The organism is Azoarcus sp. L1K30 (assembly GCF_018122735.1).
Taxonomy (GTDB): Bacteria; Pseudomonadota; Gammaproteobacteria; order Burkholderiales; family Rhodocyclaceae; genus Parazoarcus.
Genome location: NZ_JAGRRD010000001.1, coordinates 2,479,551 through 2,536,869 on the forward strand (window position 1 = coordinate 2,479,551; position 57,319 = coordinate 2,536,869).

54 protein-coding genes and 2 tRNA genes (1 of these 56 running past the window's edge) are annotated in these 57,319 nt (G+C 63.6%); 40 read left to right on the forward strand and 16 right to left on the reverse strand.

All coding sequences use genetic code 11. The features are described from left to right. The 11 genes from J5J83_RS22965 to J5J83_RS11415 all read left to right on the forward strand — a co-directional run. On the forward strand, positions 1-434 hold a 434-nt coding region (locus tag J5J83_RS22965), incomplete at its 5' end, for an energy transducer TonB (protein ID WP_249115694.1). Positions 435-436: 2 nt separating this feature from the next. After that, positions 437-1,186 carry a MotA/TolQ/ExbB proton channel family protein gene (locus J5J83_RS11370; RefSeq protein ID WP_212349176.1) on the forward strand — a complete coding sequence of 250 codons (750 nt, stop codon included), beginning with the start codon at positions 437-439 and terminating at the stop codon, positions 1,184-1,186. Continuing rightward, positions 1,186-1,608 carry a biopolymer transporter ExbD gene (locus tag J5J83_RS11375; protein ID WP_212349178.1) on the forward strand — a complete coding sequence of 141 codons (423 nt, stop codon included), beginning with the start codon at positions 1,186-1,188 and terminating at the stop codon, positions 1,606-1,608. Before J5J83_RS11370 ends, J5J83_RS11375 begins: the two co-directional genes overlap by 1 nt. Before the next feature lie 171 nt (positions 1,609-1,779). After that, positions 1,780-3,012 (forward strand): efflux RND transporter periplasmic adaptor subunit, encoded by a 1,233-nt coding sequence (locus J5J83_RS11380; protein ID WP_212349180.1) that lies wholly within the window; start codon positions 1,780-1,782, stop codon positions 3,010-3,012. Further along, on the forward strand, positions 3,009-4,979 hold the full coding sequence (locus J5J83_RS11385) for a MacB family efflux pump subunit (RefSeq protein WP_212349182.1): 1,971 nt from the start codon (positions 3,009-3,011) through the stop codon (positions 4,977-4,979). Before J5J83_RS11380 ends, J5J83_RS11385 begins: the two co-directional genes overlap by 4 nt. A gap of 4 nt (positions 4,980-4,983) precedes the next feature. Continuing rightward, positions 4,984-6,402: an efflux transporter outer membrane subunit gene (locus tag J5J83_RS11390; protein ID WP_212349184.1), complete on the forward strand. Its 1,419-nt coding sequence runs from the start codon at positions 4,984-4,986 to the stop codon at positions 6,400-6,402. A 549-nt stretch (positions 6,403-6,951) separates the two neighbouring features. Next, complete coding sequence (locus J5J83_RS11395) at positions 6,952-9,201, forward strand: TonB-dependent siderophore receptor (RefSeq protein ID WP_249115695.1); 2,250 nt, start codon at positions 6,952-6,954, stop codon at positions 9,199-9,201. Positions 9,202-9,262: 61 nt separating this feature from the next. After that, positions 9,263-10,378 (forward strand): alpha-hydroxy acid oxidase, encoded by a 1,116-nt coding sequence (locus tag J5J83_RS11400; RefSeq protein ID WP_212349186.1) that lies wholly within the window; start codon positions 9,263-9,265, stop codon positions 10,376-10,378. Between the two features lie 14 nt (positions 10,379-10,392). After that, positions 10,393-11,073: a Fe2+-dependent dioxygenase gene (locus J5J83_RS11405; protein ID WP_212349188.1), complete on the forward strand. Its 681-nt coding sequence runs from the start codon at positions 10,393-10,395 to the stop codon at positions 11,071-11,073. A gap of 156 nt (positions 11,074-11,229) precedes the next feature. After that, positions 11,230-13,203 (forward strand): ferrous iron transport protein B, encoded by a 1,974-nt coding sequence (feoB, locus tag J5J83_RS11410; protein WP_212349189.1) that lies wholly within the window; start codon positions 11,230-11,232, stop codon positions 13,201-13,203. An 11-nt stretch (positions 13,204-13,214) separates the two neighbouring features. After that, a complete protein-coding gene (locus J5J83_RS11415; RefSeq protein ID WP_212349191.1) occupies positions 13,215-13,460 on the forward strand; it encodes a ferrous iron transport protein A in 246 nt (81 codons plus the stop codon). A gap of 15 nt (positions 13,461-13,475) precedes the next feature. Here J5J83_RS11415 and J5J83_RS11420 read toward each other — a convergent pair whose 3' ends face one another. Next, positions 13,476-13,802, reverse strand: coding sequence for an AzlD domain-containing protein (locus J5J83_RS11420; protein WP_212349192.1), 327 nt, complete (start codon positions 13,800-13,802; stop codon positions 13,476-13,478). Then, positions 13,799-14,503: an AzlC family ABC transporter permease gene (locus J5J83_RS11425; protein ID WP_212349194.1), complete on the reverse strand. Its 705-nt coding sequence runs from the start codon at positions 14,501-14,503 to the stop codon at positions 13,799-13,801. Before J5J83_RS11425 ends, J5J83_RS11420 begins: the two co-directional genes overlap by 4 nt. Before the next feature lie 198 nt (positions 14,504-14,701). Here J5J83_RS11425 and J5J83_RS11430 point away from each other — a divergent pair, with 198 nt between their 5' ends. Both J5J83_RS11430 and J5J83_RS11435 read left to right on the forward strand, forming a co-directional pair. After that, positions 14,702-15,103 (forward strand): RNA-binding S4 domain-containing protein, encoded by a 402-nt coding sequence (locus J5J83_RS11430; RefSeq protein WP_212349196.1) that lies wholly within the window; start codon positions 14,702-14,704, stop codon positions 15,101-15,103. A 38-nt stretch (positions 15,104-15,141) separates the two neighbouring features. Next, entirely contained in the window at positions 15,142-17,055 is a 1,914-nt protein-coding gene (locus tag J5J83_RS11435; protein ID WP_212349198.1) for a diguanylate cyclase, read from the forward strand. Positions 17,056-17,073: 18 nt separating this feature from the next. Here J5J83_RS11435 and J5J83_RS11440 read toward each other — a convergent pair whose 3' ends face one another. From J5J83_RS11440 to J5J83_RS11455, 4 genes are all read right to left on the reverse strand, one after another. Then, positions 17,074-17,949 (reverse strand): AEC family transporter, encoded by an 876-nt coding sequence (locus J5J83_RS11440; RefSeq protein ID WP_212349200.1) that lies wholly within the window; start codon positions 17,947-17,949, stop codon positions 17,074-17,076. A 61-nt stretch (positions 17,950-18,010) separates the two neighbouring features. Continuing rightward, on the reverse strand, positions 18,011-19,342 hold the full coding sequence (hslU, locus tag J5J83_RS11445; RefSeq protein ID WP_212349202.1) for an ATP-dependent protease ATPase subunit HslU: 1,332 nt from the start codon (positions 19,340-19,342) through the stop codon (positions 18,011-18,013). 19 nt (positions 19,343-19,361) lie between these two features. Further along, a complete protein-coding gene (gene hslV, locus J5J83_RS11450; protein ID WP_212353036.1) occupies positions 19,362-19,898 on the reverse strand; it encodes an ATP-dependent protease subunit HslV in 537 nt (178 codons plus the stop codon). Positions 19,899-19,962: 64 nt separating this feature from the next. Then, a complete protein-coding gene (locus tag J5J83_RS11455; protein WP_212349204.1) occupies positions 19,963-21,129 on the reverse strand; it encodes an STAS domain-containing protein in 1,167 nt (388 codons plus the stop codon). A gap of 204 nt (positions 21,130-21,333) precedes the next feature. On the opposite strand from J5J83_RS11455, the gene ybgC reads away from it, so the two are divergent. Genes ybgC through J5J83_RS11505 form a run of 10 tightly spaced genes read left to right on the forward strand, consistent with a single transcriptional unit; the run spans position 21,334 to position 28,926 of the window. After that, a complete protein-coding gene (gene ybgC / locus J5J83_RS11460) occupies positions 21,334-21,780 on the forward strand; it encodes a tol-pal system-associated acyl-CoA thioesterase (RefSeq protein ID WP_212349206.1) in 447 nt (148 codons plus the stop codon). Continuing rightward, positions 21,777-22,451 (forward strand): protein TolQ, encoded by a 675-nt coding sequence (gene tolQ, locus J5J83_RS11465; protein ID WP_212349208.1) that lies wholly within the window; start codon positions 21,777-21,779, stop codon positions 22,449-22,451. The genes ybgC and tolQ overlap by 4 nt, the downstream gene beginning before the upstream one ends. An 18-nt stretch (positions 22,452-22,469) precedes the next feature. Beyond that, complete coding sequence (locus J5J83_RS11470) at positions 22,470-22,883, forward strand: ExbD/TolR family protein (RefSeq protein ID WP_212349210.1); 414 nt, start codon at positions 22,470-22,472, stop codon at positions 22,881-22,883. Continuing rightward, positions 22,880-23,764, forward strand: a complete 885-nt coding sequence (locus tag J5J83_RS11475; RefSeq protein ID WP_212349212.1) for an energy transducer TonB — start codon at positions 22,880-22,882, stop codon at positions 23,762-23,764. The genes J5J83_RS11470 and J5J83_RS11475 overlap by 4 nt, the downstream gene beginning before the upstream one ends. Before the next feature lie 45 nt (positions 23,765-23,809). After that, positions 23,810-25,090 (forward strand): Tol-Pal system beta propeller repeat protein TolB, encoded by a 1,281-nt coding sequence (gene tolB / locus J5J83_RS11480; RefSeq protein ID WP_212349214.1) that lies wholly within the window; start codon positions 23,810-23,812, stop codon positions 25,088-25,090. A gap of 42 nt (positions 25,091-25,132) precedes the next feature. Then, on the forward strand, positions 25,133-25,654 hold the full coding sequence (pal, locus tag J5J83_RS11485; RefSeq protein ID WP_212349216.1) for a peptidoglycan-associated lipoprotein Pal: 522 nt from the start codon (positions 25,133-25,135) through the stop codon (positions 25,652-25,654). Beyond that, a complete protein-coding gene (ybgF, locus tag J5J83_RS11490; RefSeq protein ID WP_212349217.1) occupies positions 25,654-26,367 on the forward strand; it encodes a tol-pal system protein YbgF in 714 nt (237 codons plus the stop codon). The genes pal and ybgF overlap by 1 nt, the downstream gene beginning before the upstream one ends. A 3-nt stretch (positions 26,368-26,370) precedes the next feature. Next, a complete protein-coding gene (queE, locus tag J5J83_RS11495; protein ID WP_212349219.1) occupies positions 26,371-27,039 on the forward strand; it encodes a 7-carboxy-7-deazaguanine synthase QueE in 669 nt (222 codons plus the stop codon). A gap of 45 nt (positions 27,040-27,084) precedes the next feature. Next, positions 27,085-27,777, forward strand: coding sequence for a 7-cyano-7-deazaguanine synthase QueC (gene queC / locus J5J83_RS11500; RefSeq protein ID WP_212349221.1), 693 nt, complete (start codon positions 27,085-27,087; stop codon positions 27,775-27,777). Positions 27,778-27,819: 42 nt separating this feature from the next. Further along, positions 27,820-28,926, forward strand: coding sequence for a YeeE/YedE family protein (locus tag J5J83_RS11505; protein WP_212349223.1), 1,107 nt, complete (start codon positions 27,820-27,822; stop codon positions 28,924-28,926). Between the two features lie 33 nt (positions 28,927-28,959). Here the strand turns inward: J5J83_RS11505 and J5J83_RS11510 are convergent, their stop codons facing one another. Together J5J83_RS11510 and J5J83_RS11515 are read right to left on the reverse strand one after the other, a co-directional pair. After that, positions 28,960-30,087 carry an enoyl-CoA hydratase/isomerase family protein gene (locus J5J83_RS11510; protein ID WP_212349225.1) on the reverse strand — a complete coding sequence of 376 codons (1,128 nt, stop codon included), beginning with the start codon at positions 30,085-30,087 and terminating at the stop codon, positions 28,960-28,962. 99 nt (positions 30,088-30,186) lie between these two features. Beyond that, positions 30,187-30,798 carry a 3'-5' exonuclease gene (locus J5J83_RS11515; protein WP_212349227.1) on the reverse strand — a complete coding sequence of 204 codons (612 nt, stop codon included), beginning with the start codon at positions 30,796-30,798 and terminating at the stop codon, positions 30,187-30,189. A gap of 169 nt (positions 30,799-30,967) precedes the next feature. Between J5J83_RS11515 and J5J83_RS11520 the strand changes: the two genes are divergently transcribed. The 7 genes from J5J83_RS11520 to J5J83_RS11550 all read left to right on the forward strand — a co-directional run bounded on the left by J5J83_RS11520 (position 30,968) and on the right by J5J83_RS11550 (position 39,050). Further along, entirely contained in the window at positions 30,968-31,906 is a 939-nt protein-coding gene (locus J5J83_RS11520) for an MBL fold metallo-hydrolase (RefSeq protein WP_212349229.1), read from the forward strand. Between the two features lie 127 nt (positions 31,907-32,033). Next, positions 32,034-32,109, forward strand: a tRNA-Lys gene (locus J5J83_RS11525). Between the two features lie 452 nt (positions 32,110-32,561). After that, entirely contained in the window at positions 32,562-32,813 is a 252-nt protein-coding gene (gene infA / locus J5J83_RS11530) for a translation initiation factor IF-1 (protein ID WP_212349231.1), read from the forward strand. A gap of 38 nt (positions 32,814-32,851) precedes the next feature. Further along, positions 32,852-33,346, forward strand: a complete 495-nt coding sequence (locus tag J5J83_RS11535; RefSeq protein ID WP_212349233.1) for a YaiI/YqxD family protein — start codon at positions 32,852-32,854, stop codon at positions 33,344-33,346. A gap of 164 nt (positions 33,347-33,510) precedes the next feature. Then, entirely contained in the window at positions 33,511-34,473 is a 963-nt protein-coding gene (locus tag J5J83_RS11540) for an extracellular solute-binding protein (RefSeq protein WP_349251885.1), read from the forward strand. Next, on the forward strand, positions 34,470-36,197 hold the full coding sequence (locus J5J83_RS11545) for a GGDEF domain-containing protein (protein WP_212349236.1): 1,728 nt from the start codon (positions 34,470-34,472) through the stop codon (positions 36,195-36,197). Before J5J83_RS11540 ends, J5J83_RS11545 begins: the two co-directional genes overlap by 4 nt. 165 nt (positions 36,198-36,362) lie before the next feature. After that, on the forward strand, positions 36,363-39,050 hold the full coding sequence (locus J5J83_RS11550) for an EAL domain-containing protein (protein WP_212349238.1): 2,688 nt from the start codon (positions 36,363-36,365) through the stop codon (positions 39,048-39,050). Between the two features lie 108 nt (positions 39,051-39,158). Here J5J83_RS11550 and J5J83_RS11555 read toward each other — a convergent pair whose 3' ends face one another. Continuing rightward, positions 39,159-39,659 carry an OmpA family protein gene (locus J5J83_RS11555; protein WP_212349240.1) on the reverse strand — a complete coding sequence of 167 codons (501 nt, stop codon included), beginning with the start codon at positions 39,657-39,659 and terminating at the stop codon, positions 39,159-39,161. Between the two features lie 201 nt (positions 39,660-39,860). Here J5J83_RS11555 and lysM point away from each other — a divergent pair, with 201 nt between their 5' ends. From lysM to J5J83_RS11570, 3 genes are all read left to right on the forward strand, one after another. Next, positions 39,861-40,364 (forward strand): peptidoglycan-binding protein LysM, encoded by a 504-nt coding sequence (lysM, locus tag J5J83_RS11560; RefSeq protein WP_212353039.1) that lies wholly within the window; start codon positions 39,861-39,863, stop codon positions 40,362-40,364. A 152-nt stretch (positions 40,365-40,516) separates the two neighbouring features. After that, positions 40,517-40,951, forward strand: a complete 435-nt coding sequence (locus J5J83_RS11565; protein ID WP_212349242.1) for a thioesterase family protein — start codon at positions 40,517-40,519, stop codon at positions 40,949-40,951. Position 40,952: 1 nt separating this feature from the next. Beyond that, positions 40,953-42,239, forward strand: coding sequence for a TIGR03862 family flavoprotein (locus J5J83_RS11570; RefSeq protein ID WP_212349244.1), 1,287 nt, complete (start codon positions 40,953-40,955; stop codon positions 42,237-42,239). 140 nt (positions 42,240-42,379) lie between these two features. Here J5J83_RS11570 and J5J83_RS11575 read toward each other — a convergent pair whose 3' ends face one another. Then, complete coding sequence (locus J5J83_RS11575; RefSeq protein ID WP_212349246.1) at positions 42,380-43,582, reverse strand: ammonium transporter; 1,203 nt, start codon at positions 43,580-43,582, stop codon at positions 42,380-42,382. A gap of 245 nt (positions 43,583-43,827) precedes the next feature. On the opposite strand from J5J83_RS11575, the gene yegQ reads away from it, so the two are divergent. Next, a complete protein-coding gene (gene yegQ / locus J5J83_RS11580) occupies positions 43,828-45,201 on the forward strand; it encodes a tRNA 5-hydroxyuridine modification protein YegQ (protein WP_212349248.1) in 1,374 nt (457 codons plus the stop codon). A gap of 30 nt (positions 45,202-45,231) precedes the next feature. Here the strand turns inward: yegQ and J5J83_RS11585 are convergent, their stop codons facing one another. Beyond that, positions 45,232-45,786, reverse strand: coding sequence for a DUF3592 domain-containing protein (locus J5J83_RS11585; RefSeq protein WP_212349250.1), 555 nt, complete (start codon positions 45,784-45,786; stop codon positions 45,232-45,234). 205 nt (positions 45,787-45,991) lie between these two features. On the opposite strand from J5J83_RS11585, the gene J5J83_RS11590 reads away from it, so the two are divergent. Next, positions 45,992-46,513 (forward strand): GNAT family N-acetyltransferase, encoded by a 522-nt coding sequence (locus tag J5J83_RS11590; RefSeq protein ID WP_212349252.1) that lies wholly within the window; start codon positions 45,992-45,994, stop codon positions 46,511-46,513. 93 nt (positions 46,514-46,606) lie between these two features. Next, entirely contained in the window at positions 46,607-48,232 is a 1,626-nt protein-coding gene (locus J5J83_RS11595) for an ABC-F family ATPase (RefSeq protein ID WP_212349254.1), read from the forward strand. 10 nt (positions 48,233-48,242) lie between these two features. On the opposite strand, the gene J5J83_RS23140 is transcribed toward J5J83_RS11595, so the two are convergent. The 4 genes from J5J83_RS23140 to J5J83_RS11615 form a co-directional block, all read right to left on the reverse strand. Then, entirely contained in the window at positions 48,243-50,810 is a 2,568-nt protein-coding gene (locus tag J5J83_RS23140; protein ID WP_212349255.1) for an EAL domain-containing protein, read from the reverse strand. Further along, positions 50,807-51,565 (reverse strand): GAF domain-containing protein, encoded by a 759-nt coding sequence (locus J5J83_RS11605; RefSeq protein WP_212349258.1) that lies wholly within the window; start codon positions 51,563-51,565, stop codon positions 50,807-50,809. Before J5J83_RS11605 ends, J5J83_RS23140 begins: the two co-directional genes overlap by 4 nt. Positions 51,566-51,716: 151 nt before the next feature. Further along, on the reverse strand, positions 51,717-52,358 hold the full coding sequence (locus J5J83_RS11610) for a DUF47 family protein (RefSeq protein ID WP_212349260.1): 642 nt from the start codon (positions 52,356-52,358) through the stop codon (positions 51,717-51,719). A gap of 9 nt (positions 52,359-52,367) precedes the next feature. Further along, entirely contained in the window at positions 52,368-53,402 is a 1,035-nt protein-coding gene (locus J5J83_RS11615; RefSeq protein ID WP_349251886.1) for an inorganic phosphate transporter, read from the reverse strand. A 199-nt stretch (positions 53,403-53,601) separates the two neighbouring features. Between J5J83_RS11615 and J5J83_RS11620 the strand changes: the two genes are divergently transcribed. From J5J83_RS11620 to J5J83_RS11635, 4 genes are all read left to right on the forward strand, one after another. Further along, a complete protein-coding gene (locus J5J83_RS11620) occupies positions 53,602-53,985 on the forward strand; it encodes a PTS fructose transporter subunit IIA (protein WP_212349264.1) in 384 nt (127 codons plus the stop codon). Between the two features lie 49 nt (positions 53,986-54,034). Beyond that, on the forward strand, positions 54,035-54,304 hold the full coding sequence (locus tag J5J83_RS11625) for an HPr family phosphocarrier protein (protein WP_212349266.1): 270 nt from the start codon (positions 54,035-54,037) through the stop codon (positions 54,302-54,304). 4 nt (positions 54,305-54,308) lie between these two features. Next, on the forward strand, positions 54,309-56,039 hold the full coding sequence (ptsP, locus tag J5J83_RS11630) for a phosphoenolpyruvate--protein phosphotransferase (protein WP_212349268.1): 1,731 nt from the start codon (positions 54,309-54,311) through the stop codon (positions 56,037-56,039). A 139-nt stretch (positions 56,040-56,178) separates the two neighbouring features. Beyond that, positions 56,179-56,252: transfer RNA gene (locus J5J83_RS11635), tRNA-Gly, on the forward strand. A gap of 79 nt (positions 56,253-56,331) precedes the next feature. Here the strand turns inward: J5J83_RS11635 and J5J83_RS11640 are convergent. Further along, a protein-coding gene (locus tag J5J83_RS11640) for a cobyrinate a,c-diamide synthase (protein WP_212353042.1) crosses the window boundary here: on the reverse strand, positions 56,332-57,319 show its 3' portion. It continues 323 nt past the right edge of the window; only the last 988 of its 1,311 coding nucleotides appear in the window; its start codon lies beyond the right edge, outside the window; the stop codon is at positions 56,332-56,334.

Below are 57,319 nucleotides of genomic sequence, written 5' to 3' on the forward strand. Positions count from 1 at the left end.
CCCCCCCAGTCGTCAGTACGCCCGCTCCCGAGCTCGTCTCCACACCGGTGCAGGCACCCGCGCCGATGTCTGCGCCCGCGCCGGTTGCAGCCCCGGAAAGCGCCCCGGCGCAGCCCAGCAAGGCGCCCGCCGTCGCGCCCGAACCCGCCACGATGGCGCGTTTCGACGCGGACTACCTGAACAACCCGCCCCCTGCCTACCCGCAGTTGTCGCGCCGAATGCGCGAAGAGGGCAAGGTGGTGCTGCGCGTGACCGTGTCTGCAGATGGGACACCGAAGCAGATCGAACTCGCGCAAAGCTCCGGGTCCGACCGTCTTGACAAAGCTGCACGCGGCGCCGTGCAACGCTGGCGCTTCGTCCCGGCACGCCAGGGCGACCGCGCCGTCGAAGCGGCAGTACTGGTGCCGATCATTTTCAAACTTGAAGGAAGTTGAGCATGGAAACCCAAGCCTTTGGCCTGGCCCACCTGTGGGGACAGTCTGATCTCGCCATTCGTGCCGTCGCAGCCATCCTGCTGCTGATGTCGATGACCAGTTGGTACCTGATTCTCGTGCGCAGCCTGCGCCAGCTTCGCGCACGGCACAGCGACGATGCGGTAGACGCGTTCTGGGCCGCTCCGAGTCTGAAATCGGGTCTGCAGCGCCTGAACGAACAGGCGCCCGACTCCCCGTTCGAGGCCCTCGCGCATCAGGGCGCCGCCGCAGCGGAGCATTTGCGCCAGCACAACCACCGCGAAACCCTCGGCGGCACATTGGACACAGACGAATTCGTCACCCGCGCCTTGCGCAAGTCGATCTCGATGTCGACCTCGCAACTTGAGTCAGGCCTCACCATGCTCGCGTCGATCGGCTCGACCGCACCGTTCATCGGCCTGTTCGGCACCGTCTGGGGGATCTATCATGCCTTGGTCAATATCTCGGTTTCCGGCGTGGCCACCCTCGACAAAGTCGCGGGCCCGGTCGGCGAGGCGCTGATCATGACCGCTTTCGGCCTTTTTGTCGCCATCCCGGCGGTGCTTGCCTACAACGCATTCACTCGCGCCAATCGGGTCGAGTTGTCCGAACTGGATGCCTTTGCGCACGACCTGCACGCATGGTTTTCCACCGGCGCACGCATCACCCCGCTCGATAGCCGCAGCCCAACCCGGCACAACAGCGCCGCGGCGCTGGCACCGGAGACTGCGTGATGGCCTTCGGAGGTTTCAATCAGGGTAGCGAGCGCATGCCGACCAGCGAGATCAACATGGTTCCGCTGATCGACGTGATGCTGGTGTTGCTGATCGTCTTCATGATCACTGCGCCGCTGCTGACGCATTCGGTCAAGATCGATCTCCCCCAGGCATCCAGCACCCCCAACCTCGAAAAGCCCGAGACCGTGACGCTCGCGCTCGACGCCAACGGTGGGCTATTCTGGAACGACCAGCCGCTGGCAGAAACCGATCTGTCCTCGCGCCTGCAGGCGGCAGCAGCGCTCAGTCCGCAGCCGGAACTGCATCTGCGAGCCGACCACGACACCCGTTATCAGAAACTGGCCGAAGTGATGTCTGCTGCGCGTGAGGCAGGCATCGAGAAAATGGGGTTCATTACCGTCCCGCCGAAGCAGCCCTGACCAGCAGGGCGCAGCCCGGCGCCATCTGGCATCCGAGCGCGGCATCCAGCCGCGCTCGCGCAGCGTGCAGCGAGACCCCGTTTTCCCGGATATCATCTCGACTGACCTGTGCGACGATCCTTTTGCGCACAGTACGGTCTGTACGATGCATAGACCGTTTCCGGGAGCTCCATGTCCGTCACATCCGCATTGCGCCATTCCTCCGGATGGCGCCGAATCCTGATCCTTGTCGGCGTTCTTGCACTCGCCACCATCACCTGGCTGAGCTGGACGCGCCTGTCGGGTCATGACGACCCAGCGACCGAGCGCCAGTTCGCTACCGTGCAACGGGGCGACATCGAAGACGTAGTCACCGCGACCGGCACCTTGCAGCCTCGCCAATACGTCGATGTCGGCGCCCAAGTCTCGGGACAGCTGAAGAAGATCCATGTCGTCGTCGGCTCGCAGGTCAAGGCCGGCGATTTGCTGGCCGAGATCGACCCCACGGTTTATCTGTCGCGTGTCGACGCGGCCCGCGCCCAGTTGCGCAGCCTGCGCGCCCAGCTCAAGGACCGCGAAGCGCAGCTGACCCTGGCACAGATGCAGTTCCGACGCCAGACGGCATTGATGGAGGAAGACGCCACGACCACCGAGAACCTGCAGATCGCGCAGGCGTCATTGGCATCGAGCGCGGCCCAGCTCGACGCCCTGCGTGCCCAGATCGAACAGAACGAATCGACGCTGCGTGGCGACGAGGCGAACCTGCGGTATGCCCGTATCCTGTCGCCGATGACAGGTACCGTGGTATCGATCACGGCCCGTCAGGGACAGACCCTCAATACCAACCAGTCAGCCCCGGTCATCCTGCGCGTGGCCGATCTGTCGACGATGACGGTGCAGACCCAGGTCTCCGAGGCCGACATCGGCCGCCTGAGAATTGGCATGGAGGCCTATTTCACCACCCTCGGCAGCCAGGGAAAGCGCTGGTATGGCACCCTGGCCGGCATCGAGCCCACACCGACCGTCACCAATAACGTTGTCCTCTACAACGCACTGTTCGACGTACCCAATGCCGACGGTGTATTGATGACACAGATGACGGCGCAGGTCTTCTTCGTTGTGGCGAAGGCCGCGGACGTCCTGCAGTTGCCCATGGGGGCACTGACGATGCAGCCGCCTGCGCGCCGCCAGCGTCGCCTGGATGCGTCCAACGGCACGCCGTCACGCGCGGAGGACACGCGCCAGGCGATCGTGCAGGTCCTGCGGCCCGACAACACCATAGAAGCGCGCACGATCGAAATCGGCCTCAGCAGCCGTGTCCAGGCCCAGGTGCTGTCCGGACTGGCGGAAGGCGACAAGGTGGTATCCGGCGCCGGAATATCACCCGACGCACCACGCCGTCCCGCCCGCACGCCGCGCTTATGAAGCGCGACAGCCCAATCGGCATCGATGCCAGCATGCGCGGGGCGCAGCCCCTGATCGAACTGAGCGGCATCACCCGCAGTTTCATCAATGGCGAGGTCGAGACCCGGGTGTTGCACGGCATCGACCTGCAGATCCATGCCGGGGAGTTCGTCGCCATCATGGGCGCATCGGGCTCAGGAAAGTCGACGCTGATGAACCTGCTCGGCTGCCTCGACCGCCCCTCCAGTGGCCGTTATCGATTCATGGGCAAGGACGTCGCCGGACTCGACCGCGATGAACTCGCGCGATTGCGACGCGAAGCCTTCGGCTTCGTGTTCCAGAGCTACAACCTGATCGGCAGTGCCACTGCGCGCGAGAACATCGAAGTCCCGGCGGTCTATTCGGGCATGCCGCCGCACGAGCGCCACGCACGTGCTGATGCCCTGCTCGCGACGCTTGGCCTGGAAGGCCGCGGCCACCATCGGCCGAACCAGCTCTCGGGCGGTCAGCAACAACGCGTTTCGATCGCCCGTGCGCTGATGAACGGCGGCCGCATCATTCTGGCCGATGAACCCACGGGCGCGCTCGACAGCAAGAGCGGCGAAGATGTCATGAAACTCCTGCGCTCGCTTTCAGCTCAGGGCCACACCATCATCCTGATCACCCATGCGCCCGAGGTCGCGGCGCTGGCGCATCGCGTGATCGAAGTCCGCGACGGACGCATCGTCTCCGATCCCGGCCCCGTCCTGCCATCCGGGCCCGAGCCCGATTTCGCCCCGCATGTCGATCGCACTTCGTCGATGACCGACGTGCTCGAGGCAACCCGCACCGCGGTGCGCGCACTGCGCAGTAATCTCTTCCGCTCGGTGCTGACCTTGCTGGGCATTGTCATCGGCGTGGCGTCGGTAATCGCCATGCTGGCCATCGGCGACGGGGCCAAGGCGAGGGTCATCAACCAGATCAGCGCGATGGGCACCAACCTGCTCAACGTCCGCCCCGGTGCGCCCAACCAGCGCGGTCGCGACACCACGGCGACCTTGGTGATAGAAGACGTCAGGGCGATTGCCGAACTGCCCAACGTGCTTGCCTCGGTCCCCGAGCAAAGCGCCAGCATCACGCTGCGCACCGGCAACCTGGACCATCGCACCAGCGCCAATGCCACATCCTCCGATTACAGTCTGGCGCGCAACTGGGGCGTGGCCCGGGGCACCTTCTTCAGCGCCGACGACGAAGCCCGCTACGCTACCGTGGCAGTCATTGGCCAGACCGTGGCCAATGCGCTTTTCCCGCGCACCGACCCGGTCGGCGAATACCTGCTGGTGAACAACATCCCGTTTCAGGTCGTCGGGGTCATGACGCCCAAGGGCGCAACCCCGTGGGGGCAGGATCAGGACGACATCGTGTTCGTCCCCTTCACCACCGGCAGCCTGCGCCTCACCGGCCAGCGCTACCTGCGCAACATCACCGTAGCTGTCGACGAGGTGGGCGCGATCGACCAGACCCAGGCCGCAGTGCGGAATCTCCTCCTCGCCCGTCATGGTGCCGAGGACTTCCAGATCCGCAACATGGCCTCGATCATCGACACCGTCTCCGCCACCCAGAACACGCTCACCATCCTGCTCGGCACGGTCGCGGCCATTTCCCTGCTGGTCGGCGGCATCGGGGTGATGAACATCATGCTGGTATCGGTCACCGAACGGACCCGAGAGATCGGCATCCGCATGGCCACAGGCGCGCGCATGAAGAATATCCTGCAGCAGTTCCTGATCGAAGCGCTGGTGGTTTCGGCGATCGGCGGCGCCGTCGGCGTCGCGGTTGGGCTCGGATCCGCGGCCGTCATTGCACTCTTCGACACCCCGATCGAGTATTCGCTGCCGCCGGTGCTGCTTGCGTTTGGCTGCGCGTTTGCCACCGGGCTGATCTTCGGCTACCTGCCTGCGCGCAAGGCTGCATGCCTCGACCCCGTGGTCGCGCTGGCGTCGGAATGAAGTCATGACACATTGCGTCCAGATCAATGCCATCGTCCTCGCGCTGGCGCTCGGAATGGGCGGATGCGCTTTCGTCGAGCCGGTTCCGCATCCCGACATCCCGCTGCCGGCAAACTGGACCGAGCCCGCACTCCCCGCCGACACTGCACACGTCATCATGGCCGACTGGTGGCGTGGGTTCGGCTCGGCTCCGCTTGATGCACTCGTGCGCGAAGCGCTGAAAGCGAACCCGGACTTGAAGATCCAGGGCGAAAGGGTCGTCCAGGCCGAACTGACATTGAGCGGCACGGCCGCCTCACGCTTGCCCAATCTCGGCGCAAGCGGCGGAACGGACTGGAACCGGAGCGACAATGGTGACGGCGGCAGCAACGCGGTGAGTGAATCCAGGTCTTCCTCCCTCAGGCTGTCGGCAAGCTATGAGCTCGATCTGTGGGGTCGGGTCGCTGCCACCGTCGCCGGTGCGCAAGCCAGTCTGGCCACAAGCCGCTTCGACCTTGATGCCCTGCGCCTGAGCATGACGGCCAGCGTTGCCACCGTCTATTTTCAGCGACTGGCGAGCCAGGAGCGGCTCGAGATCGCGCACGCCAACCTTGCAACGGCGGAGCGCGTGCTCAAGGTGGTCGAGGCGCGCTATCGCAACGGCGCGGCCTCGGCGCTCGACCTCAGCCGCCAGCGCACCACGGTACTCGCGCAGCGTGCCGCGATTGGCCCACTCGAGTATCAGTTGCGTCAGACCGACACGGCGCTCGCAGTGCTGCTCGGGCGTACCCCTCAAGAAACGGGATTTGCGCACGACGCGCTCAATGCGCTGGAGATTCCGGAGGTTGCCGCCGTGCTGCCTGCAGACTTGTTGTTGCGACGCCCCGATCTGGCGGCGGCCGAAGCGGCCCTGCATGGTGCATCCGCCGACATCGCCGCCGCCCGCGCCAGCCTGCTGCCCAGTTTCAGTCTCGCTGTCTCGGGCGGCGTGGCGAGCAATGCCCTGTTGTCGCTGGCGAACCCATCCTCCATGATCGGCGTGTCGGCCTCCCTCCTGCATACCATCTTCGACGGTGGCCGACTGCAGGCACAGCTCGACAGCACCCGCTCGCGCCAGCGCGAACTGGTCGAGCAATACCGCAAGGCCATCCTCACCGCACTCAAGGAAGTGGAGGATGCGCTCGGCAATACGATCCGCGACGCCCGGCAGGAGCGCATTCAAAGACAGGTTGCGACCGAGGCCGAACGTTCGCTGCGTCTGGCCGAATTGCGCTACCGCGAAGGCGCCGACGACGTCCTGAGTGTTCTGGATGCGCAACGCACCCTGTTCTCCGCGCAGGACAGCCTCGCCCTTATCCGTCAGGCCAGACTGACAGACGCTGTCGACCTGTACCGGGCGCTTGGCGGCGGCTGGCATGTCCCGGCGCAAGCGAACGCGCGCTGAGCGCAAAGGCATCGTCGGATGCATCCACTCGGCGACCGACGGGCGACACCACTCTCTGCAAATTAATGCGAATTACTCTCGTTAGCATTGACTCCTACGCACAATAAGATGAGAATTGTTTCCATCTGCAAGACGCAGACGAGGGAGCGAGCCTTGTATCGCGCGCTTCCTTGAAGGACGCCGGTCCAGCGCCGGCCCTCCTTCATCCGACTAGCCAGCCAGTCCTCGACCCGCGCGGATCAGCCAGCCAAGCAGCACAACACGTACCCGGACCGTCAGCCCGACGGCGCGGCAGGTGTTGGGCGAACGCCGGACTGGCACGGACGCAGCCTCACGCCTCCCGCGGGCGGCCCCCTGCCCGGCCATTCTCCGACGACTGCCCCTCGACCGACGCCACGCGCGAAGCCTGTGCGCGCCCGACCCGTCACCACGACCGGCCGGAAGCCAGAGCCTTTGCGCAACGGTTTCTGCACGTGCCGAAAGATCGCCAGCCGCAACGGAGCTGGCACCTGCGCAACGCTTAGTGATAACGAGGACAAGGTCAAAAAAATGAAGAATCAACGCATCATGCTACCCCGCAGCTTCCGTACAAGCACCGCCCCGACCGTGGGCATGACCTCCATCGCACTGGGCATTTCGACCGTCATGCTGATGCCGCTCGCCTCGGCGGCGGACGCCACCACCAAGCCGAAGGAAGCCGAAATGGAGGCGGTCCGCGTCGTCGATACCGTCATCGACCCCAACCCCAACGCCGAGCCGGATGTGCCCTACAAGGCGCGGACCTCGGGCGACAAGCGCCATGTCAAGCCGCTGGCGGAAACGCCGCAGACCATTACCGTGCTCACCGCGAAGCAGCTCGAAGACAGTGGCCGTACCGACCTGCGCGACATCCTGCAGGCTCAACCCGGTATCACCCTTGGCACTGGCGAAAACGGGAATGCCTTCGGCGACCGCTACATCATCCGCGGTCAGGAAGCACGCAGTGACGTCTTCGTCGACGGCCTGCGCGATCCGGGAATGACCGTGCGCGAGAGCTTCGCCACCGAGCAGGTCGAGATCACAAAGGGTCCGAGCTCGACTTTCGCCGGTCGTGGCGCCACCGGTGGCGCGGTCAACTCGGTCACCAAGCAGGCCACGACCGATCTCGACTTCGCCAGATTGTCGGGTGGTGTGGGCAGCGACGAATATTACCGTCTCACTTTTGACGGCAACCGCGTGCTGAGCGACACCATGGCGATCCGGGTCAATGTGCTCGACGCCTACCAGAAAGTGCCCGAGCGTTCCCCTGCGGATCGTGACCGTTCCGGCGCCGCACTCTCCTTCGTATGGCACCCGACTGACGAGCTCGACCTGACCGCCGACTACTATCACGCCGAGGCAAACGACGCACCCGACCTAGGTGCATACATCAACCGCGGCACCGGCAAGGTCGTCAGCAAGGTGCCGGTCTATCTGCAGGACGAAGACTTCCTCAGGTCACAAATCGACACCTACACGCTGCGCGCGGTCTACTACGCCAGCAACGATGTCCGCATCGAGAACCTGACCCGTTACGGCACCACCGAGAATGGCTATCTCGCCACCGGTTTCAACGGCACCCGCTTGAGCACCCACCAGGGCTGGCAGGACGTCGAGTACTTTGCGAACAGCCTCAACCTCTTCCTCAATCAGCAGATTGCCGGCATGAAGCATCAGTTCGTGTTCGGCCTGGAGTATTCCGATCACAGCGTCACCAACGGCGTCTACTCCGTCACGCCAACCTCCTACACCGTCACCGGAAACGAGACCAACTGGCAGCATCTGCTCAACCGCAGTGTCGTCAAGGGCGCGCAGGATTCGGACTGGAACGTGAAAACGGTGTCGCTGTCGGCGATGGACACCGTCGACCTCAATGACAAGTGGACGGTATTCGGTGGCCTGCGTCATGACCGCTTCGACTACAGCAACACTGTGCTTGACCGCACGGCGGGTCCGATCGCCTACGAACTCGAGGATGGCCTGTGGAACGGCCACATGGGCGTGAGCTATAAATTCCTGCCCCACGCCAACGTGTACTTCAATTACAGCACGGCCAGCGATTTCAACGGCGGCGAGTCCGACGTGGGCGCGAGTTGCGGCTACGGCGGCATCTGCGTACCGACCGGCACCACCGTCGAGGAGCGTCGTCGCATGTTTGCCAACAGCGAGCCAGAGCGCTCGCAGAACTTCGAACTCGGGACCAAGTGGGACCTGATGAACAGCAAGCTACTTGCGACCGCGGCGCTGTTCCGCACGGTAAAGAGCGACGTCATGGAGAACACGACCGGGGATGCGTACTCGTCCACCGGCAGCATCAATACCGGCAAGTATCGCATCCAGGGGATCGAGCTCGGGCTCACCGGAAAGCTCACCGACAAGCTCACCACCCAGTTCGGGGTGGCGGTCATGAAGTCAAAGGTTCTCGAGTCCGCAATTGCCGACGACGAGGGCAAGGGCCTGAGCAACTTCCCCGAGAAGACCGCGTCGCTGTTGCTGAGCTACGAAGCGACACCAAAGCTCACGCTCGGCGGCGGCGTGACCTACTCGAGTGAGAAATACTCGGGGCAACCCGAATCCGCTGCGGCAACCGCACTGGAAGTGCCGGAGTACACCGTGCTCGACCTCTTTGCCAACTATCGGGTGTCCAAGCAACTCAACGCCCGTCTCAATGTGGGCAACGTCACCGACGAGAAGTACTACACCGCGGTGTATCGCTCGGGCTCGTTTGCCTACATGGGCGACCGCCGCAACATCCGTCTAGCCCTCGACTACAGCTTCTGAGCGCGGGTGAAACCCAGGAAGATCGGGCGTCGAGCCCGGTCTTCCGCACCGGCACACAGCCATGAACGGACAATCGCCCTCCCCCCGAACGCCCGACCGCATCCCGGCCGAAATTCTCTGCGCGCAAGACTATGAACGCCTCGCACATCGCTTCATCGATGCCCCCGCGCATGCCTACATAGAAGGCGGCAGTGGCACGGAAGCCACGCTGCGAGCCAATCTCGCCGCGTTTACGCGGCACTGCATCCGTCCGCGCCTGCTCCGCGATCTGAGCAGCGGGCACACGCGGCTGACCATGCTTGGCCGCGAGCATCCGCACCCGATCATGCTGGCCCCGGTAGCATTCCAGACGCTCGTCCATCCTCAAGGCGAACTTGCCAGCGCAAGCGCTGCGGCGGCCATGGACGCCTGCATGGTCTGCAGCACCTTGTCGGCCTATTCCCTGGAAGAGGTCGCAGAGCAGGCCGGCAGCGAAAAATGGTTTCAGCTCTATTTCCAGCCCTTCAGAAGCAGCACGCTGGATCTCGTTCGACGCGCCGAAGCGACGGGCTACACCGCGCTCGTGGTGACACTGGACACCTCGATCCAGAGTCCGAGCCTGCGCGCCCGCCGCGCCGGCTTCGCCATGCCGCCCGACATCGTCCCGGTCAACCTGAACGCCTACCCCAAACCCGGCCAGGTGCGCCTGGCGCGCGGACACAGCGTGATCTTCCAGGGCATGATGAGCGAAGCCCCGACCTGGGACGACCTTGCCTGGCTGATGGCTCACACGACGCTGCCAGTCGTCATCAAAGGTGTGCTTCGCACTGACGACGCGCTCGAACTCCGCCGCGCCGGCGCAGCCGCGATCATCGTCTCCAATCATGGCGGACGCAGTCTGGACGGCGCCCCCGCCAGCCTCGCGGCACTGCCCTCGATTCGCGACGCCGTCGGCGACAGCTATCCGCTGCTGCTCGACGGCGGCATTCGCAGCGGTACCGACATCTTCAAGGCCCTCGCGCTTGGCGCCGATGCGGTCCTCGTCGGCCGCCTGCAGATGCACGCCCTGGCCGTCGCCGGCGCACTCGGCGTGGCACATCTGATCCGGACGCTGCGTGAGGAGCTCGAGATCTGCATGGCCCTGTCCGGCTGTGCCACCCTCGCCGCTATCGGCCCGGACATGCTTCAACCCGCGTAAAGGACATTCCGCCCATGCTGATACCCATCGAAAACGTCCTCGGCAAGGACGAAGTCGCGCACTTCAGGCAACGGCTCGACGGCGCCGACTGGCAAGACGGCCTCAACACGGCCGGCACGCTCGCACGGGCGGCCAAACGCAATCTCCAGCTGGAAGACGGCTCGCCGCTCGCAGTCGCCCTGGGCAATCACATCCTGCGCCGCCTGGGCAGCCACCCGGCATTCATCTCCGCAGCATTGCCGCATCGAATCTATCCGCCGAAATTCAACTGCTACCGCAACGGCGGCACGTATGGACTACATGTGGATAGCGCGCTGATGGCCGTTGGCGGCACCGACATCACCATCCGCTCCGACCTGTCGGCCACGCTGTTTCTGTCCGAGCCCGACGAATACGAGGGTGGCGAGTTGCAGATAGAGGGACCGTTCGGCATCCAGTCCGTCAAGCTCGCCGCGGGCGACATGGTGCTATACCCGTCGAGCAGCCTGCATCAGGTCACCCCGGTGACCCGCGGCGAACGGCTCGCCTCCTTCTTCTGGATACAGAGCATGGTCCAGGGCGAGGAGGACCGCACGCTACTGTATGACCTCGACCAGGCTATTCAGGCACTCACACGATCATGCGCAGACGACCCTGAACTCGTCAGGCTGACGCGGGTCTATCACAACCTGCTTCGACGTTGGGCAGTGACTTGAGCCACCCGGGTGCGGTACCTGCCCCGCACCCTCATGCGGTCGGGACCGAATCCCGGCGCAGCGGACGAACGCAAATAAAGAACGCGTTGAGCCAGATCAAACGCCCATTAATGCGATGCATTATCATTCCGGCAAAGAACCATCGCAGGGCGACTCATGAACCAGGCCACGCTGACAGAACATACGACACTTGCCGCCGAAGGGCAGACCACCACGCTGGCACTCGTCGGTCACCCGAACGTCGGCAAATCGGTGCTGTTTCATCGCCTCACGGGCACCTATGTGAACGTGTCCAACTACCCGGGGACCACCGTCGAAGTCGCTCGCGCCGCAGCCCGCTTCAATCGCGGCCAGTCTCTGCTCGACACACCCGGCGTACTCGCACTGCCCTCGCGCAGTGATGATGAACGCGCAACCGTGCGTGCCCTGCTGCATGAAGACCTGCGCCTGATCATCCAGGTTGGCGATGCCAAGAACCTGCGCCGCACGCTGAACCTGACCGCCCTGCTCGCCGAACTCGGCGTGCCAATGGCCATGGCGCTGAACATGACCGACGAGGCCAGCGCACGCGGGGTCAGCGTGGATGCCCCCGCCCTGGCCGAGGCGCTGGGCGTGCCGGTGATTGCCACCGTGGCCACGGGCGGTGAAGGCATCGCGCCGCTCACGGATGCCCTGGCGCATGCCCGCCTGCCCGCGCCACTGCTGCGCTACGACCCGGAGATCGAATCCGTCATCGGGCGGGTGAGCGACATCATCTCGACACGTGCGCCTCACCCCCGACTGGCTGCCCGCGGTCTGGCCATCCTGCTGCTGGGACGCGATGCCGAAGTCGAGGCCTGGCTGGCCGGCCATCCCGAAGGCAGCGCCCTGCTGGCCGAGATCGCCTCACTCGCACCCGCCGTCGGCCGCGATTCGCTGCCCGCCCGGCTGGCACGCGAGCGCGGGCGCGCGGCCGAGGCGCTGGCCAGAACCGTATCGCAACAGGCCGCCGGCAAGGATCGCACCCTGTCCCTGCTGGTCGGACAACTCGCGGTGCATCGCCTGTGGGGCTGGCCGATGCTGCTGAGCGTGCTTTACGCGGTCTATCTGTTTGTCGGTGTCTTTGGCGCCAGCACCCTGGTTGGCCTGCTTGAAGAGGACTTCTTCGGCGGCATCCTGAACCCGGCCGTCAGCGCGCTGGTGCGGTCCCATGTCGGCATTGGGTGGCTCGCCGACCTGCTGGTGGGCGAGTATGGCTTGTGGACGATGGGCATGACCTATGCCCTGGCGCTGATCCTTCCCATCGTCACGACCTTCTTCATCGCCTTCGGCCTGCTCGAGGACTCCGGCTATTTCACCCGTCTGTCGGTGATCGCCAACCGCATGTTTGCGGCCATCGGCCTCAATGGACGGGCCGTGCTGCCGATGGTGCTGGGCCTGGGCTGCGTCACCATGGCGACGCTGACCACGCGCATTCTGCACACCCCGCGCGAACGCCTGATCACCATCTTCCTGATGGCCCTGGCGATTCCGTGCTCGGCCCAGCTCGGCGTGGTCCTCGGTCTGCTGAGCGGGATCTCCTTCGGCGCCACCCTGATCTGGGCCGGCGCCATGGTGCTGGTGCTGCTCGCTGCCGGCTGGCTGGCTGGCAGACTGGTCAAGGGCCGGCGCGTGCCGCTCGTCACCGAGCTGCCCCCGATGCGCATGCCGGTGCTGGGCAATGTGTTGAAGAAGACCGGCGGACGACTCAAGTGGTACCTGATCGAAGTCATCCCGCTTTTTCTGCTCGGCACCCTGATCATGTTCGTGCTCGATCGCACCGGCGCCCTGCCGTGGATCATCGAGGCCGGCAAACCCTTGGTCACCGGCTGGCTGGGTCTGCCGCCGGAAGCCAGCGCGGCGTTCGTCATGGGCTTCCTGCGCCGCGACTTCGGCGCCACCGGGCTTTTCGCGCTCAGTCATCAGTTGAGCATGGTGCAGGCGGTGGTCGGCATGGTGACCATCACGCTGTTCGTGCCCTGCATCGCCAGCGTGATGATGATCGTCAAGGAGCAAGGCGTGCGTACCACCGCCCTGATGCTGGCGCTGATCATGCCCACCGCCTTTTTCGTCGGCGGCGTACTCAACCATGCCCTGCGCCTGTTCTTCTGAGTGAGACCGTCATGAGCCCCACGCCATCCGAACGCATCCGCCTCACCGGTACGCCGATTGGCCGCAAGGTCCGCGTCGCCGACTTCGGCAGCGAGATCGACCCCCTTCAGGTCGAACAACTGCACGCCTATGGCATGTCGCCACCACACCTCATCCGGGTCACACAGCAACAGCCGATGACCGTCGTATTGTGCGACCACATGGAACTGGCGCTCGAACACGAAGTCGCACGCCACGTCTGGGTCGAGGAAGCCTGAACCTCCCGGCCTCCGCTACCAGCCCAGGCCCTTGCGCAGCAGGATCAGCACGCCCATGCCGAAAATGAAGGGAAACCATGGTTGGCGCGAGCGCAGGGCAAAGAACAGGACCACCAACGCAGCGGCAAACTTCGGGTTGAAGGGCTGCAGTGCGCCTTCGTCGAGAAGAATGTCGGGCGCCACCAGCGCCGCCAGAGCTGCCGCCGGCGCGTAGCGCAGCGCGCGGTGCAGTGCCCTGGGCAGGCGGGCCTTCTCCCCGAGCATGATGAAGCTGCCGCGGGTCAGCACGGTGGTGCTGCCGATGGCGACGAAGGTCAGCCACAACCAGAGGCCTTCGCTCATGTGCCCGCCCTCCGCTGCTGCACGTGTTCGGCGACAAAGCCCGACGCAATACCGATGGCAATGCCGGCAAACAGGCCAAGGCGCAGCGGAAGCCCGCGCAGCAGCACTGCACCGAGCCCACCTGCGAGCGCCGCCACCAGCATCGGCCGCGAACGGGCCATCGGAATCATCATCAGCATCAGGGCAATGGTGACCATGAACTCGAGCGACCAGTCGCGCGGAATGATGTCGGCGCCCAGTGCACCCATCAGCACAAAGGTCTGCCACAGGCACCAGGCCCAGGCCGAAGGCGCGATGAAATACCCCCAGCGCCACTCCGGATCGTCACTGGCAAGCATTTTTTCCGAACCTACGGCAAACACGCCATCGACCAGCAGGTAACTGGCCCGCGCCCGCCGCGACCAGACGTGACCGTGAAACGCCGGCGCCAGCGCAGCGCTGAAGATCACGAAGCGCAGATTGAGTACCATCGCCGTCAGGAAGATCAGCCACAGTGGCGCACCGGTTGCGATCAGGGGCAAAGTGCCCAGCTGTGCGGTACCGGCATAAACCAGCAGATTCATGCCCATGGCCTCGACCGGCGACATGCCGATCGAACGCATTGCGATTCCGGTGACGACGGCCCACGGCACGAGGCCGAGCGACATCGGCAGGAAATCGCGCCACCCCTCACGGGCGCCGCGGCGAAAAGCGGTGTCCATATCGATACCCGGAAAAAACGGCCCAGCATATCAGCAGCACACCGCGCCACCATAGACGCTTGCATGCAATTCGACCGTCACACCTTGGCGCGGTGGCGGCGTCCCATCGCCACCATGACGCGCACATGGGTCACACCCGGCTTTATCGCGCTGCACTTTGCTGGCATCATCAATTCCATCCTACCCGATGCGTGCCCCATGCCTGGTCCCAGCCTGCCGCCGTCCGAATCCACCCGCGTCGACAAGTGGCTGTGGGCGGCCCGCTTCTTCAAGCACCGAAGCGCAGCCACCGACGCGGTCGACGGCGGCAGGGTGAAACTGAACGGCGCATCGGTGAAACCGGCGCGCGCAGTCAAGGTCGGCGACCGGATCGACATTACCCTGGCGGACTCGACCATCACGGTCGTGGTCACCGCCATTGCCGAAAGGCGCGGCTCGGCCGAGATTGCCCGCCAGCTCTATACTGAGACCGACGAGAGCATCGAACGCCGGGCCTCGGCGCGCGCGACGCGCGCCCTCTCGGCTACCCCGGGCACGGGCCTGCATGGGCGTCCGACCAAGCGTGATCGCCGCCAGATCGAGCGCCTGCAACGCGGTTAGGGATCGCGCCGCATACCGTTCGCGAGGAGAATACCTGCATGAGAACGCGTCCGCATGCGACCACCTTGCACCCAACTGGCCCGTTCGGTCTGGCACGCCTGCGCTCGCATCTGGTCACGCTCTGCGTCATCGTGCTAGTCGCCTATGCACAATGGCTGGCGCTCGATCAATATCGGGCCACCGAACGCGAGCGGGCCGCGCTCGCGTTCGCCCGGATCGTCGATCAGGCCACCGTGTCGCTGACGCAGCAGACATCGCTCTACCAGAACGCCCTGATCGGGCTGCGCGCCCACTACCTGGGCAGCGACACGGTCAGCACAGCCGAGTTCGCGCGCTATGCGCGGGCGCTCGATATCGAGCAGACGGTACCGGGGCTGCGCGCGTTCGCCTTCAACCGCGAGATTCGGGATGGCGAGCGCGAGGCCTACACCAGATGGATACGCAGGAACCTCGCCGACTACGATCCGGCCTACGCGGGATTCGAGATCTACCCCGACGAATCCGGCCACGACCACCATGTGGTGGAGGCGATCTTTCCTCCGCTCGGCAATCAGCGTTCGCTGGGCTTCGACCTGATGAGCAGCGCCGTACGCCGCCAGGCAATCGAGCGTGCGCGCAGCCACGGCTTCGCCGCCACCCAACCGATCCGCTTGCAGCAGGCGCCCAACACCCTCGCCGTTCTCATCCTAGCGCCGGTGACGACACCGGGCTGGAACGCGACCCTTTCGGCCGACAATACCGTCGCCGCGTCATTCCTGGTGCAGGACTTCGTGTCGACCGCCATCGCACCGACGCTGCGCAAGCGCTTTTTCCTCAAGATCGTCGATCTCGGGCCGGATGACGCGCACGAAGGAGACCCGGTCGTACTGTTCGAGGATGAGGGCTCGAATGCCATCGAGCTGGAGCAGTTGCGCCAAGATACCCTGCACCGTGTTCACCTCTTCGGCGGTCGGCGCTGGGACATACGTTTTACCGCGCGCGAAGCGGATCGCGAACTGGTGCCCTTGCCCGCAATCCTTACCCTCATGGCCGCCATTACGCTAATCGCCGCCACCGCCACCCACCTTGCCCAACAACGCATGCGTCGCAACGCACGCAATCAGGCACTGGTTTCGCAGACCTCCGATTGCGTGCTCGAAATCGACTCTACCGGGATCGTGACCCGTGCGGACGCCTCTGCATTGCGCATCACCGGCCTTTCGCCGGCACGGTGGGCCGGTCAGCCGCTGTGGCAGCCGATGTGGGAAACCGACGCAGGCATGGTTGAAGGCGAATTTCGCGCGCTGATTGCGGAAGGTCTGCCACGCGTGCTGACCTGCCAGGTCGTCAGTGAAGACTCGACACCGCGCTGGATCGAGATTCGCCTCGGAAACCACCTGAAAAGACGCGCCATTCGCGCAGTCCTGGCACAGATCTCGGACATTGGGCAGCGCAAGGAGGCGGAGGCCGAGATTGCCCGCCTGGCGTTCTTCGACCCCCTCACCGAATTGCCCAACCGGCGCCTGCTGGAGCAAAGAGCCGAGCTCACCTTCAGCAACGCAAAGCGCCAGCGCGGGCGTGCCGCCGTGCTCGTCATCGACCTGGACGGATTCAAGCAGATCAACGACAACGCCGGGCATGCCACCGGTGACGCCGTGCTGGCCAAAGTGGCTTCAAGGCTGCAGTTTGCGCTGCGCGACAGTGACACGGTTGCCCGCCTGGGCGGTGACGAATTCGTCATCCTGCTCGGCCAACCGGCCAACGAAGTCGACGTCCGCGCTGCAGCAAGCCGTTTGAGTCGCGACCTCGCCCTGCCACTCAACGTAGAGGGACGCAACTGGTTCGTGACCGCCAGCATCGGCATGGCGATGTACCCGGACCATGGCACGAACTTCGCCGAATTGCTCAGCAAGGCCGACGCGGCGATGTACCGCGCCAAGCGCAGCGGCAGCGGCCTGAGTTCGATGGCCTGACACTGCCCCCGGGCATGTTCAGCCGAGTGCGATCACGAGCGCCAAAGGCAGGAAGAAGACCGCGAAGAGATTGCCGAGCAGGACGATTGACGCCACCTTTTCCGGCTCCTGGTGATAACGCTCGGCAAAGATGTAGTTGAGCACGGCCGGCGGCAGTGCGCCAAACACGAGCAGCAATGCCTGCTCGCGCGGCGGCAGATCCACCAGCAGCATCACACCCCATGCCAATGCCATACCAATGAGCGGGCGCGTGACCGCGCCGAAGACCCCGAGGCCGATCGAGGTGATCCTGGAGTCGGTGAGCCGCACGCCAAGCGCAAACAGCATCAACGGAATCGAGATATCGCCGAGCATCTTGATCGCCACCATCAGCGGCGGCCACACGCTCAATCCAGTGATCGCCACCAGCAGTCCGGCCATGGTCGCAAGGACGGACGGAACCCGCCAGACCGTCGCCACCCGGATGTGGTGATCGAGCAGCCAGGCACCGAAAGAGAAGTGTAGAAGGTTCGACACCATGAACATCACCACGGCCGGCGCCAGCGCCTCGTCGCCAAAAGCAAGCACGGCCAGCGGAAGCCCGAGGTTGCCGCAGTTGTTGAACATCTGCGGTGGCACGAAGGTCTTGGGGTCGATCCCTGCTGCCCGCGCGATCATCCACCCCAGCGCACCCGAGCCGAGCACGATCACCAGCGTCGCGCCCAGTAGCGGCAGATACTCGGTGAGATGAAACTCCTTGTTGGCCAGCGCGCCGAAAACCAGCGCCGGCACGAACACGTCCATGTTGAGCTTGTTGGCGTGCGACAGGTCGGGTTTCACCTTGCGCCCGACGAAATAGCCCAGCGCCGTGATCGCGAACAGGGGAAACAGGATGGAGACGATCCGTATCAACACGCGACGCACCCTTCTGGGGAGTGCACGGGCACCGCCGGGTGCCAACCGCTAAGCAGGGCCGTCACAGGACGTATCGCGCCAGGTCCTCGCGCTCCGCGAGTACTTCGAGACGGCTGTCCACATAGGCGGCATCGATCTTGAGCGCCGCCAGGCCAATCTTGCCTGCATCGAACGAAACCTCTTCGAGGAGTTTCTCCATCACCGTGTAAAGCCGCCGGGCGCCGATATTCTCGGTTTTCTCATTGACCTGAAAAGCGATCTCGGCCAGACGGCGGATACCCTCGGGCGTAAACACGAGTTCGACGCCGTCGGTCGAGAGCAAGGCCTCGTATTGCCGTGTAAGACACGCATCGGTGGACGTCAGGATGCACTCGAAGTCCTCCACCGACAGTGCATCGAGCTCGACCCGGATCGGAAAGCGCCCCTGCAGCTCCGGGATCAGATCGCTCGGTCGCGACAGGTGGAAGGCACCGCTGGCGATAAACAACACATGATCGGTCTTGATCATGCCGTACTTGGTAGAAATCGTCGTGCCTTCGACCAGCGGCAGCAGATCGCGCTGCACCCCCTGGCGCGACACATCCGCCCCCTGGGAGTCGGAGCGTGCGGCGATCTTGTCGACCTCGTCGAGAAACACAATGCCGTTCTGCTCGACCGCCCGCACCGCCTCGGCCTTGAGCTCCTCGTCATTGATCAGGCGTGCGGCCTCTTCGTCGACCAGCAGTTTCAGGGCCTCGGAGATCTTCAGCTTGCGCTGCTTCTTGCGGCCGTTACCCATGTTCTGGAACATGCCCTGGAGCTGCTGCGTCAGCTCTTCCATGCCCGGTGGTGCGAAGATCTCTGCCTGCATCGGCGACGCCGCCAGTTCGATCTCGATCTCCTTGTCGTCGAGTTCGCCCTCGCGCAGCTTCTTGCGGAATTTCTGCCGGGTGGTCGAATCCTGGGTATCGGTCTCCGCATGGAGGCCCGAGCTGCGTGCAGGGGGCAGCAGCGCATCGAGCACCCTGTCCTCGGCGGCATCGAGCGCGCGGTCGCGCACCAGGCGCATCGCGCGTTCGCGGCCATCCTTGATCGCGATTTCCACCAGATCGCGAATGATGGTATCGACGTCCCGCCCCACATAGCCCACCTCGGTAAACTTGGTGGCTTCGATCTTGATGAAAGGCGCATTGGCCAGGCGCGCAAGACGGCGGGCGATTTCGGTCTTGCCGACACCGGTGGGGCCGATCATCAGAATGTTCTTCGGCGTGATCTCGCTGCGCAGCGGCTCGCTCACCTGCGCGCGCCGCCAGCGATTGCGCAGCGCAATGGCCACGGCCTTCTTGGCCCGGCTTTGGCCGACGATGTGCTTGTCGAGTTCGGATACGATCTCGGGGGGAGTCATCTGGGTCATGGGGGGCTCGAATGAAGGTTCAGTCCAGCACTTCGATGGTGTGGCACTGATTGGTGTAGATACAGAGGTCACCGGCAATCGCGAGCGATTTGGCCACCACCTCCTGCGGCGACAGTTCGGTATTTTCGATCAGGCCCCTCGCCGCAGCCTGGGCGTAGGCGCCGCCACTACCGATGGCGACAATGCCCTGTTCTGGCTCGAGCACGTCTCCATTGCCGGTGATCACCAGCGAATGATCGCGGTCGGCCACCGCAAGCATTGCCTCCAGCCGGCGCAGCATGCGATCGGTGCGCCAGTCCTTGGCCAGTTCGACCGCACTGCGCAGCAGATTGCCCTGATGCTTGTCGAGCTTGGCCTCGAATCGCTCGAACAGCGTAAACGCATCCGCCGTGCCACCGGCAAAACCAGCCAGAATCCGCCCCTGGTACAGGGTACGCACCTTGCGTGCCGAAGCCTTGATGACGATATTGCCAAGCGTGACCTGGCCATCGCCCCCCAGTGCCACGCGGTTGCCCCGACGCACCGAGAGTATGGTCGTGCCGTGATATTGTTCCATCATGATTCCTTGCCGTATGGGGAGAACGCCGGATCGCCGCCGGTCGATGCGCCCGCGGTCCGCATCAGGGACGCAATGTCACCTGAGCAACCTGATCGACGCTCATGACCCTGAGCAGCGCCCCTACCATGGCGTTCACGTTCTGCATGACGACCAGTTTACCCTGAGACTGCAAGGTAGCGAGCACGTTGAACAGGGTCCCGGCGCCGACGAAATCGATGCGCTTGAGACGACTGCAATCCACCTTTACCACCTGCTGCCCCGACGCACGGGCCGCCAGCTTGCGGATCGCATCGTTGGACGCACCGGTCAATTCGCCCTCGAAGCGGAAAGCATCGTCGTCAGTGACCGCAGCGTCGAGCGCGGTCGCGGCCACAGCCGCCTGTTGCTGGGCCTTGTACTCCCACGACGGTGGCGACTCTTCGAAGGTTACCGCGTAATCGACCGCCAGATCCTCGAAGCGTTCATGCTCGCCGGTGTATTGCAGCAACTCCAGCATCAGCAGCCAGGTGTCGCGATTGTCGTTGCGTCCGGCCACCACCTGCCCCGACAGCATGTTGACCAGCTGCGCCGCGTTGAGCAAGGACACCCGGACATGATCCGACGCCAACTGGGCCAGCGCCTTGCTCAGCAAACTGCTGCCGGTCTCATCGACTGCACGCAGTCGGCCAAGATCAATCCGGATCGCACCGCTCTTGCGCCCGATCACGCAAATCTGCTGGAACTGCGTCGCAGCCTGTCCCGACAGGTTTCCCGCCAGGTTGACCAGGGGCGCCACCTCGCTGCGTCGTTTCTCGGGCTGACAGGACAGATCCTCCCAGGGTGGGGGAGAGCGCTCGAAGCGGGTCGCATAATCGAGCACCCTGGACTCGAAGCGCTCGCGTTGTCCGGTCAGGCGATAAAGGTCCAGCAGCATCATCCACAAACCCTCGCCCGCCGTATTGGCGGAATCGTCGAGCACGGAGTTGAGCACACGCTCGGCCTCGGCCACATTGCCATTGGCGTAGAGCACCGCTGCTTCTTCGTAGATGGCACCAATGCCGGCACCGACCTCCTGCACCTCGACCATGCCGGCGCACTGCGCCAGCGCGCGATTCACGTCGCCACCGGAAAAATCGAGGGTCGACAATTCGGTCCGGGGCCCCTGCGATCGCCGCACGTCCGGCGCCGCCGGCGCGTGTTCGTCGCCGGGCGCGGAATTGGGTTTCTTGCCGAAAAAGGAGAGCGCCACGCCAGAATCAACCAGAACGATGATGGAAATACCGGTTTCGACCGGCTTGAAAGGATATCACTTCAGCACCACGGCTTGCGCAATACAATGTCACGCCCGTGCGCATCCTCCATGCGCACGGGCGGATACGAATGCTTACCTTTTGCGGACACCTTCCCACCAATGAACGACAATGCAAGGTTACGCCTCGGCTAGAATGCTGCAATGCAATCGACTCATGCGTCTGACGATCCGGTGAACGCGCCCCGATTCGTCCTGCCCGTTCGTGTGTATTATGAAGACACCGACGCGGCAGGGGTGGTCTATTACGCCAATTACCTGCGTTTCTGCGAGCGCGCGCGTACTGAATGGCTTCGCGAAATCGGTTTCGAGCAACAGCGGATGCTCGAGCAGGACGGCATGGCTTTCGTCGTACGCTCGGTGAAAGCCGACTACCTGGCCCCCGCGCGTCTCGACGATGCCTTGTCGGTCGTTACCACGATCGACGCGCTGCGCCGCGCAAGCATCACCTTCGGGCAGAAGATCGTCCGCGCTGAAACGGTGCTGTTCTCGGCGGACATCCAGGTCGCCTGTGTCGATTGGCAACGCAAGAAGCCCGCTCCCCTTCCGGACACCGTCCGCACCCAACTCGAAAAAATCAAAACAGCATGACTGTCTCCCACGACCTTTCGATTCTCAGCCTGATCACCCAGGCAAGCGTGCTCGTTCAACTTGTGATGGCGCTGCTCGCAAGCATCTCGCTGACCTCCTGGTACTGGATCTTCCGCAAATCCTTCCAGATCCGCGCTGCAAAGAGCAAGACCGTCGACTTCGAACGCGAGTTCTGGAGCGGCGGCGACCTGAACGGCCTGTTTCAATCGGCATCGGCCAGCCGTCATCACAGCGGCGGCATGGAGCGCATCTTCGAGTCCGGCTACCGCGAGTTCACCAAGCTGCGGGCCAAGAGCCACGATCAGACAGCGACCATCGACGGCGCACGGCGTGCAATGCGTGCAACCTACCAGCGCGAAGTCGATGATCTCGAGGCGCATCTTGCATTTCTTGCATCGGTCGGCTCGGTATCTCCCTACATTGGCCTCCTTGGCACGGTCTGGGGCATCATGAACGCTTTTCGGGGCCTGTCGAACGTGGGTGCTGCGACGCTGACCCAGGTCGCACCCGGCATCGCCGAAGCGCTGGTCGCCACGGCAATCGGCCTGTTCGCGGCAATCCCGGCCGTGGTGGCCTATAACCGGTTTGCGCACGATATCGACCGCATCAGCATCCGCTTCGAGAGTTTCATGGAAGAGTTCTCGAACATCCTGCAGCGGCATCTGCGCTGAACGCCCGGGAGGCCATAGATGCGTCAACGCCGCCTGATGAACCAGATCAACGTCGTGCCCTACATCGACGTCATGCTGGTGCTGCTGGTGATTTTCATGGTCACCGCGCCGATGGTGCAGCCGGGCAACATCGACGTCCCCTCTTCCGGTCCGCTGGCGGCTCCGCCAGCGGAGGCGATGGTCATCGAGGTGGCCAGGGACGGATCCCTGGCATTGCGCCAGAGCAGCAGCGCCAGCTCGAGGAAGCTGTCGAACCTCGAGCTCCACCGCGAACTCGAGCGCGCCGTCGCCAAGAATCCTGACCAACCCTTCCTGGTGGCGGCGAGCAGCGAACTGCAGTACCAGAAGGTCATCGACATCCTCGAAACCGCGCGAAAACTCGGCGTGAAGAAGATCAGCCTGCAAACGAAGTCGGGCTCACAGGGCCAATGAACGAGCGCCACAGCCCCCAGCAGCAACCCGGAAAAGTCGCCTCACTCGCCCTGACCATTGCGGTTCACGTGGGTTTGGCGCTGTTCCTCTTTTTCGGCATCAGCTGGCAAAGCAAGCCGCCGGCATCGCTCGAAGTGGAGTTGGTCGCACCGCCGCCCGGCCGTGCGCCGCAGGTCGAGCCTGAGCCGAAACCTGAGCCGAAACCTGAGCCAAAGCCGGAACCAAAACCCGAGCCGAAGCCGGAACCCAAGCCCCTGCCCCCGCCCGAACCGCCAAAGCCGGTGGCGAAGCCCGAGATCGCAACCAAGGCGCCGGAAAAGAAACCCGAGCCCCCTAAACCTGAGCCCAAAAAACCCGAACCGAAAAAGCCCGAGCCCAAGAAGCCGGAGCCGCCAAAGCCCGACCCGGTCAAGCCCGAACCGCCGAAGCCGGAACCGAAAAAACCGGAGCCGCCCAAGCCCGAGCCCAAACCCGTGCCCAAGCCACCCGAGCCCGTCAAGGACGACTACATGACCAAGCTGCTGCAGCAGGAAAGCGAACGCGCCAAGGTCGAGGGCATGATGCGCGAGGATGCGGCGCGTGCGGCATCGGCGAGAACCAAGGGGGCGATCGACGCTTACCAGAATGCGATCCGAACCAAGGTTCGTGGCAACCTGCTCAGCCCGCCGGGGCTGACCGGCAATCCGGAGGCGGTCTTCGAAGTTGATCAATTGCCCAGCGGAGAGGTTTTGGTCATCCGGCTCAAGCGTTCGTCGGGCATTCCTGCGCTGGATGACGCGATCGAGCGCGCAATCAGGCGTTCGAGTCCGCTGCCACTGCCACAACAAAGGGAACTTTTTCAGCGTACGCTGGAACTGAAATTCCGTCCGCTGGATGAATAAGGGCACCCTATGGCTATAATCGTCAAAACTCTTGTGCACCACACCATGAACAGAATGCTCGCCATCTTTCGCCTGCTGCTTGCGGGTGTGATTGCCTGCGCCGCCTTTGGCGCGCACGCGCAGCTTTCCATCGAGATTACCGGCTCGGGTGCTTCGCGCTTCCCGGTCGTGATCCCGGTCTTCGAGAACGAGGGCAGTCTGCCGCGGGGCGTTTCGGACGTGGTCCGCGCCGACCTCGAGCGCAGCGGACTGTTCAGTCTCGTGGATATCGGCCCGCTGCCGCTGCCCGAATCGCGTGTCCCCGACCTTGCCGACATGCGCGCCCGTGGCGCCGACGCCGTACTCAGCGCGTCGCTGCTGCCGCAATCGGATGGGCGTTACGAAGTGCGCTTCCGCCTGTTCGACACCCAGAAGCAGGTCGAACTCGGCGCGATGTCGATGCGCATGGCCCCGGCCCAGAATCGCCTGACCGGTCACCGCATTGCCGATTTCGTGTACGAGAAACTGACCGGACTGCCGGGCTACTTTTCCACCCGGATTGCCTACGTCGTCAAGAGCGGTGCGCGCTACGAACTCCAGATCGCCGACGCAGATGGCATGAATGCGCAGGCTGCACTGGTCTCCCGCGAGCCCATCATTTCGCCGTCGTGGTCGCCCGACGGCCAGCGCCTGGCCTACGTGTCGTTCGAGGCCAAGAAGCCGATCGTATACATCCATACGCTGGCGACCGGCCAGCGTCAGGTGGTCGCGAACTTCAAGGGTTCGAACTCGGCGCCGACATGGTCACCGGACGGCACCCAGCTCGCCGTTGTCCTGACCAAGGATGGCCAGTCGCAGCTGTATGCGCTGAACGCGGACGGCTCCGGCGTACGCCGCCTCGCAAGTTCGGCCGGCATCGACACCGAACCAGCCTGGTCACCGGACGGACAGTGGATCTACTTCACCTCCGACCGCGGCGGCAGCCCGCAGATCTACCGCATTCCCGCCACGGGCGGCAGCGCCCAACGCGTGACGTTCGACGGCAATTACAACGTGACCCCGCGGCCATCGCCTGACGGCAAGCTGCTGGCTTTCATCACCCGCAACAACGGCAAATTTCAGGTGGCTGTGAATGATCTCAACAGCCGCCAGACCACGATCCTCACCGATTCGGCGCGTGACGAATCCCCAAGCTTCGCGCCAAATGGCCGCATGATCCTCTATGCCACCGAGACCGGTGGCCGTGGCGTCCTTGCAGCCGTATCGTCCGATGGCCGGGTGAAGCAACGCCTTTCGGTGCAGGCCGCTGACGTAAGGGAGCCCGCCTGGGGTCCCTTGCAGAAGTAAAACCGCTGCTGTCCCTTGCTAATACAAATTGGAGATACATCCATGAAGAAACTGCTGTTGCCCGCCCTGTTATCCGCGCTGCTCGCCGCCTGCTCGAGCACCGCTACCGACACCACCGGTGCCAAGGTTGAAGACCGTGCCGGCTCGGGTGCCGGTGTTGCCACCGTTACTGCGCCGGGCATGTCCGGCAGCGGAATTGCCGCACTGACCGACCCGAACAACATCCTGTCCAAGCGCAGCGTGTATTTCGACTACGACAGCTTCGTGATCAAGAGCGAAGCCAAGCCGCTGATCGAAGCCCACGCCCGCTTCCTGGTGCAGAACCCGCAGATGAAGATCCTCATCCAAGGCAATACCGACGAGCGCGGCAGCCGTGAATACAACATCGCCCTCGGTCAGAAGCGTGCCGACGCCGTGCGTCAGGCGCTGAGCCTTCTCGGCGCCAAGGAAGGCCAGATCGAATCGGTCAGCCTGGGCGAAGAAAAGCCGCGTTGTACCGACGCCTCGGAAGCCTGCTACGCCCAGAATCGCCGCGGCGACATCCTGTATTCGGGTGAGTTCTGATGAATCGCCTCCTGCCACTGGCGGCGCTCGTCGCTCTGTCTCTGGCCGGGCCCGCGCAAGCGGGCTTGTTCGATGACACCGATGCTCGACGCCAGATCACCGAGATGCGGCAGGATCTGGAAAGCCGGCTCGAGACGTCCAACCGCGGACAGCTCGAGCTGGCCAACCAGAACGAGCAATTGCGTGCGGAGATCGCCAGATTGCGCGGTCAGCTCGAAGTCGTGCTCAACGAAGTCGAGTCGCTCAAGCAGCGCCAGCGTGACTTCTATGTCGACCTCGACACCCGCTTGCGTCAGCTCGAGACCCTGCCCCAGACAACCCCTGCGGCCACAGCCGATCCGGCCGAGGCAGCAGCGGAGTACGAAGCCGCGCTGAACCTGCTCAAGGACGGCAAGGCACGTGAATCCCTGACCGCCTTCGACGCCTACCTCTCGCGCTTTCCGGACAGCACGTCGGCGCCCGGCGCCCATTTCTGGGCGGGCAACGCCGCATTGCAAAGCAAGGAAGTCGCCGCCGCGGTCAATCATTTCAATGCCGTGCTCGGCAAATGGCCCAACGATATCGTTGCACCCGATGCCATGCTTGGTCTGGCCAACAGCCAGCAAGCCATGGGCGACGCCAAGACCTCGCAGCGCACGCTGCAGAGCCTGATCGAGCGTTACCCGACCTCCAATGCGGCACAAGCGGCAAAACAGCGACTGGCCAAGCGCTGACCGATGACAGCCAGAATGTCCGCTGACCAGACTGCGAAGCTGCGCATCACCGAAATTTTCGCATCGCTGCAGGGCGAATCCACCCGGGTCGGCCTGCCGACCGTGTTCGTGCGTCTTACCGGCTGCCCCTTGCGTTGCACGTGGTGCGATACCACCTATGCATTCAAGGGCGGTGAAACCGTCAGCGTACAGTCGGTCGTCGACGACGTTGCCGGACACGGGCTCAACACGGTATGCGTGACCGGCGGCGAGCCCCTGGCGCAGGCGGCCTGCCTGCCGCTGCTCACCGCACTGTGCGATGCCGGCCACTCGGTGTCGCTCGAGACCAGCGGTGCGCTGGACATTGCTGCGGTCGATCCGCGCGTCTCGCGCATCATGGACCTGAAGGCGCCGGGCTCCGGCGAAGTAGGCCGGAACCGCTATGAGAACATCGCGCTGCTCAACGCGCGCGACGAGCTCAAGATCGTTCTCGCCGACGAGGAGGATTACCAATGGGCACGGCAGCAGATTGCGGAGCATGCCATTGACCGACGCTGTACCGTGCTGCTGTCGCCGGTCGCCGGCAGACTAGACCCTACTGCGTTGGCCGAGTGGATCGTGCGGGATCGCCTGCCCGTCCGCTTTCAATTGCAGCTGCACAAGATCCTGTGGAATGATGCAAAAGGCCGCTGACCGCACGTCCGCCAACGCACGGTTTCTTGTGCCCGGAGTACTCGCATGACTTCAACACCCCGCGCCATCGTCCTGCTGTCGGGCGGACTCGATTCGGCCACCTGTCTTGCCATTGCACGCAACCAGGGGTTCGAAGCCTATGCGCTGTCCGTCGCCTACGGCCAACGCCACCAAGCCGAACTGGCTGCATCCAGGCGCGTCGCCGATCATCTCGGCGCCAGGGAACACCGCCTGGCCCGCGTCGAGCTCGGCCAGTTCGGAGGCTCGGCGCTGACCGACCCCGACATCGACGTCCCCGAGGACACCGAGTCCGACGGTATCCCCGTCACCTACGTCCCTGCCCGCAATACGGTGATGCTGTCGATCGCCATGGCCTGGGCCGAGGTGCTGGGCGCCCGAGACGTCTTCGTCGGCGTCAATGCGGTTGATTATTCAGGCTATCCGGATTGCCGGCCCGCCTTTATCGAAGCCTTCCAGACCATGGCCAACCTGGCCACCAAGGCGGGAATCGAAGGTCATGGCCTGCGCATTCACGCGCCACTGATCGATCTGTCGAAGGCCGACATCATTCGCCGCGGCACCGCACTGGGCGTCGATTACGGACTCACGGTTTCGTGCTACCAGGCCGCCGACGATGGCAGCGCCTGCGGCCGGTGCGATGCCTGCCGCCTGCGCCGCGCCGGCTTCGAGGCAGCGGGCCTGCCGGACCCGACGCCATATCAGCACCGAAACGGCTGATTTCAAATAGAATCCGTTTTTGCTTCGTTGCGGTAGCTGCCCATGGATGAACCCGTCGTCGCCGTCTCGACCATTACTTCGCTTGCCTTCGCGATCGGGATCCTGTTCGGTTTCATCGGCAACAAGACCAATTTCTGCACGCTCGGCGCGGTATCGGATGCTGTCAACATGGGCAACTGGAGTCGCATGCGGATGTGGGCGCTGGCCATCGCCACTGCCGTGCTCGGCACCGCTGCACTCGGCTTGGCGGGGTGGCTTGACGTATCGCGGTCGATCTATACCGGCCACCGTCTGATCTGGCTATCCCACATCCTGGGCGGCATCTGCTTCGGCGCTGGCATGACACTGGCATCGGGCTGCGGCAGCAAGACCCTGATCCGCATCGGTGGCGGCAACCTGAAGTCGCTGGTCGTGTTCTTTTTCATGGCCATCGGGGCCTACATGACGCTGCGCGGGCTGTTCGGCGTATGGCGCGTCAACTATCTCGATGCAGTCGCGTTCGAGCTGCCCCATGGACAGGACCTGCCGGCCTTTCTCGCCAGTGCTGGCCTGGCACCGGACCAGGCACTACTGCTTGGCGCCGGCGTGGTCGGCGGCGGCCTGCTCGTTGCCGCGCTGGCCAGTCGCGAGGCGTGGAGCCGCGAAGTCCTGCTCGGCGGACTGGCCATTGGCGCACTGACGGTCGCCGGCTGGTACGTCTCCGGCCACATCGGTTTCGTCGCCGAGCATCCGGAAACGCTCGAGGAAGCCTTCGTCGGCACCAACAGCGGCCGGGCCGAATCGTTGTCCTTCGTCGCGCCGCTGGCCTACACGCTTGAATTGCTGATGCTGTGGAGCGACAGCAGCCGCATCGTCACCTTCGGCATCGCCTGTTCATTGGGCGTGATCGTCGGTTCGGCGATCTATGCGGTCACGACGGGCGGCTTTCGCCTCGAAGGCTTCCGCACGCCCGACGATCTCATTCGTCATCTCGTGGGTGCGCTGCTGATGGGCTTTGGCGGCGTAACTGCCATGGGGTGCACCATCGGCCAGGGCATTACCGGGCTGTCCACCCTGGCGCTTGGCTCCTTTCTCACCACCGCATCCATCGTGCTCGGCGCGGTGGCAACCATGAAGGTGCAGTACTGGATGATGATGCGCGAGGCCTGAGTCGTGACGACTTGCGCGCCCGCCGCGGTCGCGTCAGCTCAGGTCGGCCAGGGGATGAGGGCCGTCAAAGTCGGGCGCGAACAAGGCCTCGATCTCCGCAGGCGCAACCTCGTCCGGCGATGCGTGCTGCCACCGCGGATTGCGGTCCTTGTCCACGAGCAATGCGCGCACACCCTCGGAAAAATCCGCGGCCATGACAGCTGCCACCGAGACCTGGAATTCAAGGCGCAGCACGTCGGCCAGCGAGCAGTGCCGTGCGCGCCGCAGCATGGCGTGCGACAGCACGGCCGAGCTCGGTGCGCCATGGTCGAATGTCGTCCCCGCCGCACGCAGCCAGGGGTCGGCATCCTGCGCCAGCGCACGCAGGCGTGGCACGATGTCACCAAGACTGCCGTGTCCGATCACTTCTTCGATGCAGTCGAACTGACCGCGCAAGGCTGATGCCTGCAACCGGTCACGACACTCCAGTTCGCCAAGCAAATGACTCAGACGCGAGCGGTTCGCCTCGTGTTCAGCGTGCCAGCGCGTGTGCGCCAGGGCGGACAGTACCGTCGCCTTGTCCTCGTCGCGCAACACGAAATCGCCCAGCCCGGCGAATCGCGCGTCCGCGGCGTTGATCTGCGCCCCGGTCAGCGCCAGGAACAGTCCGGTCCGGCCCGGCATGCGGTTGAGAAACCAGCTGCCGCCCACATCGGGATAGAGTCCGATACTGATCTCCGGCATCGCCATCCGCGTCTGCGGCGTGACGACACGGTGCGATGCACCGACCATCAGCCCGACGCCACCGCCCATCACCACGCCATGCCCCCAGCACAGCACCGGCTTCGGGTAGGTATGAATGCGGTAGTCAAGCCGATACTCTCGCTCGAAGAAGGCCTTCACGACCATGGGCGCGTCCCGCCTGCCCTCGGCCCGCGCGGCGCGGATTGCGGCGTAGAGGGCGCGAACGTCGCCGCCCGCACAAAAGGCGCGGTCTCCCGCGCCGTCGAGCACCACGCCGACAATGCCCGGATCCTCGGCCCAGGCGCCGAGCTGCGGCGCGATGCGGTCGATCATCTGCAATGACAGGGCATTCAGTGCCGCCGGCGCATTCAGCGTGGCGTGGCCGAAACGCCGGCCGCAGGCCGTCGGAAGTTCGCGCAAAAGTACGCAGTCATTCATGTCACAGCTCCATGTTCAGGTGGCGACGGCCCGCCTTGGCGCCTGCCGTCTGATGCTTTTCGTACGTGCCGTTGCGGCGACATGCGCAGGTCTGAAGGCTCACCCATCCCGAAAGCGCTCGACGCAGCGCGCCAGCCCGCTGCGGGCGGTCTTCTGCACGGCAAGCAGCAGGTCGTGTTCGACCGCGGGCAGCCGAAAACGCCCCTGCAGTTCGTGCCGCAAGCGGATGAACAGGTGTGCAGTGGCCTCGGCATCTGCCAACGCGCGGTGATAGCGCCCGGTTGCGGGCAGGTTCAGCGCATGCACCAGGGTGGCGAGCCGGTGGTTGGGTACGTCCGGAAAAAGCCGTCGGGACAACAGCAACGAACACACGAAGTCTCCTGTACGCTGGCGCCCGAGCCGTGCCAGTTCGGCATCCCAGAACTTGCGATCGAACGCGGCGTTGTGCGCCACGATGGCATGATCACCGACAAAGTCGGCCACCTCGGTCATGACCTGTTCGACACGCGGCGCAGTGCGCACCATGGCGTTGGTGATGCCGGTCAGCGCCTGAATTTCATGAGGCACGAAGGCGCCGGCATTCATCAGGCTCTGGTAACGATCGACGATCAGTCCGTCGCGAACCAGTACGGCGGCGATCTCGGTCGGCCGGCAGCCGTGCTCGGGCGCCATGCCGGTGGTTTCGAAGTCGATGACGGCGTATGTACTCAAGGGGGCTTCCCCGAAGGGGCCGGTTATGATCGGGAGCCGAAGTTTGCCACGATATTGAGACCGGCTGGCGCAAACGGGGTGTCGACGGCAGAGACCATGCTGCACCGCAGATCGACGCCAGGGAATCTATACGTTAGCGTATCCGGATATACAAATATTTGGAAAAGACATGCTGCGAACGCTCACGACTGCACTCGGCATACTCTGCGCCCTGTCCGCCCAGCTGGCGCTCGCCGTCGACATGAAGCCAGTGCAGGTCGCTGCCCACAGCTGGTACGTGATGGGCAAGGCCGGCATGGCCTCATCGGCGAACGAGGGCTTCATGTCCAATGCAGGTTTTGTCATCACCGACGACAGCGTCGTCGTGTTCGACGCCCTCGGCACACCGGCGCTGGGCGAACAGCTGATCGCAGAGATTCGCAAACTCACCACCAAACCGATCCAGCGCCTCATCGTCAGCCACTATCACGCCGACCACTACTACGGCACCCAGGCCTTCAAGGCCATCGGCGCCGAAGTATGGGCCCACCGCCGCGGACGCGAAGCCCTCGAATCGGACGGCGCGCAGGCCAGGCTCGCACAACGCAAGGCGGACCTCTTCCCCTTTGTGGATGACAACACACGCCTGCTGCCGGCGGACCGCTGGCTGGAGGGCAACACCGACTTCGAAAAGGGCGGACTGCACTTTCGCATTACCTACGTGGGCCCTGCGCACGCGCCCGACGACATCATCATGGAAGTCGTCGAGGATCGCGTGATCTTTGCCGGAGACATGCTGTTCCGCGGCCGCGTGCCCTTCGTCGGTGACGCGGACACCTCGCACTGGCTGCTCGCGCTCGATCACCTGATCGACGCGCATCCCGCTGTAGTGGTGCCCGGCCACGGCCCTGCATCCACTGAACCGCAGTCCGACCTCACCCTCACCCGCGACTACCTGAAATACGTGCGCGAGAGCATGGGCAAGGCCGTCAGCGAGCTCAAGTCATTCGACGAGGCCTACGCCGACACCGACTGGAGCCGTTGGTCCAGGCTTCCCGCATTCCGCGAGGCCAATCGGGCCAACGCCTACAATGTGTTCCTGCAGATGGAGAAGGGTTCGCTGCGTTGAACGCCACCGCCACCGAACCGACGCCCGACATTCGGCCCGGCACCGGGTAAACGGGCGCAGTCCGATTGGCTTGGCCGTTATCCTTGACTCGCCACGCTTCCGCATCTAGAATAATGGGCTGTTCCGGGGGTCGTTAGCTCAGTTGGTAGAGCAGCGGACTTTTAATCCGTTGGTCGCGTGTTCGAGCCACGCACGGCCTACCAAGAGAACCAAGGGGATAGCCGGACTGCGGTCTGGCTATTTTCTTTTGAATCCGTTGTTCGCTCCGTTTGTCGGCCCGATTCCGGTGCCGCCGCCATCCGCCCGAAATGCCACTCGCGGGGGACCGAAGCCTACTCGGACCCGCGTCTGTCGCGCCTGTTTCGGGCTCGCAGGCACAACACCGCGATCAGGTAACACGGATCGCCCGATGCGCGACGCGTGCACCCGTTTTCCATCGCGCCGCCCGCTCCTGCCGCCTTGTGCGCCGGGGCGCCAATGCAGTACCAGACATTCGGCCCGCCAATCATCGTGCCGATTTTGACAGCAGGCCGTCGGCGACACGACTCGCAATGGCCGGGCACTGAACAATGCGCTTGCCAAGGCGGTGGCGAGCCTGGCAACCCCCCACCCGCAGCGCGGGGATAGGTGAGCCGCACCCACAAGGAGCCTGAATATGGCAAAAGAAGAACTGATTGAAATGCACGGCACGGTCGATGAAGTCCTGCCGGACGCGCGCTATCGTGTCACCCTCGACAATGGCCACAAGCTGATCGCCTACTCGGGCGGAAAACTGCGCAAGCACCACATCCGCATCATCGCCGGCGACAAGGTCTCGCTCGAGATGTCGCCCTACGACCTGACCAAGGGTCGTATCACCTTCCGCCACATGCCCGGCCGTCAACCGATGGCACCGGCAACGCGCTAAGCAATAACCTGACGGCGGGGGCAGGGCTTTCGGGCCGAATGCATATCTGGGTTGACGCGGACGCCTGCCGCGGCGCCATCAGGGAGATACTGTTTCGCGCCGCAGCGCGCACGCGACATCCGCTCACGCTCGTGGCCAATCAGATCCTGCGCACGCCGGCTTCCGCGCTGGTGCGGATGATTCAGGTGGCACCGGGCTTCGACGAGGCCGACAAGTACATCGCTGACAACGTCCGCGCTGCGGATCTCGTCATCACCGCCGACATCCCCCTTGCTGCCGACGTCGTGGCCAAGGGCGCGCAAGCCTTGAGTCCGCGCGGCGAATGTTATGGCAAAGAGAACATCCGCGAGCTTCTGGACATGCGAAACTTCAAGGATGCCCTGCGCAGCAGCGGCGTTGACACGGGTGGGCCGCCCCCGTTTTCCGCCGCAGACTGCCGGCGCTTCGCCAATCGCCTCGATCACATCCTGAGCACCGACAGCCGACCGCCACATCGACTCCAGCCACGGCTTATCCCTCCGCGGGAAGGGTAATCCCACCCCCAGGCAATCTCCATGAACGGTGCGCTTCTGCGCTAAACTCGACACGCCTTGTCACCAGAGGCCGAACCTTGATAAGAACCTGGCGCCGTCTGCGATTCCTGCTTCTGATTCTGCCCCTCATTGCCGGCAATTGCGCAGCGGAGACGACGCTACGCGTGCTTGCCTGGCCAGGCTACGCCGACGCGGATATCGTGAAGGCTTTCGAGGATCGGACCGGGGTCCGCGTGGAGGTTTCCTTCGTCGACTCCGACGAAAATCTGTGGGCACGCGTAAACGCACCAGAGCACGATTACTTCGACGTTTTCGCAGTCAATACCGCAGAACTCCAGCGCTATATCCGAAGCGACCTGGTACGGCCGGTCAACGCCGATGCGATCACCAATCGGTCGCGTCAGTTGAGCAGATTCCGTGATCTCCAGAGCATTCCCGGCCTCGTTCACCAAGGTCGCGTGTTCGCCATCCCCTACACCTATGCGGAAATGGGGCTGATATACGATCGTCGGCAAGTCACCCCAGCGCCGGACAGTATCGCCGCCCTGTGGGACCCCCGCTATCGCGGCAAGGTGATCGCTTACAATGGCGGCACGCACAACTTTGCGCTCGCAGCGCAATTGCTAGGCCACGCAAACCCCTTCAACCTCAACAGCCACGACTGGCAGATGGCGGTCGACAAGCTAATCGCGCTGCGGCGGAACGTGCTCGCCTTCTATACGCAGCCGCAGGAATCGGTCGATCTGTTCACCCGGCACGGCGCCGCACTGCTGTTTGCGAACTTCGGTTCGCAACAAGTGAAGTTACTCGAAGCGGCCGGTGCAGACGTGGGCTACGTCATCCCGCGCGAGGGCGCGCTCGCATGGCTCGACTGCTGGGCGATTCCCAAGGGTACGCGCAATGCCGCACTGGCCGAAGCCTGGATAAACTACACGCTGGAAGAGCAGCCCGGCAATGCGCTCAGCACTCGTCAGGGCCTGGCGAACACCACGCAGGCAGCAGCCAGCGGCACCGAAGGCGCAGGCCGCCTCGTCTGGCTACAGCCGGTCGAAGACGCAGAGCGCCGCAACCATTTGTGGGGACGCATCATGGCCGGCGCTCGCACAGACAAGGTGATGGCCCCTTGAGATTCGGTATCGCAGCCCGCCTCGCACTGTTGCTTGCCCTGGTCGGCGTCATTGCGTCGGGCGTCACGGGCTTCTATGTGTATAACGCCAGCAGGACCCTACTGATCCAGTCCAGCAAGAGCGAGTTGCTGACCTCGACCAAGGTTCTCGCGAGCCGGATTGTCGTTGCACGCGAAGAGATCAGCCGCAACCTTCAGCTTCTGTCCGGACACCCCGACGCCCTCGCGGCACTCGACGCGGCGTTCGACGCACCGGATACGGCGGCGGAGAACCGTCTGGCGATCCTTTTCGAACAGCTCATGGCCGTCAATCCCAACTATTTCCAGATACGCCTGATCGGTGCAGCCGAACATGGACTGGAACGTGTACGAGTTGATCGCGGCAGTGACGAACCACTGCGTGTCGGTGGAGAGGATCTGCAGGAAAAAGGACATTATCCGTATGTCTTCGACACTCTGAAACTGGCAGCCAACGAAACCTACCTCTCGCGCTTCGCGATCAACCACGAACAGGGCGCTCACGCAGGCCTGGGGCGGCCAACCGCTCAACTGGGCATGCCGGTCGTCGACCGCGACGGGCACACGCGCGGGGTCGTCGTCATCAATATCGACCTTCACGGTGTATTCAAGGAACTCTCGGCTGGCCTGCCAGCCGACTTCAAGCTGTATCTGGCCAATGCCGAAGGGGATTTTCTGGTCCACCCGGACCCTGCGCAAAGCTTCGGATTCGACCGCGGGCGGCGAATCCTCGTACAGGACGAGTTTCCGTCCACGGCTGACCTGGTGTTGAACAAGTCACCTCAGGTGCTGCTCGAGGTCTCAAGTGGAAGCCACTCGGACTTGCCCGTCGTGGCAGCCTTCATCAGTCAGCCCGTTTCCATTCATTCGGACGAAAGCAGACTGATCCTCGGGCTTGCCGAGCCGCTCGCTACCGTGCTCAGACAGGCTGACGCACTGGGCAATGTCATCCTGCAGATCGTGCTCGGAATCTGCCTCGCCTGCGTCCTGATTGCCATCGCGGTTGCCCGCGCAGTGACGCGCCCGATCAACTCGATGAGTCTGGCGCTACGGGATTTCACCGCAGGCGCGCCGATGAGCGCACTGCCCACCGAACGCCACGACGAAATCGGTTTGCTTGCGCGCAGCTTCGGTGCGCTCAGCGAACAGATTCGCCGCCAATTGTCCGAACTTCAGCAGCGCAGGCACGAACTCGAACATCTCGCTCAGCACGATACCCTGACCGGCCTTCCGAATCGCGCACTGTTCGCCGATCGCATGGAGCAGGCGCTTGCCAGCGCACGCCGGGACAACACCAGACTGGCATTGATGTTCATCGATCTGGATGACTTCAAGCCGATCAATGACGAGCGCGGGCACGCGGTCGGTGACCTGCTGCTCAAGGAGGTCGGCACACGTATCCGCAAGGCCATCCGCGAATCGGACACAGCAGCCCGTATCGGTGGAGATGAATTCGTCGTGCTGCTGCGCCATATCCAGAACAAGGAAGACGCACTTGCAGTCGCGGAGAAGGTGAGACAATCAATCAACCAGCCCATCCTGACGGACGGCCCGCCACTCATCGTTTCCGCCAGCGTTGGGGTGGCCACCTTTCCCGAGGGCGGCAGCGACGAGATCGAGTTGGCGAAGAATGCCGATCGGGCGATGTACCGTGCCAAGCAGCAAGGTCGCAATGATGTCGTTATCCATCAGCCCGCCGGTCAATGAGGAAGCGGGACGCGGACACTCCAATACCCTGAGAAACAACAGGGCACGCGGCATACGGTCGTTCTCCCTTCCTGTGCATTAAGCCCTTGGCGATCGTTCGCCCCCCTGCCACCATCGCGCCACTCCCTCATTGAGGCATCGTGCCCGATCGCACTTCCCAACCCGATGACTCTCGATCTCGTCAAGACCGCAGCACTTCTGCTCGCACTCTGCCTGCTGCAGGGCATCAACACACGCGCTTTCTCCTCGCGGCGTCGCACCTTCCAGATCAGTGCCGGCCTGATCTTCGGCGCCATCAGCGTCTTCGGCATGATGATCCCGGTCGCGATTGCGCCCGGCCTCATCTTCGATGGCCGCTCGGCGGTGCTGGGCATGGCCGGATTCTTTGGCGGTCCGATGGTCGGCATCATCGCCGCACTGATTGCAGGCAGCTACCGCGCATGGCTTGGCGGCTCGGGCGCCGTCGTTGGCATCGGCGTCATCTGCGCGTCGACATTGCTGGGACTGATCTATCGCACACTGGTGAGGCACCGCCGGGTGACGTGCGGCCCGTGGCAATTCCTCCTCTTCGGACTGGTCGTGCATCTGCTCGCCATACTGCTGTTCACCCTGCTGCCGGCAGCGCAGTGGCACCTGTTCATATCCGAATTGGCGCTTCCTTATCTGCTCGTGCTCGTACCAACGACTGCCGCGCTCGGCATGCTGCTGCAGGACATCGAAAACCGCCAGCAGACCGAACGCGCACTGGCCGGCAGTGAAGCAAGGTTGCGTGCCATCACTCATGCCTTGCCCGACCTTGCCTTATTGCTCGATGAGGACGGCACCTACCTGGAAGTCGTTTCGCAGGACGAGCGACTTCTGGTCGCCGAGAGCAGCAAACTAGTCGGCCGCCGCATGCACGAACTGCTGCCAACCGGACTCGCAGACAAGCTCCTGGCGGCCATCCGGCGCGCACTGCAAGCCACGCACGTTGAAAACGTCGAGTACGACATGCGCACCCTGTCCGGCCCGCGGACCTTCGAAGGACGCTGCAAGGCCTTGGACATGGAATTGAACGGCAAGCCCGCTGTACTGTTCATGGCGCGCGACATCTCGGAGCGCTGCGCAGCGGAACAGGAGCGCCGCATCGCCGCCATTGCCTTCGAATCGCAACAGGGCATGATCATCACCGACGCAGCGGGGGTGATCTTGAAGGTCAACCAGGCGTTCTCCGCCATTACCGGCTACGACGAGACGGAAGTCATCGGCAAACATACGCGCATGCTCGGCTCCGGCCGTCACAACCCGGCGTTCTATCGCGACATGTGGGACAGCCTGCTGCGCAACGGCAACTGGCAGGGCGAAGTATGGAACCGACGAAAGAATGGCGAGATCTACCCTCAAGCCCTGGCCATCAATGCGGTACGTAGCGACGATGGGACCAGTACCCACTATGTCGCTGCGCTGAGCGACATTTCATTGCGCAAATCGACGGAGGAGGAGATTCGCACACTGGCCTTCTTCGATCACCTCACGCAGCTGCCGAATCGGCGCCTGTTGATGGACCGGCTGGGGCAGGCCCTCTCTACGAGCAACGCACAAGGTGGCGCCGGCGCATTGATGTTTATCGATCTCGACGACTTCCGCAACATCAACGACCTTCTCGGTCACCACAACGGCGACGTCCTGCTGCAGCAGGCGGCCAGGCGGCTGGGTGCGATCGCCGCCGACATCGGTGCCAACGCGACCGTTGCACGGTTCGGCGGCGATGAATTCGTCATTCTCCTGGACGCGCTGGCACTCGACCGGCAGGCAGCATACGCATCGGCCAACGATATTGCCGAGCGCATACTGGCGGCATTGAAGGCCCCCTATGTGCTCGAAGGCCAAACTCGCCGGAGCAGTGCCAGCATCGGCGTCGCACTGTTTCCGGCAAGCGGCGGCAGTGTCGATGAATTGATGAAGCGGGCCGATCTGGCCATGAACGAGGCCAAGCACCGAGGCAAGGGCAAGCTCCGCTTCTACGACCCCGTCATGCAGGAAACCGTTACCGCGCGCCTGCGCCTGGAAGACGACATTCGGACAGGGACGGAAGCAGGCGAATTCACGCTGCTCTACCAACCTCAATTCGGCCCGGGCTGCGAGATGGTCGGCGTCGAGGCGCTGGTGCGCTGGCAACACCCCTTGCGTGGATTCATCGCCCCCGACCAGTTCATCCACGTTGCCGAACGCGCCGGGCTCATGCCGGCCCTCGGACTGATGGTACTCAACCGCGCCTGCGAACAACTGGCGGCATGGGCGCTGGATCCGGTGACCGCGGGACTCACTGTGGCAGTCAACGTCAGCGCCCAGCAACTCTACAACGATGAATTCGTCGACCAGGTCCTCGATGCCCTCCATCGTAGCGGCGCCCCCGCTGGGCGCCTGACGCTCGAACTCACGGAGTCCCTGTTGCTCGACGACATGGAAGAGGCAATAGAACGCATGGGCAGACTGCGCACCCACGGAATCCGCTTCTCGATCGACGACTTCGGCACGGGCTACTCCTCGCTCGCCTACCTGCAACGGCTCCCGCTCGATCAACTCAAGATCGACCGCTCCTTCGTGCAGGATCTGCCACATAGCGCGAGCAGCCTGGCCATCGTCAAGGCGATCATCGCCCTTGCCCAGGCGCTCGACCTGAAGGTCATCGCAGAGGGCGTGGAACTCGACACTCAGCGCGACACGCTGCGCGCCAACGGCTGCCATCATTTCCAGGGCTTTCTGTTCGCGCGTCCGATGACTGCAGAGCAGATCGGCGAAACGAAAAAGGCCCTACCGACGCGTCGCCTCGAACAAGAGAAGCGCACACAGCCCTCCGAAGCTGCGCACTGAAGTGCGCATGCCTGCGGCCTGGCGTTGCCCCCCGCGCCTTGCACGCATGCACCGTCCACAAAAAAGGGCGCCCCGACTGCGGGCGCCCTCTTGACCTGCGTCGGGTCATTACTGCACACGAACCTCGACACGACGCGCTTCGTCAGCATCGGCGCCACCGAGTGCGACCGCTGGGCGACGCAGCAGCACGCGATCCGCAGCCACCCCCGCCGCAAGCAAGGCATCGCGCACCGAAATCGCGCGATCCCGCGCCACCGCGACATTGACGTCGGCTGCGCCGGTTTCATCATGGAAGCCCGACAACAGCACCCTGGCATCGGCCTGCGCCTCGATCGCCGCCACCACCGGCGCCAAGGCGAGCGCGGCGTCCGCCGACAACGTGGTCGCGCCGGTATCGAAATAGATCTTGAGCAAGGGTTCCCCCACTTCCTCGATCTCGACGTACTCCACCTCACCGCCAAGCAATACGGTTTCTGTGGCTGCGGGCATGGCGCTCGAACGGCCCAGCGAATGCACGCCGAGCCCGATGACAAAGGCGATCACCAGCGCGATCACACCGAAAAGCACCCCCATGACAACGTTCAGTTCGCTGTCTTCCTGATCAAACATGTGTCGCTCCCACTCGAGTCTTCGTGTTGTATGGCAAACCCGCGCAAGTCTATCCGAATTGCACGCATACGCCACGCGGTTTGCGCAATGCAATAATCCTGCTGAATCCTGCACCTCCGATGGATTTGTGAGAAGATTTACCTACGCTTCATGAGCCCCGCATTCATGTGGGGACACTTTAACCAGCGCAAGGAGATCGGCATGGGTTTGTTCAGTTTCATCAAGGATGCAGGCGAGAAGCTCTTCGGTACCGGTGAGGCCAAGGCCGCACAGGACGCCGCCGCCGCGGCCCCCAGCCCGGAAGCGAATGCCCGGGCCAACACCAAGGCAGCCGAGGCCATTGCGCACTATCTCGACACCCTCAAGCTGCTGACGCCCGACATCACGATCAGCTTCGATGGCGCTTCGGCCAAGGTCACGGTCAGCGGCACCACGCCCGACCAGGCCACCAAGGAGCGCGTTCTGCTGGCCGCAGGTAACGTCGCCGGCGTTGCCGAAGTCGAGGACAAGGTCACCGTACTCAAGCCCGAACCGGAAGGCCGCTTCCACACCGTCGTGCGCGGCGACACCCTGTCGGCCATCGCCAAGACCTATTACGGCAATGCCAACAAGTACATGGTGATTTTCGAAGCCAACAAACCGATGCTCGGCCATCCGGACAAGATCTATCCGGGTCAGATGCTGCGCATTCCGCCGCAAGCCTGAGTCAGGCTCATCACCGGACATGGTGGGAAATGTCCCGCCATGTCCCGCCATCCCCGCGCAATCGCGATCGGCGTGGCGCTTGAATTGCATGAGCAGGGGCGCTACCCTCGGCGCTCGCCCAATTTCCCGCCAATCCATCTGGCCCCAAGCGCATGCCTCGCATCCAGATCGACCTGCCCGACACCCTGCCCTTCTCCTGCGACATCCAGCTCTATCTGAGCCACATGAACTATGGCGGCCACCTCGACAACGCCCTGCTGCTCACCGTCGTTTCCGAAGCACGGGTGCGCTACCTGAAGTCGATGGGCTACACGGAGCTCGACGTCGAAGGCCTGGGCATCATCGTCGCCGACGCCGCCCTGCAGTACAAGTCGGAAGCCTTCCATGGCGAAACCATGGTGGTGTCTATGGGTGCAGCCGACTTCAGCAAGTACGGATGCGACCTGCAATGGCGCATGAACGACAAGGCGTCGGGACGCGAAGTCGCGCGCGGCAAGACCGGCATCGTCTTCTTCGACTACACCGTACGCAAGATTTCTCCTGTTCCCGAAGCCTTCCGCGCCCGCTTTCCTGCACCCGGGAACTGACATGAAGCGCACTGCGGCCAGACACGTTGCCGTGATCGGCGGCGGCCCGGCCGGACTGATGGCGGCCGAACGCGTCTCCGCTCAGGGCATCGACGTAACCGTTTTCGATGCCATGCCCTCTGTCGGGCGCAAGTTCCTGCTTGCCGGACGTGGCGGACTGAACCTGACCCACAGCGAGCCGCTCGACGCTTTCCTGACGCGCTACGGCACCCGCGCGGCCGAACTCGCACCAATGATCGAGGCCTTCGGGCCCGCCGCGCTGCGCGACTGGGCCGCCTCGCTCGGCATCGACACTTTTGTCGGCAGTTCGGGCCGCGTGTTTCCAACCGAAATGAAGGCGGCGCCGCTGCTGCGCGCGTGGCTGGCACGACTGCGCAGCCAGGGGGTAAAGTTCGCCGTCCGTCATCGCTGGCAAGGCTGGGTCGATACCGCGCCGACGCAGATCCTGCGCTTCTCGACCCGGGAAGGCGAGCGCTACGCAGAAGCAGATGCCGTGATCCTGGCACTTGGGGGCGGCAGCTGGGCAAAGCTTGGCTCCGACGGCGCGTGGGTCGATCTGCTGCGCGCCCGCGGCGTCGACATTGCCGACCTGCGGCCGGCCAATTGCGGCTTCGACGTCTCCACCGACTTTGCCACAGACACGGCAAACGCCAACAAGGGCTGGAGCACCCACTTCCTCGAGCGCTTCGCCGGCGCACCAATCAAGTCCGTTGCCGCCCGCTGCACCGACCCGCACGGGCACGAACACACCCGCAGCGGCGAATGCATGATCAGCCCCACCGGCATCGAAGGCGGCCTCATCTACGCGCTGTCCGCCCCGTTGCGCGACAGCCTGCACGCGAGCGGCAAGGCCACGCTCCATCTCGACCTCGCGCCCGGCCGCAGCCTCGAACGGCTCGTCGCCGATCTGTCACGCCCCCGCGGCAGCCGCTCGCTCGCCAGTCATCTGCAGGGTCAAGCCGGCATCAAGGGCGTCAAGGCCGGATTGCTGCGCGAGTGCCTGCCTGCTGCCGCGCTGAACGACCCGGCCCAACTCGCCACTGCCATCAAGGCCCTTCCACTGCGCCTCATCGCGCCCCGCCCGCTGGACGAAGCCATCAGCAGTGCCGGCGGTGTGCGCTTCGAAGACACTCTCGACGGCACCATGCTGCGTGCCCTGCCCGGCGTCTTCTGTGCCGGTGAAATGCTCGACTGGGAAGCCCCCACAGGCGGCTACCTGCTGACCGCCTGCCTGGCCAGCGGCCACGCCGCCGGCCTGCGCACGATCGACTGGCTCAACACACACTGAACGGTCAACACACGTCCGAAATCAACCGGTTCGACGCCACGCCAGCGCCCAAACAACGCTATTGGCGACGGGGTTTCCCCGCGACCTGCAAAACCACCCGACCCGATCCGGGATATCGGGCGGCTCACCACGGCAGAGAATCACCAGTTCGCCTCACGCTCCGGCGTCGACGTAATGCGGTGAATCGAAAGGTCCGCCCCAACGTATTCCTCTTCCTGGTCCAGTCGCAGGCCCACCATCAGTTTCAGCACGCCATACACGACGCCTCCCCCGACCAGCGCCACGACGATGGCGAGCATGGTCATGGTCGCTTGCGCCATCAAGGACACGCCGCCCAAGCCGCCGAGCGCGGTGCTGCCGAAAATGCCGGCAGCGAGGCCGCCCCAGGTGCCGCACAGGCCGTGCAGCGGCCATACGCCGAGCACATCGTCGATCTTCCAGCGGTTCTGCGTGAGCGTAAACATGCCCACAAACAGGCCACCTGCCACGACACCGACGACCAACGCACCAAGCGGGTGCATCACGTCGGAACCAGCACAGACGGCCACCAGTCCCGCCAGCGGCCCGTTGTGGACGAAGCCGGGATCGTTCCTCCCCAGCACCAGCGCGGCCAGCGTGCCGCCCACCATCGCCATCAGGGAATTGATGGCGACCAGCCCGGTGATCTTCTCCAGCGTCTGCGCAGACATGACGTTGAAGCCGAACCAGCCAACGATCAGGATCCATGCGCCCAGCGCCAGGAACGGGATGGACGAGGGCGGATGCGCGGAGATCGCGCCGGTACGCGAGTAGCGCCCATGGCGCGCACCGAGCAGCAGCACCGCGGGCAGCGCGATCCAGCCGCCCATCGCATGCACCGCCACCGACCCCGCGAAGTCATGAAACTCGGCACCAAAGGTCGCACTAAGCCACGCCTGCACACCGTAGGCCTGGTTCCACGCGATGCCTTCGAAAAAGGGGTAGACGAAGCCAACGATCAGGAAAGTCGCTGCCAGCTGGGGATAAAAGCGCGCGCGCTCCGCGATGCCCCCGGAAATGATGGCCGGAATCGCCGCCGCAAAGGTCAGAAGGAAGAAGAAACGGGTCAGCTCGAAACCGTTCTTCTCCATCAGGCTCTCCGCGCTGGAAAAGAAATGCACGCCGTAGGCGATACCATAGCCGATGAGAAAGTAGGCCAGCGTCGATACGGCAAAGTCGGTCAGGATCTTGACCAGCGCATTGACCTGGTTCTTCTTGCGTACGGTGCCCACCTCGAGAAACGCGAAGCCCGCATGCATCGCGAGCACCATGATGGCGCCCAACAGGATGAACAGAACGTCACTACTTGTCTTGAATGCTTCCATAAGCCCTCCAAACGGAATGGAAGGCAGAAAGCAAGCACTGTTCCAGTGCAGACAGTCATATTTTTCGGTGCATGCGCCCACTATTGGCGCATCGTTACGCACTGTCTTCGTGCATAGCGCCAATCTGAAGCACCCTCCCGGTGCAGTCACTGGCAACACACCCACTCTGGAGTAAACGCCATCTGGTGTGGGCATCCGGGCTGCGCGGTGCGTAAAATGCGAGCTTTTCGCCTGCCGCCCAGACCATGACCGCACCCCGCCCACCAGAACTGCTTGCGCCTGCCGGCTCGCTTGAGATGATGCGAACCGCTTTCGCCTTTGGCGCAGACGCGGTGTATGCGGGTCAGCCGCGTTACTCGCTGCGCGTGCGCAACAACAGCTTCGGCAAGCTCGACGTGCTCGCTGCCGGTATCGACGAGGCGCATGCGGCGGGCAAGCAGTTCTACCTGGTCGCCAATATTTACCCCCACAACTCGAAGATCCGCACCTTCGAGCAGGACATGGCACCCGTCATTGCCATGAAGCCGGACGCGCTGATCATGGCCGACCCCGGTCTGATGATGATGGTGCGCGAGCGCTGGCCCGAGGTGGATATCCATCTGTCGGTACAGGCCAATACGACCAATTACGCCAGCGTGCGCTTCTGGCAGTCGATGGGCGTGAAACGCATCATCCTGTCGCGCGAGCTGTCGCTGGACGAAGTCGCCGACATCCGCAACGCCTGCCCCGAGATGGAACTGGAGGTGTTCATACACGGCGCGCTTTGCATCGCTTACTCGGGTCGCTGCCTGCTGTCGGGCTACTTCAACCACCGCGACCCCAATCAGGGCAGTTGCACCAACTCGTGCCGCTGGGACTACAAGATGCATGAAGGCGCCGAGAATGGCGCCGGCGACATCCAGACCTGCAGCGACTCACCCGCGCTGGGCAACCCCCGCGACTTTGGCACCGTCGGCACCGCATTGGGCGGCGGTCCGCGACACCACCAGGCAAACCGCGTGTGGCTGCTCGAGGAAGGCAGCCGCCCAGGTGAGCTGATGCCGATAGAAGAGGATGAGCATGGCACCTACATCATGAACTCGCGCGACCTGCGCGCGGTGGAACATGTGCAGCGCCTGGTGGATATCGGCGTCGACTCGCTCAAGATCGAAGGCCGGACCAAGAGCCCCTATTACGTCGCCCGCACCAGCCAGAGCTATCGTCGCGCAATCGACGACGCCGTCGCCGGTCGCCCGTTCGATCTGCAACTGCTGAGCGAACTCGAAGGGCTTGCCAACCGCGGCTACACCGACGGCTTCTATCAGCGCCATCACACACCGGAACACCAGAACTACCTGCGCGGACACTCGGAATCGGGGCGCAGCCTGCTGATTGGCGAAATGCTGGGGTTCGACAGCGCGCGCGGATTGGCCGAAATCGAGGTGAAAAACCGCTTTGCGTTGGGCGACATGCTCGAATTCATCCAGCCGAGCGGCAATTTCAGCAGCCGCTGTGAACGCATCGAGGACGCCGAAGGCGGCGCGCTCGAGTGTGTACCTGGCAGCGGGCGACGGGTCTGGCTTGCGCTCCCGCAAGGTGCCGCAGCACACGCCCCCTGCTTCGTCTCACGCTTCATCTGACTGCGTGCCCGCATGAGGGCACCTGCGGCCTCAAGGCTCCCGGTGCTCGCGTCGACGCGCGCGAACATGTGCCGGCGCTTGATTCCAGGCCACCATGCCGCCAAGCAGCAAGAAACCACCAAGCAGTGCCAACGCGGCAAACGGCACGGACATGGCGAGCAGGGGCCAACTCAGCGAACGCACGAGCAAGGCCTGCGAAGGCATTTGCGGGTTGACCCAGGCCGTTACCAGCCGACCGGCATTGAGTTGGCGAAGGTTCGCCTCCACCACCGAACGTCGCTCGGCCCCCTGGTGGAGGTCGTAGCGAGAGCCGACGTATTCCTTCGTCCCATGCTGATAGCGAAACCGCACCATCAATGCCGGCAGCGGCCGGTTGTGAAATATATCGGGCGGCTCGATCCGCGCCGCCTCGAGCACCGCCGGCACTTCCACCCATTGTCGTGTCTGCATGGCCTCGTAGAGCGGCTGAACGCCGAAGGAGATGGCGCCGAAGATGCCTGCCACCAGGAAGAATATGCCGAGCAAGGGAAAGACGACCCGAATGCCCCCTTCGATCAGATGAACCTTCAGTGAAATACGCGACATGGGCATGTAAACTCGGAATGAAGCTGTATTCTACGACCCGCCCTCGCATACTGAAAACGGAGTAAATCCGGCGACGGCGCTCGTGATCGATTTCGTGTCGATCTCACCACAAAATACTCTTCGACCTTCTCTGAACCCGGACGACATACACACGTTGTTACACGTCTTATATCTTCCGGCAGACTAATCGCCACCTCGCCCATCCATGTCCGCCTTCGCCAAAGACATCGCCACCACCGCCCTCGACCTGACGCAGGCAGACCATGCACGCATCTTCATCGAATTGCTCGATCACTACGCCAGGGATCCGATGGGCGGCGGCAAAGCGCTGGACGTACGGTTGCATCAAACGCTCATCGCGCGGCTCAAGGCTCGCCACGACTACGTTGCCTTCCTCGCTTTCAAGGGCGACCTTGCCTGCGGCCTGATCAACTGCTTCGAAGGCTTTTCGACCTTCGCCGCCGCGCCGCTGCTCAATGTCCACGATCTGGTAGTGCATGCCGACCACCGTGGCCGGGGCGTTGCCCAGGCGCTACTTGGCGCGGCCGAGGCGGCGGCTCGCGCGCGCGGATGTTGCAAGCTCACACTCGAAGTCCTGTCGAACAACGGTGCGGCGCTTGCCGCCTACGACCGCGCGGGTTTTCACCCCTATGTACTCGATCCGGAGGCCGGCCACGCGCTGTTCCTGCAGAAATGGCTGGCGCCGCAGACAGCGGAAGCGGGGTAGGCAGGTCCAATCCGCCAGCCACACCGTGCTGCAGCGCACACTGCGTTGCGCTATAATGCAAGGCTTTGTTTTATCTGAATAACAGGACTCGCCGTGCTCGTCGCCGCCAATATCACCATGCAGTTCGGGGCCAAGCCCCTGTTCGAGAACGTTTCCGTCAAGTTCGGCGACGGCAACCGCTACGGCCTGATCGGTGCCAATGGTGCCGGCAAGTCGACATTCATGAAGATCCTGTGCGGCATTCTGGAGCCGTCAGCCGGCAATGTGTCGAAGGACCCGCACGAGCGAATGGCCTACCTGCGCCAGGACCAGTTCGGCTATGAAGACCTGCGCGTGCTCGATGTGGTGATGATGGGCCACGAGCAGATGTGGGCGTGCATGGCCGAGAAGGACGCCATCTACGCCAATCCGGAGGCCACCGAGGACGACTACATGCGTGCCGCCGAACTCGAAGGCAAGTTCGGCGAATACGACGGCTACACGGCCGAAGCGCGTGCGGGTGAGTTGCTGCTCGGCGTGGGCATCGGCACCGAGTTGCACAACGGGCCGATGAAGAATGTGGCCCCGGGCTGGAAGCTGCGCGTGCTGCTGTGCCAGGCGCTGTTCGCCAACCCCGAGATTTTGCTGCTCGACGAACCGACCAACAACCTCGACATCAACACCATCCGCTGGCTCGAAGACGTGCTCAACAATCGTGACTGCACGATGGTGATCATCTCCCACGACCGCCACTTCCTCAACCAGGTCTGCACCCATATGGCCGACCTCGATTACGGCACCATCACCGTGTACGCCGGCAACTACGACGACTACATGGAAGCGGCGACAATCGCCCGCGAGCGCCAGTCAGCGGCCAACTCGCGCGCCAAGGACAAGATCTCCGAACTGCAGCAGTTCGTGCGCCGCTTCTCGGCCAACAAATCCAAGGCCAAGCAGGCCACCAGCCGCCTGAAGCTGATCGACAAGCTCAAGCCCGAAGACGTCAAGCCGTCCTCGCGTCAATACCCGTGGATCCGCTTCGAATACGACGAGAAGGACAAGCTTCACCGCCTGGCCTGCGAGGTCGACAACATCAGCTTCGGTTACGACGGCATGGAAAAGCCGCTGTTCAACCGCCTGTCGCTCGCGATCGATGCCGGCGACAAGGTGGCCATCATCGGCGAGAACGGCGTGGGCAAGACCACCCTGATGAAACTGCTGGTGGGCGAGCTCAGCCCGCAAAAAGGCGCCGTGAAGTGGGCAGAGAAGGCCAAGCCGGGCTATTACGCCCAGGATCACTCGGCGGATTTTGCCAGCGGCGTCAGTCTCACCGACTGGATTGCCGACTATGCGCGCATCACCTCGGAGTCGGTCGGCGGCGACGTCGAAACCCTGATCCGCGGCACACTCGGACGCCTGCTGTTCTCCGGGGATGAAGTCAAGAAATCGGTGAAGGTCATCTCCGGTGGCGAACAGGGCCGCATGCTGTTCGGCAAGCTGATGCTGTCGCGCCCCAACGTGCTGCTGATGGACGAACCGACCAACCACCTCGACATGGAATCGATCGAGTCGCTCAACAGTGGCCTGGAGAAGTTTCCCGGTACGCTGCTGTTCATTTCGCACGATCGCGAGTTCGTGTCTTCGTTGGCGACGCGCATCATCGAAATCAAGCTCGACGGCACGGTCATCGACTACCGCGGCACATACGAGGAATACCTCTCCAGCCAGGGCCTCGATTAAACCCCGACGCTCAACGCACCGCGCCCGCCTTCCGGCCGCTCGCCCAAGCGGCTTGCAGGTCCGTGGCTGGCAGGGGTTTGTCGTACAGATAGCCCTGACCGATATCGCAAGCTTCGGCGCCGAGGAAATCGGCCTGGACCTGTGTCTCGATCCCTTCTGCGACGGTCCGGAGCCCGAGGCTGCGGGCCAGTGCAATCACGGCGCGGATGATGGCCTCACCGTTCGGATCGCGGCCGATGTCGTGCACGAAGGATTGATCGATCTTGAGTCTGTCCAGCGGCAGACGCCTGAGATAGGCCAGACTTGAATAGCCGGTACCGAAATCGTCGATGGCGAGCGCGACGCCCAGCACGCGAAGCCCGCCGAGCACACCGAGCGCCTGCTCCGGCTCCCGCATGATCATCGATTCGGTCACCTCCAGCTCCAGTCGATCGGCCCCGAGCCCGGCGTTCACGAGGGCATCGGCCGTGGCGCTGACGATCTGGTCGCGGTCGATCTGTCGCGCCGACAAATTGACCGCGACCAGAGGCACATTGAACCCGGCGGCATCCCAGGCCGCCATTTGCCGGCACGCCTCGTTCAAGACCCAAGCGCCGATGTCGACGATAATGCCAGTCTCTTCGGCCAGTGAAATGAACTGCCCAGGTGAAACCAGCCCGAGATCCGGATGCTGCCAGCGCACCAAGGCTTCGACGCCGGTCAGCGTGCCGGTTGCCAGATCGATCTGCGGCTGGTAATGGAGCACCAGCTCGTTACGCACCACCGCGCCGCGCAGGGCATTCTCCATGACCAGACGCTCGAAGGCCCCGGCAGTGAGCTTCGGTGAAAAGAACTGGTAGTTGTTGCGCCCCTGCGATTTCGCCTCGTACATGGCCAGATCCGCATGCTTGAGCAAGGTGTCGACGTCTTCACCGTCGTCCGGATAGAGCGCAATACCAACGCTCGTCGTCACCGTCAGCTCATGGCCGGCAATCGACCGTGGCCTGGCAAACACGTCGAGCATCTTGCGCGCGACGGCGGCGACCTGGCTCACGTCGGTCTCATCCTCGATCAGCAGCACAAACTCATCGCCGCCCAGTCGCGCGAGGGTATCGCTGGAGCGCACCAAATCGCCGATCTGCCTGGCCACCTCGATCAGCAGTTCGTCACCAACCGTATGCCCGAGCGTGTCATTGACACTCTTGAAGCGATCGAGGTCGAAGAACATCAACGCCAGTGCGCCACGTTCGCGCCGTGCGCGATCCAGGGCATGCTCGAGTCGGTCTCGCAGCAGAATCCGGTTGGGCAGGCGTGTCAGAGAATCGTGGTACGCCAGAAAATCAATTCTTTCCTGCGCAAACTTCAAGGTCGAGATATCGCTGAAAACCGCCACGTAATGCGTGATTACATCCGCCTGGTCCCTGACCACGCTGATGGTCAGCCACTCAGGGTACACCTCGCCGGACTTGCGCCGGTTCCACAATTCGCCACGCCACTGCCCCAGCGAATTCACACTGCGCCAGATGTCCCTGTAGAAGGCTTCATCATGTCGCCCCGACTTCAACAGACGCGGATTGCGACCGATGGCCTCTTCTCTCCGATAGCCGGTGATGGTCTCGAACGCCGGATTGACGGCGAGGATATTGCCCGCCGCATCGGTCACCAGGATACCTTCGGTCGTGCTCTGAAAGACGCGCTCGGCGAAGCGCAACTCGCGCTCTATCTTGCGCCGGTCCGAGATATCACGCGAAAAACCGACCGTTCCCAGCAGTTCACCATCTTCACCACGCACCGGCGCCCGGTAGGTTTCGAACCAGCGCGGCTCGCCGTGCAACTTCAATTCCTCTTCGACCGAATAGCCCTGATCACTCTCGATGGCGCGGCGGTCATCGGCGACGAACTGCGACGCCACCGCATCCGGCCACAAGTCGTGGTCGCAGCACCCCTTGATGCCGTCGGGTGCCGACTGCGCACACGCCTCGGCAAACCGGCGGTTAACGGTGAGAAAACGGCTATCGCGATCCTTCAGCCATACCATGAAGGGGAAATTGTCGATCAGTGCCTGCTGATAACGCAGGCGCTGCTCCAGGCTGGCATTGAGCTCGAGGATCTTCGCCTCGGCGGCACGCTGATCCTCGAGTACGCTGAGTAACACCCGCCGGGACAGTTTTGCTTCGTCCAGCAGATGCGCCAGCTCCGCCTGAATACTCCGCGCCAGCTCCTCAGCGCGCACGCGCTCGGTGACGTCGAGACACACGCCGGCAATGGCCGGTCGCCCCTCATAGCTTGCAGCGCGTCCATGGACCTCGACCTCAAGCGTGCCGCCATCCCGCCTCAGACCGCGAAAGATGTATCGAATCTCGTCCTGTGCGCCCTCAAGGCGCTGGCGAATGTTGGATGCCACCAGCTCACGCTGTTCCACCGTCACCAACTCGGACACCGGCACGCGATCGATCAGCGCCTCCGGTCGGTCATAGCCGAACATGGCCGCAAAGGCCGGATTTACATAGCGAAACCTGTTGTCCTGGATCACATAGATGCCCGCCAGCGACTGCTCGACGACGGCGTTGAAGACCCTGCCCGACTCGCTGGAGTTCATGCTTCCCCCCGGCTGTCTCTGCCGTCTGCCCGCACAATGGCCGCAATGGACAGGTGATCGCTCTTCGGGGTCGCGGAACCTTCGTCATCACCTGCATTCAGGTAGCGCGGCGACTCCCCCAGTCGGGCAAGCAAGGCATTGACCTCCTTCTTCAGCTCCAGCACTCGGGACTCGCGCCCCAATGTCGCCTCATACCATCGCTTCAATTCTGCAAGGCTGGCGGCCAGACTGGCGGATTCTCGATCACGTTCGATCGCTATCGCCACCAGATTGGTCACGCTGGCAATCTGCTCACGCTCGGATTTGGTAGCCGTGCGCGGCGTCCGGTAATAGACGGCAAAGGTGCCGAGAACACGCCGCGCCGACGAAAGAAGCGGCGACGACCAGCACGCCTGCAGGCCATTCTCCAGCGCCAACGCAGCGTAGTCCTTCCATAGCGGATCGGAGGAGATATCAACGACAGAGACCTCCTGGCCGGTAAAAGCCGCCGTTCCGCAGGAGCCGACTCCCGGACCGATAGCCACGCCATCAATCGCCTGCGAAAAGGCCTTTGGCACACTTGGCCCTGCCCCCAGGCCAAGATGCGTCCCGGCCTCATCCAGCAAGAGGATCGAGCACACCATGTCCGGGTTCAGCGCTTCGAGTTCAACCACCACATGTGTCAACGTCTCCTGCAAGGGTTCGCTGCGTGCAATGCGCTCGAGCACATTGTTCGCCAACTCGAGCATCCATTTTCCGTTGTCCTGATCAGTCATTGAAGATCCTGCATCCCAGCCATTTGCCTCACGTGGAGACAGCGCCCTTGCCTGTCGCTCACGACACCCCGATGATGCCCGAAAAGCGTGCACCTTCGGTGCATTGGGTAATGTGCAGGAATGCCAACGATGTCAACGCCCTCGTTGGCGCTCAGCAGGCCTTGACGACGATGTCGTGCAGCGTGTTGGCACAGTGCGCCATCCGGTCCGCCGCATTCGAAAGATGACGGTAGATCTCGCGGCGCTTGAACATGTTCAGGTAGTCGTCCCCCTGGAACAGATCGGCCAAGGCCTTGCGATAGAGCTTTTCTACCCTGCGTTCGGCCTTGCGCCCGGTGTCGGCGCTATCGGCGCTGCGCACGGGTTGACTCGCCAGCAGCGAGAAACCGGTCGCCAGTGCCTTCACGCCCTGCAGCAGCAAGCGCGCCATCTCGGTCGTATACATGTCAGGCCCGACACCAAGCACATCCATCTCGTTGACCGTGCTCTTGCAGTAATTCACGACCTCGTCCAAATCCATAATGGCGCGGTAAATGTCCTCACGGTCGAATGGCGTGGAAAAGGCCTCGTTCAAGGTATGCAGATTGTGGATCTTGAGGCGATCAGCCGCATGCTCATCGGCCTTGATCTGCTTGGCGATGGCCGGGTCCGCATGCTCCATGAAATCCACCAGCAGGCTTACGGTGTGCACGACCTGCAAGGCCTGCTCGGTCAGCAGGCGGTGGAAGTCCGGGGCCTTGGGGAAGATCCGGTCGAGCACGCGAAAAACGATGGAACGTGTGGCTTCAGTCATGAACTGACCTCATCGCAGAAAGGGGCGCAGGACGAGCAGCGCGAGCGCGCCCGCCGCCGCTGCCGCGGGGATGGTGATGATCCAGGTTGCTGCGATCTCACCTGCCTTGCCCCAGCGCACGTTGCGCGGACGTTCGGATGCGCCGATGCCCATGATCGAACTGGCCACCACATGACTGGTCGACACTGGCGCCCCCGCCAGCGAGGCGGAAAGAATCACCGCGGCGGACGTCAACTGGGAATCGAGCGCGTGCAGCGGGCGCACACGGTAAACCGCGAAACCGAGCGTGCGCACGATACGCCACCCCCCGGTTAGGATCCCCGCCGTCATTGCCAAGGCACAGGCCAGCATGACCCAGAACGGCACTTCGAAAGCCGGTATGAAGCCCCCCAGCAGCAGCACCAGGGTAAGAATACCCATGCTCTTTTGCCCGTCATTGGCGCCGTGCGAAAACGCCAGCCCCGCCGTCGTCACATATTGCGCCAGCCGCAACCGGTTGTTGAGCGAAGGCCTTGCTCCCCGGAACAGCAGGGTCAGGACACGATGGATCAGGAAACCCACCGCAAAGCCGAGCAATGGCGATAGCACGAGCGCCAGCAACACCTTGCACACGCCCGACAGGTGCCCCTGTGCGAGTGCCGCGAAGCCCCAGACCACATGATCCGCCCCTGCAGAACTCACCACTGCCCCGATCAGGCCGCCCACCAGCGCGTGCGACGAAGAGGACGGAATGCCCTTCCACCATGTCAGCAGATTCCACGCGATCGCGCCGATCAAGCCTGACAGCACCACACCCAGCGACAATCGCTCAGGCACCCCTGTGAGATCGACAAACCCGCCAATGGTATTTGCCACCGCCGTCCCGCCCAGAAGCGGCCCCAGAAACTCGAACACCGCAACCACGGATACCGCCTGGGCAGGCGTCATCGCGCGCGACGCGATGACCGTCGCAACCACATTCGCCGCGTCGTGAAAGCCGTTCGTGTAGTCGAACACCAGCACGATCACGACCGCAATCACGGTAATCGCCAGAATCGGATCCACCCTGCAGCGCTCCCGCATACGAACTCATGTGTCGTCGATCATAGGCGGATGGCGACACGAAAGCATGCCGCAGCGCGCCATGACCGGTGCGCACGCGCCTGCGAACGGATGCTCATGGCAAGGCATGAGCGAGCGTCACTGCACAGGCTCACGATCCACGGTCTCGGATAGAATGAGGTCTGATTAAACGGGATGCGACATGATCGGGATCTTTCTGGTGACGCACGGCACCTTGGGCGAAGCTCTCATCCAATGTGCCTGCCATGTGCTCAACAAGCGCCCGCCTCTGATCGCCCAGATGGGCGTTTCGGCACAGGACGACCCGCTCGACCTGCTGCCGGTCGCGCGTCAGATGCTCGCTTGGACCGATAGCGGCCACGGCGTGCTCGTGCTGACCGACATTTATGGCGCAACCCCGGCGAACATCGCCACCAAGCTGCTCAAGCCCGGTGTCATCGAAGGGATTGCGGGCGTCAATCTGCCGATGCTGTTGCGCGTACTGACCTATCGAGAACGGGACATGGCAACCCTGATCAGCCGCGCGATATCGGGCGGCTGCGACGGCGTAATGCAAATTAAGTAATCGAATCCGGATTTTCCTGATCACTACAAGAAATCGAACGAGACACAAGATGCCCAAAGCGGACGTAGAAATCATCAACAAGCTCGGACTGCACGCGCGCGCTTCGGCCAAGCTCACGCAACTTGCAAGCAGTTTCGGCGCCGACATCTGGCTCGAGCGCAATGGTCGCCGGGTGAACGCGAAGAGCATCATGGGCGTCATGATGCTGGCCGCCGCGCGGGGCTCGACGATCAGCGTCGAAACCTCGGGCAAGGACGCAGATGAAGCGTTCGCGCGCATCCTCGAGCTGATCGCCGACCGCTTCGGCGAAGAGGAATGACGCCATGGCCTTCACGCTGCACGGGTTGCCGGTCTCGCAGGGCATCGCCATCGGCCATGTGCATCTGGTGTCGCACGCGCTGCTCGAAGTCAATCACTATCACGTCGCCCCCAAGCACATCGGGGACGAACTCCTGCGCCTCGACGAAGCATTCGCCACCGTCCAGGGCGAACTGGTCGGGCTCAAGGCCTCGGCAACACTGGGACAGACGCATAGCGAGGTAGGCGCTTTCGTCGACCTGCAGCTGATGATGCTGGCCGATCCGATGCTGATCGAGGCCGCGCGCGGCCTGATCGAATCGCGACGGTGCAACGCCGAATGGGCGCTCGTGCAGCAGATGGAGCTGGTGGTCGAGCAGTTCCGCCAGATCGAGGACCCCTACCTGCGCGAACGACAGGCCGATATCGTGCAAGTGGTCGAACGCCTGGTGAAGGTGCTGCTCGGACACCCGGGCCATCTTCCTCCACGCCGGCGCGACGGACTGGGCACGGTCGTCGTCGCACATGACCTGTCCCCGGCGGACACCATCGGCTTTCGCGACCACAACATCGCCGGCTTCGTCACCGATGTCGGCGGCCCCACGAGCCACACCGCCATCGTCGCCCGCAGCCTGTCGATCCCGGCGGTGGTCGGCCTGCACCATATTCGCGACCTGGTCGAGGACAACGAACTCATCATCGTGGATGGCACGCGCGGGGTCGTCATCGTCGGCCCGGATGAGACCGTCGTGCAGGAGTACCGCCTGCGGCGTTCGGAGCTCGAACTCGAACGCTCCAAGCTGAACCGGCTCAAGGACACACGCGCCACCACACTCGACGGCGAAGACGTCAATCTGCTCGCCAACATCGAAGGCCCGAAAGACTTGCCGCAGGTGAAGGCGGTCAGCGCCGATGGCGTCGGCCTGTACCGGACCGAGTTTCTGTTCATCGGCCGCGACACCCTGCCGGACGAAGACGAGCAGTACGAAGCCTACCGCGCCGTGCTCAAGGCGATGCCGAGCAAACCGGTCACGATCCGCACCTTCGACGTCGGCGCCGACAAGGCCCTCAACGGCAACCACGGTCGCGTCGAGCCCAACCCGGCGCTCGGCCTGCGTGCGGTGAGATACTCGCTCGCCGAACCGAAGATGTTCCTGACCCAGTTGCGCGCCCTGCTGCGCGCCTCGGCGCACGGCAAGTTGCAGATCATGATCCCCATGCTTGCCCATGCGCACGAAATCGACCAGAGCCTGGCGTTGATCGAAAAGGCCAAGGCCGAACTGCGGGCAGAGAACGTGCGCTTCAATGAAGCGATTCCAATTGGCGGCATGATCGAAGTCCCCGCTGCCGCACTGGCGCTGGGCATGTTCATTCGCCGCCTGTCCTTCCTGTCCATCGGCACCAACGACCTGATCCAGTACACGCTGGCGATCGATCGCTCCGACGAAGCCGTCGTCCATCTTTACGATCCACTGCATCCTGCCGTCCTCAAGCTGATCGGCGGCACCATCCAGGCCGGCGCACGCTTCGGCATGCCGGTATCGGTGTGCGGTGAGATGGCTGGCGATCCCGCCTATACGGAGCTTTTTCTCGGCATGGGCCTGCGCAACTTCTCGATGCATCCGGCACACATCCTCGGCGTGAAACAGCAGGTCCTGCGCGCCGACGTGGGCGAACTCGCACCGCGCGTGCAGCGCATACTGAAGATGGACGAGCAGGCGCGGGTGCGCGAGGCGGTCGAGCGCCTAGGCGGCTGACGCCTTCTCACCGGCACGGGGCAACACGCCGGCCGGCGCAATGACGTCTGATCACACAACGGCGCCATTGCGCCGCCTGCCGCGCGCCATTAGAATGCTGGCCTGTTCTGCGAAAGCCACTCCGGCTTTCCACGCCCGAGCGGGCGTCGTATAACGGCATTACCTGAGCTTCCCAAGCTCATGACGAGGGTTCGACTCCCTTCGCCCGCTCCAGCTCCCGTCATTCCAAAATCCGCACGGGTCCAGCGCACGGCCATGAATTCGCACTTCACGACGCGCGCGTCGTCCTTGCTCAACCCCCCCCACGTGCAAACAGCCGTCCGATGGCTGCAGGATGGGACGGAAAGTACAGATGCACGTACGAGGCGGTCAGCCGGCCGCAGCGATAGATCGCTTCTCCCTGGCGCCCGTCCGCCGTGCGGGCATGCCCCCAGGGCGGCAACGGCGTTTCGCTCTTCGAATAATGAAAAGTGTGTCCGCGAACTGGGCCTTCGGGCAATTCCGCCGTCTGCAGGCCGAGCGCGGCAAGACGTTGCTGCATGACGGTGCGCCCGGGCAGCAGGCCGCCGACTGCATGCTGCTGCCCGCCCTTGTCGACCAGAGTCTCGAACAGGCTCATCATGCCGCCGCACTCGGCCAGCACCGGCCACCCGGCATCCACATGCCCGCGCAGCGCCTCCCAGAAATCGCGATTGGCCGCAAGCTGCGCACCATGCAGCTCGGGATAGCCACCCGGTAACCAGACCGCATCGCATTCAGGCAGGGTATCGCCGGCCAGCGGCGAGAAGAAGGTCAACGTGGCGCCGAGCGCACGCAAGGCGTCGAGATTGGCCGGATAGATGAAGCCATAGGCCGCATCACGTGCCACCGCAATCCTGTGTCCGGCAAGCAGCGGCGGGGTGGGTGTGATCGGCGCGGCGTCGAACGTGACGGCCGGCGGCAATTCCGCCGCGCCCGTCCGCGCCAGGTTGTCGGCGAGACGATCGAGCCTGGCATCCAGATCGCTGATCTCGGCGGCCTGCATCAAGCCCAGGTGGCGCTCGGGCAGAGTCCCGTCGGCGTCCCGCAAGACTGCGCCAAACCAGCGCATGCCTGCCGGCAGCGACGCTGCGAGCATGTCGGCGTGCCGCGGACTGCCGACCTGATTGGCAAGCACGCCGGCAAACGGCAGCTGCGGACGATAGCTCGCCAGCCCATGGGCAACTGCGCCAAAGGTCTGGGCCATCGCGCGTGCATCGATGACAGTCATCACCGGCAGCCCGAAGCGGCAGGCAATATCG

What these genes read in the sequence shown, in the direction of transcription:
- ybgC (WP_212349206.1), top strand. Translation starts at nt 21,334, where the DNA reads ATGCAATCGACTCATGCGTCTGACGATCCGGTGAACGCGCCCCGATTC.
- J5J83_RS11520 (WP_212349229.1), top strand. Translation starts at nt 30,968, where the DNA reads ATGCTGCGAACGCTCACGACTGCACTCGGCATACTCTGCGCCCTGTCC.
- J5J83_RS11400 (WP_212349186.1), top strand. Translation starts at nt 9,263, where the DNA reads ATGAACGGACAATCGCCCTCCCCCCGAACGCCCGACCGCATCCCGGCC.
- J5J83_RS11390 (WP_212349184.1), top strand. Translation starts at nt 4,984, where the DNA reads ATGACACATTGCGTCCAGATCAATGCCATCGTCCTCGCGCTGGCGCTC.
- J5J83_RS11505 (WP_212349223.1), top strand. Translation starts at nt 27,820, where the DNA reads ATGGATGAACCCGTCGTCGCCGTCTCGACCATTACTTCGCTTGCCTTC.
- J5J83_RS11625 (WP_212349266.1), top strand. Translation starts at nt 54,035, where the DNA reads ATGCCCAAAGCGGACGTAGAAATCATCAACAAGCTCGGACTGCACGCG.
- hslV (WP_212353036.1), bottom strand. Translation starts at nt 19,898, where the DNA reads ATGGAACAATATCACGGCACGACCATACTCTCGGTGCGTCGGGGCAAC.
- queE (WP_212349219.1), top strand. Translation starts at nt 26,371, where the DNA reads ATGACAGCCAGAATGTCCGCTGACCAGACTGCGAAGCTGCGCATCACC.
- tolQ (WP_212349208.1), top strand. Translation starts at nt 21,777, where the DNA reads ATGACTGTCTCCCACGACCTTTCGATTCTCAGCCTGATCACCCAGGCA.
- J5J83_RS11555 (WP_212349240.1), bottom strand. Translation starts at nt 39,659, where the DNA reads ATGTTTGATCAGGAAGACAGCGAACTGAACGTTGTCATGGGGGTGCTT.
- J5J83_RS11385 (WP_212349182.1), top strand. Translation starts at nt 3,009, where the DNA reads ATGAAGCGCGACAGCCCAATCGGCATCGATGCCAGCATGCGCGGGGCG.
- J5J83_RS11435 (WP_212349198.1), top strand. Translation starts at nt 15,142, where the DNA reads ATGAGAACGCGTCCGCATGCGACCACCTTGCACCCAACTGGCCCGTTC.
- J5J83_RS11510 (WP_212349225.1), bottom strand. Translation starts at nt 30,087, where the DNA reads ATGAATGACTGCGTACTTTTGCGCGAACTTCCGACGGCCTGCGGCCGG.
- hslU (WP_212349202.1), bottom strand. Translation starts at nt 19,342, where the DNA reads ATGACCCAGATGACTCCCCCCGAGATCGTATCCGAACTCGACAAGCAC.
- ptsP (WP_212349268.1), top strand. Translation starts at nt 54,309, where the DNA reads ATGGCCTTCACGCTGCACGGGTTGCCGGTCTCGCAGGGCATCGCCATC.
- J5J83_RS11565 (WP_212349242.1), top strand. Translation starts at nt 40,517, where the DNA reads ATGCCTCGCATCCAGATCGACCTGCCCGACACCCTGCCCTTCTCCTGC.
- feoB (WP_212349189.1), top strand. Translation starts at nt 11,230, where the DNA reads ATGAACCAGGCCACGCTGACAGAACATACGACACTTGCCGCCGAAGGG.
- J5J83_RS11605 (WP_212349258.1), bottom strand. Translation starts at nt 51,565, where the DNA reads ATGACTGATCAGGACAACGGAAAATGGATGCTCGAGTTGGCGAACAAT.
- J5J83_RS11550 (WP_212349238.1), top strand. Translation starts at nt 36,363, where the DNA reads ATGACTCTCGATCTCGTCAAGACCGCAGCACTTCTGCTCGCACTCTGC.
- J5J83_RS11425 (WP_212349194.1), bottom strand. Translation starts at nt 14,503, where the DNA reads ATGGACACCGCTTTTCGCCGCGGCGCCCGTGAGGGGTGGCGCGATTTC.
- J5J83_RS11370 (WP_212349176.1), top strand. Translation starts at nt 437, where the DNA reads ATGGAAACCCAAGCCTTTGGCCTGGCCCACCTGTGGGGACAGTCTGAT.
- J5J83_RS23140 (WP_212349255.1), bottom strand. Translation starts at nt 50,810, where the DNA reads ATGAACTCCAGCGAGTCGGGCAGGGTCTTCAACGCCGTCGTCGAGCAG.
- lysM (WP_212353039.1), top strand. Translation starts at nt 39,861, where the DNA reads ATGGGTTTGTTCAGTTTCATCAAGGATGCAGGCGAGAAGCTCTTCGGT.
- J5J83_RS11610 (WP_212349260.1), bottom strand. Translation starts at nt 52,358, where the DNA reads ATGACTGAAGCCACACGTTCCATCGTTTTTCGCGTGCTCGACCGGATC.
- J5J83_RS11470 (WP_212349210.1), top strand. Translation starts at nt 22,470, where the DNA reads ATGCGTCAACGCCGCCTGATGAACCAGATCAACGTCGTGCCCTACATC.
- J5J83_RS11570 (WP_212349244.1), top strand. Translation starts at nt 40,953, where the DNA reads ATGAAGCGCACTGCGGCCAGACACGTTGCCGTGATCGGCGGCGGCCCG.
- J5J83_RS11420 (WP_212349192.1), bottom strand. Translation starts at nt 13,802, where the DNA reads ATGAGCGAAGGCCTCTGGTTGTGGCTGACCTTCGTCGCCATCGGCAGC.
- infA (WP_212349231.1), top strand. Translation starts at nt 32,562, where the DNA reads ATGGCAAAAGAAGAACTGATTGAAATGCACGGCACGGTCGATGAAGTC.
- J5J83_RS11620 (WP_212349264.1), top strand. Translation starts at nt 53,602, where the DNA reads ATGATCGGGATCTTTCTGGTGACGCACGGCACCTTGGGCGAAGCTCTC.
- J5J83_RS11585 (WP_212349250.1), bottom strand. Translation starts at nt 45,786, where the DNA reads ATGTCGCGTATTTCACTGAAGGTTCATCTGATCGAAGGGGGCATTCGG.
- J5J83_RS11405 (WP_212349188.1), top strand. Translation starts at nt 10,393, where the DNA reads ATGCTGATACCCATCGAAAACGTCCTCGGCAAGGACGAAGTCGCGCAC.
- J5J83_RS11395 (WP_249115695.1), top strand. Translation starts at nt 6,952, where the DNA reads ATGAAGAATCAACGCATCATGCTACCCCGCAGCTTCCGTACAAGCACC.
- J5J83_RS11535 (WP_212349233.1), top strand. Translation starts at nt 32,852, where the DNA reads ATGCATATCTGGGTTGACGCGGACGCCTGCCGCGGCGCCATCAGGGAG.
- ybgF (WP_212349217.1), top strand. Translation starts at nt 25,654, where the DNA reads ATGAATCGCCTCCTGCCACTGGCGGCGCTCGTCGCTCTGTCTCTGGCC.
- J5J83_RS11430 (WP_212349196.1), top strand. Translation starts at nt 14,702, where the DNA reads ATGCCTGGTCCCAGCCTGCCGCCGTCCGAATCCACCCGCGTCGACAAG.
- queC (WP_212349221.1), top strand. Translation starts at nt 27,085, where the DNA reads ATGACTTCAACACCCCGCGCCATCGTCCTGCTGTCGGGCGGACTCGAT.
- J5J83_RS11380 (WP_212349180.1), top strand. Translation starts at nt 1,780, where the DNA reads ATGTCCGTCACATCCGCATTGCGCCATTCCTCCGGATGGCGCCGAATC.
- J5J83_RS11575 (WP_212349246.1), bottom strand. Translation starts at nt 43,582, where the DNA reads ATGGAAGCATTCAAGACAAGTAGTGACGTTCTGTTCATCCTGTTGGGC.
- J5J83_RS11475 (WP_212349212.1), top strand. Translation starts at nt 22,880, where the DNA reads ATGAACGAGCGCCACAGCCCCCAGCAGCAACCCGGAAAAGTCGCCTCA.
- J5J83_RS11375 (WP_212349178.1), top strand. Translation starts at nt 1,186, where the DNA reads ATGGCCTTCGGAGGTTTCAATCAGGGTAGCGAGCGCATGCCGACCAGC.
- tolB (WP_212349214.1), top strand. Translation starts at nt 23,810, where the DNA reads ATGAACAGAATGCTCGCCATCTTTCGCCTGCTGCTTGCGGGTGTGATT.
- J5J83_RS11415 (WP_212349191.1), top strand. Translation starts at nt 13,215, where the DNA reads ATGAGCCCCACGCCATCCGAACGCATCCGCCTCACCGGTACGCCGATT.
- J5J83_RS11590 (WP_212349252.1), top strand. Translation starts at nt 45,992, where the DNA reads ATGTCCGCCTTCGCCAAAGACATCGCCACCACCGCCCTCGACCTGACG.
- pal (WP_212349216.1), top strand. Translation starts at nt 25,133, where the DNA reads ATGAAGAAACTGCTGTTGCCCGCCCTGTTATCCGCGCTGCTCGCCGCC.
- yegQ (WP_212349248.1), top strand. Translation starts at nt 43,828, where the DNA reads ATGACCGCACCCCGCCCACCAGAACTGCTTGCGCCTGCCGGCTCGCTT.